This window comes from Rothia sp. HMSC064D08 (assembly GCF_001809525.1).
GTDB lineage: Bacteria > Actinomycetota > Actinomycetes > Actinomycetales > Micrococcaceae > Rothia > Rothia dentocariosa.
This window is the reverse complement of sequence record NZ_KV797899.1, coordinates 255,594-313,264: the sequence shown is the minus strand read 5'-3', so window position 1 is coordinate 313,264 and position 57,671 is coordinate 255,594. Positions and strand designations below refer to the sequence as shown.

Genomic DNA, 57,671 nt, shown 5'->3' with positions numbered 1-57,671 from the left:
GCGAATGCTATATTGTTCAGTCCCGGCAGTATCCGTGCTTCCTGTAGATCGTGAATACCATAGGAGAGCACACCAGCGGCAATAATAATGAGGAAGGCACCGGTCCAGGTGAAGAACTTCGCAAGGTTGATCTTCATAACGCCGCGCATCATAGCCCACGCGATGAGTACTGCCGTCAAGATACCGACAATGGCACCAATGACGGGAAGCACCGTGCCTATCTCAGTGCCTTGAGTAGCGGCGCGAGTGGCAGACCAGATAAAGAGCGTGGTTTCAAGACCTTCACGCCCTACTGAGAGAGTCGCGAGAACTATCACGGCCCATGAGCTAGTTTGAACCGCATCAAGTTTTCCGTGAAGTTCTGCAGAGAGGGCGCGAGCATTCTCCGCCATCCAGAACACCATCCAGGTGACAAATCCAACCGCAATAATCGAGAGGGAACCGCCGATGGCTTCTTGGGCTTCAAAGGTCAGCGTTTCAGGCCCAAAAGTCAGAATTGCTCCGAAGATGAGCGAAACAGCGATGGCGGCTGCAACGCCAATCCAAATAGGTGGGAGAAGGTGATTACGCTTGGTCTTGTGCACATAGGCAATAAGGATACCCACGACAAGCGCGGCTTCTAACCCTTCCCGTAAACCGATGAGGAAGTTACCAATGAATATTCCCCATGATTGTGCATCAAGACCCATAATTCGTCACCACGTTAGATTAGACAAAATTTCTTTTCTTTAATTTAACTCTAAAGGTTCCCCGGGTTACACACCCCATCAGGATCGTGTGAGACTTAGCACACCATAAGTGTAGTGTTGGGATAGGCATAGTTTACCTACAGAATGTCTGCATAATAACAAGGGACCCAACGCTTGTTCAGAAAGAAATATCCGTTAACCTTTCATTTTTTACAGAAATAACGGATACTTATGCCTTTACACTCTGGAAATGCCTCACAAGACGCACCGTTATATTTCAGCTCTGATGGAGTATGCTCAGCAGCTCCCGCACTATAGGCAAGTCGGCAGGAATCCAGGGTAAATCAAGAATATCTTGACCGCTCTGCTTCTTCACTGAAACCCATCGAAGTTCACGATGATCTTGGAGTGGTAAAGGCTCACCCCTGCTAATCTCGGCAAGGAACACCCGCATAGCAGCCTTCTCGTTTAAGACCCAGCCTTGCGGATGATCTCCCTGTACCTCAGAACCAATATGTACGCTCACACCAAGTTCTTCTATCAGTTCACGTTCCAGTGCCTGCTCGCAAGATTCCCCCGGCTCAACCTTGCCACCCGGAAATTCCCATAAACCCGCAAGGGATTCGGGTGCAGACCGCTGCGCAACAAGCATCCAAGAGGGTGCTTCAAGGCTGTCTACAATAGCAGCGCCCACCACTTGAACGGAATATTCCGACATCTGTTCCTTTCGAGAATAAGCATTCCAGCAGACCAAGAAGATCTATAAGTCCGAGATTTCTACCGGCTAATGGGATACGCTCGTGGAGTCCTGTGCTTCGGGACGGTAAACATCCGGTTCCAGATATATAACACGTGCCGCCGGTACCGCCTCACGAATACGTTCTTCAGTTTTGTCGATCTCATTCGCAACGGTAATTCCCGTATCAGCATCATGAATGCGAATCTTAGCCGCAACTAAAATCTCTTCAGGTCCCAGATGCACAGTCTTAATATGAATAACACGACCCTGGTCCCCGTTTTCGATCGCGGCACGAATTTTCGCGAGATCATCCGGGGAAGCAGCCTCCCCCAGAATCAAAGACTTCATCTCAGAAGCAAGGAATATAGCAATAAAAACCAGAAGTATACCGATAGCCAAAGTTCCGGCGGCATCCCACAGACCGTTGCCAGTCAGCAAAGTCATCGACACACCGAAAAGAGCTAAGACCAACCCAAAAAGTGCGCCCGCATCCTCCAGCAGGAGTACCGGAAGCTCCGGATTCTTTGAGGTACGTAAGAAACGAAGCCAGCTCTGCTGTCCTTTCATCTCGCGCGATTCTTTAATAGCAACACGGAATGAGTTACCTTCCAGGAGAATAGAACCTACAAGCACCGCAACCGGTACCCACTGCCATTCCGTAATTCCGTGCGGGTCATGCCATTTTTCGTACCCTTCATATAGCGCGAAGAGACCGCCAAGCGCGAAGATAATAATAGATACGATGAAGGCATAGATATAGCGGTTACGCCCGTAACCAAAAGGGTGCTCTTCGTCTGCTTCTTTTTGCGCTACTTTGCCGCCTACCAGCAGAAGTAACTGGTTACCCGAGTCTGCTACCGAGTGAATAGCCTCGGCCAACATTGAGGATGAACGAGTCAGAAGGTAGGCAATAAACTTAAGAACCGCGATGCCTAGGTTTGCGCCTAAAGCCGCAAAAATTGCGCCTGATCCGGTGTGACCAGAATGAGCGGACATTCTTTCTCCAATACATGTCTGTGTTTCAAAAGTTCTTATTTTATATGAGCCGCCGAGTCAGGAAGCTACTGAGTCTGGTGTTGTGCCATTGCCGAAGCATAGAGGCATATCGCTGCAGCAGTACCCACATTCAGCGATTCAGCCGCGCCGTACACTGGAACTGCAATGCGCATCGTAGCCGCAGATTTCTCCTCGGCGCTAAGTCCTTGGGCTTCATTTCCAAAAAGCCACATAGTAGGACGAGAAAGGTCAAAAGCACCTTTTACCCCCGCCGGAGCTTCACCGTCAAGACCAGCGCGAAGAACTGCCGCGTGGTCAATAAGGTCTTGAAGATTTACAGTACCGTACCCATCGGCGGCAAGCACAACGATTCCCTGAGATTTTACATCCTCGGCAAATTCTTCCAGCTCAACACCTTGAATAATGGGAACGTGAAAGAGAGAACCTGCCGTTGAACGTACTGTCTTGGGGTTATAAAGATCAACCGAACCCTTCGTGGTGATAACGAGATCGGCCCCTGCCGCATCCGCCACACGCAGAATAGTACCCGCATTCCCAGGGTCCTGAATCCTAGATAGTACAGCGATAAGTTTAGGGTTGAGGGCGTTTTCACCCCATAAGACAGAGAACGAAGTATCCACCATGAACGAAATAGCAATAATACCTTGCGGGGTTACGGAATCCGCCATAGCCGCCAAGACTTCATCGGTCACGACACGCATAAAGACACGGCGGCCTTCCTCAGGTGTAGGGGTACCGTGCACTTGTTCCAGAAGTTCAGCAATATCGGGGTGACGCTCATAGGCGCTTTCCGTAACGTATACGGCGTCTAACACCGGCGATTGCAGATGCGCTTTCAGTGCCTCACGCACGGCTTGGGGTCCTTCGACCATGAACTGTTTTTTCTTGGCGCGCCCACGACGAGTGCGCAGTTTGGCGATGTCACGTACACGATCAGCATGCGGATTCGACATCACGGTTGGGGAACTTATGCGTTCTAGAAAATTCACCCTTTAAGGGTACAGGCAAAAAGGTAACCGATGCGCTCCCCCCGCGCACACTGAAGTGGGGCTGCATTTACGGGATTTTCTATATCAGTAAGAAAACGGTCGCCGTCATGAGACACGGCGACCGTTTACGCTTTGATACCCGCACTGTTGCAGGTACTACCTGGCTCTCAGTTATGCTTTAGGAGCCGAGGTATCCTCAGGTAGGTTTTTCTTAGCGATCTCAACCAGAGCGTTGAAAGCTGCTGGCTCGTTCACAGCGAGCTCAGCCAACATACGGCGATCAACCTCAACACCGGCAGCCTTAAGGCCCTGAATGAAACGGTTGTAGGTCAACCCCTGTGCACGGGATGCAGCGTTAATACGCTGAATCCAGAGGCGACGGAAATCGCCCTTCTTCTTACGACGGTGGTCGTAACTGTATACGAGCGAGTGGGTGACCTGTTCCTTAGCCTTACGGTACAGGCGCGAACGCTGACCGCGGTAACCGGATGCACGATCGAGAATAGTACGGCGCTTCTTGTGCGCGTTAACCGCGCGCTTCACACGTGCCACGTGTGTCTCCTTCGTCTTATGTCCTGAACGGCCATCATGTTATACCGTGCAGGAGCGAGTCTTGGTCTGTGATGCGGGTTTTCCCGCTTCTCTAGGCGAATTGTAAGCGTAGCTTACTTACCCAGCATCTTCTTAACAACCTTTGCCTGGCCACCAGTAACAATCTGGTCGGATGCCAGACGACGGGTCAGACGAGATGACTTGTGCTCCAGGTAGTGGCGGCGGTTCGCCTGCTGGCGCTTAACCTTGCCGCTACCGGTGAGCTTGAAGCGCTTCTTAGCACCAGAGTGGGTCTTCTGCTTCGGCATAGCTGCCGTTCTCCTTACATTCATCCCCGCGCGAGCGGAGTAGCTTGAGGGGGAAGAGTGCCCTCCCCCAAGGACGAATTATACGATCGGGGATTAACCCGCCGTGCCGAACTCAAAGTTCAAGGACGCCACCTCCACGAGGGGCGCCCCCAAGCTGTGTTTCGGCTCTATTACTCGGCTGAAGCCTGAGCTTTCAACTCGGCAGGCATAGCATCTGCCAATGAGTTACTAACGGGCTTCGCCGTAGTCGTGTCGAGACGCTCGCGACCCTTGCGGTTGCTTGAGTTCTGTCCACGGCGCACTTCTGCTTTACCGCGAAGCGGTGCCAGAACCATCACCATGTTGCGTCCATCCTGACGAGGACGAGACTCAATGGTGCTCACCTCAGCCAGCTCTTCTGCCAAACGCTCAAGCAGACGCACACCCATCTCGGGGCGCTGCTGTTCACGACCTCGGAACTGAATCATGGCCTTGACTTTATCCCCACCGGTCAAGAAACGACGAGCGTGCCCAACCTTGGTTTCATAGTCATGGGTATCAATCTTCAGACGGAAACGGATTTCCTTCAGAACGGCGTTAACCTGTTTCTTGCGGGATTCACGAGCCTTGACCGCAGCTTCGTACTTGTACTTACCGTAGTCCATGAGCTTACAAACGGGCGGTTTCGCGTTCGGGGCAACCTCGACAAGGTCAAGTTCGGCATCCTCAGCAAGACGCAAGGCATCTTTAAGAGGAACAACGCCTACCTGCTCGCCACCGGGGCCAACAAGTCGGACCTCCGGAACGCGGATACGATCGTTTATGCGTGGTTCGCTAATGAGTAGCTCCTGTGCTCTGTGGGTTTCCCCGTGAATATTATCCGTGGCGAGCACTAAAAAGCCCTCGCCGTTTACAAGCGAAGGCACACATCGAATACCGAAAATTCGGTTATCTAACCCGTCTGCCTCACACCATATGCGGGCGGATGCGGGTGGGAGTAGACTCCACTTGCAAACAGTACATTAGTCTACCGGGTTTACAGCTAATTCACAAGAAAATGCCAAGAACGATAACCTTCTTCGTCATATTCCCGTTTTATCCCTGTGAAGCCGGTCAGTCAGCCTAGTAAACCTGCTGTGAGGGGTAGCTGCGACTATACGCATTACGCTACCCCGTACAGGGCAAAATCTTATCTAAAAACCTGTGTAGCGAACATATGAAGATTTACATTCACGGATCGTTCAAGGTACTTCAGCACGCAGAATTAGTACACAGGACCGGTAAATTTCTCGCCAGGCCCCTGCCCCGGCTCATCTGGGATTGACGATGCTTCCCGAAACGCCAGCTGTAACGTCCGCAGCCCATCACGCAGCGGAGCGGCATGCTGCGAACCAATTTCTGGAGCCGCCGCCGTCACAAACCCCGCCAATGCAGTAATAAGTTTGCGTGCCTCATCCAAGTCCTGTAACTCCGCAGCATTATCTTCGGCAGCCAGACCGCATTTGACGGCTGCAGCGCTCATGAGATGGACAGCCGCAGCACCGATAATCTCAACGGCTGGCACATCGGCAATATCCCGCATCTGTTCACTAACGGCATGCATTTGTTCATCAGTTAGCTCTGTACCGCCGTGTACAGGTACAGATTCATTTGATGATGCGCCAAATTGAAAACTATTCGTCGTGTTACTCATGGTTCTAGAATCTCACACTCTCTAAAGTTCACCAAGACATCATCAACTGAGACTACACAAATCTATGAAGCAGAAAGAAGCTTAATTTGCACAGAATCAACCGCCTGTGACATAAGGTCGCTGCTCGCCAGACTCCGCTGAAAATCCTGAATTACCATATTGAGCTGTTCGCGGGTAAGTCCGGGAAGAACAGCAAGTTTAATCGCAAGTTCAGGACCGGCACCTCCGCCCCTTAGGATCTTCCCCGTGCCTGTGCGTGCCTGTACGCCGTCACCAACATCGCATTGAACATCCACCAAAGCGGGTTGTGTAGAGATAAGGCGCTTTAGTTCATTTAGTACCTCGTCGTTGAGATACGAAGGGATCCACGGTTTCCCCTGCGCCAAAGACCAAACAGCGGGGCGACGTACCACAAAGGTGAGGTTCTGACCAGGATTCACAACGATGAGTTGGTTATCATCTTCCACAGCACTCAATGCCGTTTTACGCATAGAGGCTGCAACCGGGCGAGCTTGCGGATGCCACTGCGTCAAAGCATCAACACTCGTAAAAACAGGAAGAGCTTTTCGACCATCTGGAGCCTGCAGGCTAACTAATGCCATATCAGCTTCTTTATCAGATACCAGACCATCATGGGTTATATGAGCTTGTGAAAGCTGAGCAACAATCGGAGCAAATATTCGCACTTCACTCAACGCTTCAAAAACTGCTGCCTCATCAACTTCACCAGCTTCAAAAGAGGTCAGAACCCGCGCTAAATCTGGGTTCGTCAAGCCATCGTCTCCATAGTATTGATGGGTTTGTGACGTTCCCTCTCCCAGGTTCCTCCCTTTCCAGGGCTGTCCGCCAGTATCAGTTTGCCTCCCAGCGCTGCGCAATTGAGCCGCAATATGCTCTGGCAACGCGCGCTGTGCAACTGCACGCTTTTGGGGTTCAGACAGATTCCGTTGTTCTTGTGGGTTATGAGGCATCATCATTAGCCGCCTTAAGAGCCTCCTCAAAAGTAAAATTGCCGATGTACAGTGCCTTCCCTAGGACAAGACCTTCCAAGCCCTGATTCGTCAGCGCACGAAGAGTGCGGATATCTTCCAGTGAAGCAACACCTCCCGAAGCTACCACGGGATGCTCAGTGAGACTGAGAACTTCATGAAGCAGCTGTAGCCCAGGTCCTGAGAGAGCACCATCTCGGCTTACATCTGTCACAATATATCGGTATGCTCCCGCAGTTTGCAGCCATCGCACTGTGTTATGCACGGAATCGCCACACCATTCGGTCCCACGTGCTACAACGGTTCCATTGCGAGCGTCCAAACCCAGAGCTATCCGCTCACCATAGTGCCCTAGTGTTTTCTCTAACCATGCCGGATGCTGCAGCGCCGCCGACGTCACATTGATGCGATCGGGTTCAAGACTCAAGGCGAATTCCAAAGAACGTTCATCTTTAACACCGCCACTGACCTGTATTTTTATAGGATTCTGAGCTGTCGCACGAACTCGATCAATAACCTCTCGAAGGATGCGGGTGTTGTTACCACGACCAAACGCCATATCCAGATCAACAAGGTGAATCCATCGTGCCCCCGCACGACACCACGATAGAGCCGCTTCCACCGGATCTGTACCCTCACTCTGTTGGGAGAGGCGACCGCCTACGGGACGCACTGCACATCCCTGAGCAATATCGACTGCGGGAAGAAGTTCTAGAGTACCCATACCCTTATCCCTGTGACCCGTATACGAAAGTTACATATGCCCCGTACCCAAAGAGGGCTAAAGCAATAATCCACAGCACAATCTGCGCGCCAAGAGATATGCCCTGTTTACGGAAAGATATACCCCCACCGGCAAAGAATGCCCCAACAGTCATAAGAATAAGTCCTGAATATAGAGGTGACATATGATGCTCCTTCGCAGTTTTTCGTAAAATTTATGATGCTACAAACGGTTCATGACGGGAAGATGCGCAACCCAGCGGCGAAGAAATTCTTCACCTGCAGCACCCGAAGCTACCGGACAAAATTGAATTGCTGTGAGAGGACCATTCTCGACAGCTGCAATATAACGCGGATCTGCATCAGTCCAACTGACAGCAGGCGGCTCCATATAGTCTATACTCTGGTCAAAATCCCAGGTAAACACGCCATCCTCTGCCTTGAAATTCAAGGGTTCAGGAAGATCCTGTAAAAATTTACTGGACACAGCGGCCTCAACCCTATAGTGTCCTCGATGAGCCCCAGCGGTAGCCAGATCTTGTGCAGCACCCGGCCACTCTCCCAGTGCAGAAATATCGAGGTCTCCAAGATCTGGGTTCACGGTTCGGATAACTTCAAACAGCATCCCAAAACCAGCCCCGGCAACGAGGACAGGACGACCGCCTGCAACGCGCCTGCCAAGCACCCGATCACCGTGGAGTTTCCGCACAACCTCGTATGTTTCGAGAGATTTCTTATGGCCAGCAATCACCATACCATCAGCGTCTCGCAGAGAATTGAGATCTGCGGTAACGAATGCTTGGGCACCGACACGCTCGCACGCTTGCTGGAGCTCGCTATATGTGCCAAATTCGCCAAGTATAGCTACGGTGGGACGTGTGGGCATAGAGACTCCTTAGTTCCGCTCCCACCGGATTCCAGACGAGCAACCGGGCGAGCATACAAATGTCATGTATCTCTAGGGTACAAACTCCAAGGTTTCTGCCCCTAATCTCACGCTATCATTGCATACCTCATGTTACATCGCCTGTATTGAGCACCATATGTCAAAAAGACTTTACGCGATACAGGTCCTCTCTCTGTCTAAAAGCTACCTGCTAATAATCACACATTAGTCAATGAGAGCAGAGAACCGCAGCCCCTACAACGCATGCATACAGTCACAGTTTCTAGGAGCTCAAGAGACAGGTACACCTGCTATTGCACGTTTGGAACCTCTAGACGCTGCCCGACTTTGACAGTTGAACCCTGCAGATCATTAAGTTTACTGATCTGCACCATGGTGTCGCGTGGATCAGTCTTCGGGTCTACCTCTTGTGCAATATCCCAGAGCGTATCTCCAGATTGAACGGTCACGTACCGGGTTCCTGCGCCTTGAGAATTATTTCCAGCGTTTGCTGTATGCGGCGATATAAGAATGAGCGCCCCAAGAACGACAAGGGCCGCCAGCGTTATCAGCGGAATGCCAAAAACCCAATTTTTCAGAGCCCTAGAGCGATGCATAGCACGTGTGAACAATGAGGGATTGCGCTTATTAACCACCGACACACCTTTAAGTTTTTCTGGAACCCGCCGCTGTCCGCTTGATGTTTTACCGTTTACGCTCTGCTGAGTCTGAGAGGAAGATGTGACGTTCACTTTCTGTGGTGTAGCTGAGAATGAAGTCTCGTATACAGCTTGTACTTGAGGAAAAGTCAGTCGAGGATGAGGATGAGGCACACGGGAACGGCTCGGTGAAGCATAGTGTGTACGTGCTCGATAAGAGCCCTGACGAACACGAGCCGGGTGAATGACGGTTAACCCCGCCGGAATCCGGGAGGAAGAAGCAGCCGTTGCCATAGTATTTTCCTTTCCTCTGGTGTGTGACAAGTTCATATCCTCGCCGTTACACACCATTCTCAATGCTCATAATGCGGTTGGTATGAGTTCATATTCCTGCAGAAAGCACATATTTTGCTTTCGGATTCTCTCAAGATGCTCTAGAAATACCGAAGTACTTCGAAGACCGATAATCCCTGCATAGCAAGAGCTTGAACTAGAACATCTCACCGAAAGACCTCGACTTTTATCGAATATGTCTTCCGTAGACACCAACTATATCGAATCTAGTTTCGATAGTCTAGTAGAAAGTTACTAAATATTTCTTCGATTATATTCAAGGTTCATAGAATATTTGTTTGAAGTTTTCTTTCTGATGCTTTAGACTGAGAATCGAGACGGTTCATCGTTATGCCTACCTGGATCCAGTCAATGTTTTAGGAACCATAGCGTGCGCAAATAGTTAGAAAGAAGGCTCCGCATGACACCCGAAGCTCAGCGCCCTCCGCTGACTCCACGTCAGCAGAAAATTTTGGATGCGATTCGTACAGAAATCGAGCAGAAAGGATATCCCCCTTCGATGCGCCAGATCGGCGATATCGTTGGATTGGCTTCACTTTCTTCGGTGACTCATCAGCTCGGCCGTCTTGAGAAGATGGGGTATATTCGCCGCGATCCAAAACTACCGCGTGCCATCGAGATTCTTGACGATATAGAGTCTGAGGGCGCTTCAGCCCATTTTCCGGAGCTGCCTACATTTGAGGTGAGCGATGAGGATATGGTTCCCGTGCCCCTCGTAGGTCGCATTGCCGCTGGTGGGCCTATTACGGCTGAGCAATCCGTTGAGGATGTTCTCTCTCTCCCCCGCCAGCTCGTGGGCAGCGGGAAGCTCTTCATGCTTCGCGTCAAAGGGGATTCTATGATTGACGCCGCCATATGCGACGGTGACTGGGTTGTTGTGCGTGAACAACACACCGCTGATAATGGAGACATTGTTGCGGCTCTTCTTGACGACGAAGCGACCGTCAAAGTATTCCGCCAAGTAGATGGTCATACCTGGCTGCTCCCCCGAAATTCCCAATATGAGCCCATACTCGGCGACCGCGCCACGGTGATGGGTAAAGTAGTTTCTGTTCTGCGAAGCATCTAACAGGGACCTTCTGAACTGCGCGCGTTTTTCTCAAAAGACACGCGCTAGAGGTTCCGTTCCTGCGTATTCAACCGTCTCATGTCCAGAAGGAACAACAGCACAATGATTGACCGTGAGATCGTTTTTATTGTCTATGTATCGGATATCGAGGCCTCAGTGTCCTTCTATACGAGCATTTTAAATCTTGAGGTCAGTTTTACCTCGCCACGCTATGTCACCATGGATTTAGCGCCGGGAGTCTCGCTAGCGTTGTGGACCGGAGCAAGCAATACTCTTCATGAAACTTCAACACGTACGTCTGAGGTATGTATAAATCTCAAGGGCTCCGATGCAGAAATCCTCACGCAGTACCAAGCCTGGGTGGAACAAGGGGTTGTCATATTGGAAGAACCCCATCGTGATGTATTTGGGATGACTTTCGTAGCAAGTGATCTAGATGGGAACCGTATCCGAGTTGCCCCGATAGACTAACTAATTACTATAGGCAGCCATAAGCGCACAATACATCAGGGAGGGTACCGTCGAACGGTACCCTCCCTTTCCCACATTACATCTATGGACGCTTCGCTACGTTTATGTCTCGGTACCAGTACCGGAATACAATGTGTATTAAACCCACGTATCTTATTGTTTTTAGTCAATACTCTGGTAAAGCCGTTCCAAAGCGCCTAAAACAACATTCTTATCCTGGGTGGTCCAAAGGTTAGGCATCGCCCGCATCAGGTACCCACCGTATCGCTGAGTCGCCAGCCTAGAGTCAAGGATCGCCACTACCCCGCGATCGTGGACGGAACGTATCAATCGCCCTGATCCCTGAGACATGCGGATTGCCGCATGATATGCCGAAACAGCCATAAACCCATTCCCGCCTTTTTCTGCCACGGCACGGGTACGCGCTTGAGCGAGAGGATCGTCTGGGCGCGGGAACGGTATACGGTCCATCAGTACCAGACGACAGGAGTCGCCGGGAACATCCACTCCCTGCCAAAGGCTCATGGTGCCGAAAAGACAAGCATTTATATCTTCAGTAAACTCCTCGACAAGAGCCCGCAATGAGGACTCTCCCTGCAAGAGAATATTCAAATCCGTGTGCTGACGTACATATTCAGCCGCCTGCTCGGCACCTCGCTTCGACGAGAATAGCCCCAGGGCACCGCCACCAGAGGCTTCGCATAATTCACGTAATCGTTCGAGCTGTTGAGGATTCACACCAAAACTCGGTTTGGGCAAATCGGAGGCCACATACATAATGCCCTGCCGTGGATAATCAAAGGGAGAACCTACATCAAGACCTTCCCAGCGCGGAGCCTGCGGTCCCGCCAGCCCCAGGGCACCTGCTACCGCATCAAACGACTCACCTACGGTGAGGGTTGCACTCGTAAGAATAACGGTACGGTCCTCAAAAAGCCCCTCACGCAAACGGCTTCCGATGTTCAAAGGAGCAACGTGGAGTGTGGCGGGATCCTGATCGGAAGCTGCGGTATATCGTCCGTTTTCCCAACCACCCTGGCGTGATAGCCACAGCACTTCGCGATGTTCGGCAGACTCCAGCATACGCGTTGCGGCATCGTGTACCTCAGAAACACGTGAACGAGCCATCTGAAGCCCGGCATCCGCCTCTTTATTGTCGCTCTTAGAGTCGGAAAGCGCCGCACGTGCAGCATCGGCTACAGCCGCGAGTGCGTTTAGAAGTCGCCCTTCGAGCCTTTCTATCAAGCCCTCAGAAACACCTTCACATGCGGTTTCTAAAGAACCGGCGGCTTGTTCGAGCGCGCTGGAGTCTGCTTTGGAGTTCTTGCGGATATCGCGAGCGGCACGCCTAATTAAGGAAGCAGAAAGGGAATCCGTCACCGCGCCGGTCACGCGGTCTGCGAGCTCATGCGCCTCGTCAATAATAGCGATATCGTGTTCGGGAAGTACACCTAAACCTTCAAAAGCGTTGATGGCAAGCAGCGCATGATTAGTAATCACGAGATCGGCTTCATATGCTTCTTGGCGCGCCCGCTCACTAAAGCACTCCTCAACGAGGGGGCAGCGTCTTCCCAAACACTCTGAGGCGCTCACGGATACCTGCGCCCAGGCACGATCCGATACACCGGGTTTAAGTTCATCGCGGTCGCCGGTCTCGGTTTTTTCCGCCCAGGACCTTAACCGCAGCACCTCTTCACCGATGCGAGACATACTACGCTGAGGCATGTCGAAGAGAGTATCAGGTTCCTCTTCGGGGTATCCCCCGTCGAGTTTGTGCAGGCACAGGTAATTGTTCCTGCCCTTGAGGATTGCGACCTGAGCTTCAGATTCGGGCTCAGAAGAGAGCGCCTCCATAAGTTTTGGAAGGTCTCGTTTTACGATCTGCGCCTGGAGGGCTAGGGTTGCGGTCGCCACAACAATGGGTTTTGTGCTTACACCCGCATGATGCAGGGCTGGCACCAAATACCCGAGGGATTTACCGGTTCCGGTGCCTGCCTGCACGAGGAGATGCCGCTCAAGGTCGAAAGCCTGCGCAACATGGGCTGCCATTCTACGTTGTCCGAAGCGTTTTTGTCCGCCCGTTTTTTCAATCACATGATCGAGCAAATCTAACACGGGTTTTGCACCGGGCAGAGTTTCAAGCTCCGCTCCGGTGGGCGCAGTAATATTATCGGTCATGGGGTGCTCACGCTCTCATCACGCGAGTTCACAGACGTTTTCGGGTTCAGAGGCAGAGTCTTGAAGCTCCAATTCAAGCACTTCAAGGAGCTCGCCGTCGATCACATAGTCAGAGAGTTCTGCGGCAACATCCTCACGCACCAAAGCGGTGACAAAGGTTCCATCTGAGACAAACGCAGTACTTTTAATCTCAGCGTCCCAAGCATGAAGACGGGAAATAACTTCACCGTGGTTGTAAGGGATCAGTAATTTAACTTCAAGCGATGGCCGCGGAATTGTATCCGCAATCTTCTGCTTGAGTTCGTCAATGCCCTCCCCTGTGCGCGCCGAAACGATGACGTGGTTCGGTTCGCGCTGCCGCATGCGTTCGAGGATAAAGGGATCTGCCGCATCCGCTTTATTGAGCACAATAATCTCGGGTATACGGCGAGCATCTAAATCTGCGATAACCTCACGCACGGCGCGAATCTGCCCCTCAGGGTCTGGGTGAGATGCGTCTACCACATGCAGAATCACGTCTGCATCGGCTACCTCTTCGAGCGTGGAACGGAATGCTTCCACGAGCTGGGTGGGTAGCGAGCGCACGAATCCTACAGTGTCCGAAAGCGTATAGCCGATGCCGTCCGGAGTCTGTGCTTTGCGCACGGTCGGATCCAGGGTTGCGAAGAGAGCGTTCTCCACTAAGACACCAGCGTCGGTCAGACGATTCAGCAACGACGACTTACCTGCGTTCGTATACCCCGCGATAGCAACCGAGGGTACCCTGTTGCGTTTACGGCTTAGGCGTTTTGTCTCACGTGCGGGCGCCATAGCGGCTATTTCGCGCTTGAGCTTTGCCATGCGGGCACGTAGACGGCGGCGATCCATCTCAATTTTGGTTTCACCAGGTCCGCGTGAACCAATGCCTTCACCGGATGCTGCACGCCCGCCTGCCTGGCGTGACAGAGACGCGCCCCAGCCGCGCAGACGCGGAAGCATGTATTCGAGTTGGGCAAGTTCGACCTGTGCTTTGCCTTCACGAGATTTCGCGTGTTGAGCGAAGATGTCTAGAATCAGGGCGGTACGATCGATCACTTTGACTTTGACGATATCTTCGAGGGCTCGTCGTTGTGAGGGTGCTAATTCAGAATCGACGATCACGGTATCAGCACCGGTTGCCTCAACAATGTCTTTGAGTTCGAGGGCTTTTCCTGAGCCAAGAAAAGTTCCGGGGTCTGGTTTGAGGCGGCGCTGAACTAGCCCGTCCAGCACTTCAGATCCTGCGGTTTCGGCGAGTGCAGCGAGTTCTCGCAGGGAGTTCTCAGCATCTTCGACGGTCCCTTCGGTCCATAGCCCGGCGAGAACCACGCGTTCTAGGCGCAGCTGACGGTATTCGACTTCGGTCACATCATCGAGCTCGGTAGAAAGCCCGGCGACTCGGCGTAATGCGCGGCGTTCGGCGAGGTCTTCCTGCTCGCCGTCAAATTCTGAATGTTCCCGCTGATTATTGGAAATTTCTCGGGCACGGGTATCGAGCACGCGGCGTTGTGCGGTGCTACCGGTGCTTTCGGGGTAGATAGTGGTCTGTGCCGCTGCATCTGCACGGCCTAAGACTCGTTCTACGGTTCGGCGTAGCTGCTCATCACTGGGTAGCTTTTCGCTGGAAAAAGAGGTATCTGTTAATTTCATATGTTCCTCTATTTTAGCGGTCGCATGCCGCAGTTGTCGCGGCTTTCGGGTATCTCTCGCTGTGGGCGCATCAGCGTAGCAGCGATGATGCGGGGTGCAGCCGGGTACACTGGATTCATGAGCGAACAGCATTATTTTTCCTCGTCTCCCGAAGTCGAGTTCAAACCTCGAACGGTTCAGGTTGAGTTGGCGGGGCGTCAGGTTTCCGTGACGACCGCGAACGGTATTTTTAGTCCTTCGGGAATAGACAAGGGAACTGCGGTTCTTTTAGCGCAAGTACCTGAGCCGCACGGAAAATATATGCTCGATATTGGATGCGGCTGGGGGCCCATCGCGTTATCTTTAGCTATGCTTGCTCCGCAATCTGAGGTTTATGGGATTGACGTCAATTCCCGGTCGCTTTCGCTTACAGAACAGAATGCCCGCGCTTTGGGGCTGCATAACGTCTCGGTGAGCACCCCTGATGAGATAGATCCCACATTACGTTTCGATACTATCTGGTCCAATCCTCCGATTCGCGTGGGTAAAGAGGTTCTGCACAATATTCTGCTCACGTGGCTTCCGCGGCTAGCGCCCGGCGGTGCGGCCTATCTGGTGGTTCAAAAGAATTTAGGTTCTGATTCCCTGCAAAAATGGCTGGATGCGCAGCTCACCGAACATTTTGGATCCGAGTTTTCGGTATCTCGATATGCCATGTCGAAGGGGTTCCGTATCTTGGAGGTTGTGCGTTCTTCCAAAGGTTCTTAAAGGCTTCAGGTGAATGCTCACGCGATAATGCCCGCCAGCTTCTCCGCCTCAGAAGAAGGCTGACGGGCATAAGTTCTCAAAACTCCTTCGTAGGTTAGTGGAGCTCAATCTTGGCAACCGTCTGAGCTGGCCCTGCTAAAACGACGTGTTCTAGGTCGTCGGGGCCTAGGACGAAGGTTACTGCGAGCGTGCCACCGGGAACATGAACCAGCCATTCATCGGGTGCCTCTTCGCCGCCCCAAAAACGGGTTGCCGCAGCGGCCGCGCATGCGCCAGTCCCGCAGGATAGAGTCTCACCCACGCCGCGTTCGTATACGCGCATCCTGATGGCTCCAACGTTTTTATTCTCGTCGGATGTTTCTAGATCAACCGGAACCACAAACTCAACGTTAGTTCCTTTTTCGGGGGCTGGATTTACCTGTGGTTGACTGTTCAGATCGAGTCCGTCCAACTTGCCTTCCTGACCCAGCATCACCACAGTGTGGGGGTTACCCATCGAAATCGACAGACCGGCTCGGGGAGTCATCAACCCACGCGCCGAAACATGCGAATCTTCACCACTTTCGCGTGCTGTGTCTCCATGGATAAAACTCCACGGACCCATATCAATGGCATATCCTTCTTCGGTGCGCGCCACGATTTTGACACCGCCTCGCGTAGCAATCTTGACAGTCTCACCCACCTCAAGATCAATCATTCCCTCAGTACGCAAGTAATCGACGAAGGCACGCACACCATTCCCGCACATTTCGGCGATCGAGCCGTCACCATTGCGATAATCCATAAACCAGATAGCGTCTGGATGTTCTTCCAGCATATTCTGCCCGGTCCTGAAATTTTCGGTATACGCTGCACGGATAAAGCCGTCAGCACCAATTCCAAAATGACGATCGCAGACACGCGCGATGAGGTCAGCATCGAGCGGGATCTCAGAGGCTGGGTCGGTCAGAAATATAAAGTCATTACCCGTTCCATGCCCCTTTGTCAGAGTACGCCCGGCTAGTTCTCCCCACGTGGATACGCCATCGGTCATGCTCGTTCTCTACCCTTCGTTCTTCGTGACTAAATCTCTGTAAATTCTACCGGTTTACCGCAGAGGATGCGCTGCTTAAGCGGGTTTCGGCCCTTTACAGCTTTGACTCGCCTGGTGCACGACCTCAAGCGCTTGGCTGAGCAGGTTCTTCGATTCGGCGTCAAACCAGTGTACGCGGTCGTCCCCGCGAAACCAGGTTATCTGACGGCGCGCAAATTGTCGGGTTGCCGTCGCGGTGTCTTCGATCGCATCGTGCAGAGTATACGTCGCGCTCAACGCGGGGTCGGAGGCGGTAGTCTGCGCATCCAAAACCTTCAAAAACTGGGCGTACCCGATGGCACGTGAGGCGGTCTTTCCCTCGCGCAGACCATGCTGTTCCAGCGTTCGTACTTCATCTAAAAGCCCTGATTCCGCCATGTTCACCACCCGCCGGTACAGGCGTTCGTGGAGGCGTTCACGATCCATATCAAGCCCAATCTGTATGGCGGGTGAGACATATTCGCGTACTGGCATAAAGGCAGAAAAGGGACGCCCCGTCACCTCAAAAACTTCGAGGGCACGGATAACGCGCCGTTCGTCGTGAACACGCGCCGCAGAGTCAGGATCGACCTGAGCCAGGCGTGTGCGCAAAACACCGATCCCCTGCTGGGCGGCTTCCTGCTCCAGCCGAGTCCGTACTGCCGAATCCGTGCCGGGAAAATCGAGTTTATCGAGAGCCGCCCGAACATAGAGACCGGATCCGCCCACCAGAATAGGGTACTTACCGCGCGCTCTAATATCCGCAAAGAGCTGCCGGGCTTGATGCTGAAATTCTGCTACCGAAGCTTCCTGCGTGATATCCAAAATATCGAGCAGATGGTGAGGAACCCCCTGCATTTCCTCAGCGGTAATCTTAGCAGTTCCGATATTCATACCGCGATAGAACTGCATGGAATCCGCGTTTACGCATTCACCGCCAAGATGCCGAGCAAGAGCAATTGCGAGCGCACTCTTACCAGTACCGGTGGCACCGACAATAGCGACAATAGGAGGCTCTAAGGGGTACGTCATGGGTCTATTGTACGGGTCTACTATAATATGAGACCGCGCGCACGCCCTACGGTATCTAGGATTTAGGACCAATAGTGGGCATGCCAAGCCCCACCGGACCACCCGAAGCCTGGGTAGTTCCGGCGCCGCAGGATTCAGCCTGTGAACGGTCCCAGGCGTCCCCGGCGCGGGTGCGGCGAAGCTGATACTGCTCAGCGGTGGGATCTGAAATCAGATGGAATGACCCTGCCTCAGTGATAGGAACGGTCACCATATCTCCAGGGCGAGGCTCTTCGCACCCGGCAGGTACTGAGAAATGCACGAGGCGCTGATCCGGTCCGCGACCCGCCAGACGATGCGTCTGCTGCGCTTTACGCCCAGACTCGGCGACAACCATCAGCTCAACGGTTTTACCCAACTGTTTACGGTTCTCTTCGCCCGCAATACGGTCCTGCAGAGCCACTAGGCGTTCGTAGCGCTCCTGCACAACATCTTTTGGAATCTGGTTTTCCATAGTCGCCGCCGGGGTGCCGGGACGAATTGAGTACTGGAAGGTAAACGCTGACGAGAACCGCGCCTGCTCCACCACGCGTAGCGTATCCTGGAAGTCTTCTTCGCTCTCACCGGGGAACCCCACGATAATATCGGTGGTAATGACAGCGTGCGGAATACGCTCGCGCACCTTCTCTAAAATGCCCAAGAATTTCTTGGATCGGTATGAGCGGCGCATGTCTTTGAGTACCTTATCCGATCCCGATTGAAGCGGCATATGCAGAACAGGCATGACGTTCGGGGTTTCTGCCATCGCTTCTATCACATCGTCGGTGAACATAGCTGGATGCGGTGACGTGAACCGTACTCGTTCCAGCCCCTCAATATCACCGCAGGCGCGCAATAGCTTGGAGAATGCCTGACGGTCCCCAAATTCCACGCCGTAGGAGTTCACGTTCTGCCCAAGCAGAGTTACTTCGATCGCGCCGTCATCGACGAGCGCTTGAACTTCAGCGAGGATATCGCCGGGTCGACGATCTTTCTCTTTACCGCGCAGTGACGGCACGATACAGAAGGTACAAGTGTTGTTGCATCCCACGGAGATTGAAACCCAGCCCGAGTACACATGGTCACGTTTAGTGGGTAGGGTCGAGGGGAACACCTCAAGCGATTCGAGCAGTTCCGCCTGCGCTTCGTGATTGTGGCGGGCGCGTTCAAGGAGTGTGGGGAGCGAGCCAATATTGTGGGTGCCGAACACGACATCTACCCAAGGGGCTTTTTCGATAATAGTGTTCTGGTCTTTTTGAGCCAGGCATCCGCCTACAGCAATTTGCATGCCTTCGTGGCGCCGCTTCACGGAGGCCAACTGTCCCAAATGTCCGTAGAGACGATTTGATGCGTTCTCGCGCACCGCGCATGTGTTAAACACCACGAGGTCGGGTTCTTCCCCCTCGGCGGCGCGTACATACCCGTTCGCTTCTAGCAAACCAGACATACGTTCAGAATCGTGAACGTTCATTTGACAGCCAAAGGTGCGAACTTCATAGGTTCGGGGAGTTTCGGCGGACGTTGCGGATTCAGCAGAAAAATCATTTAGGGTCATGCTCACGCCATTAGGGTAGCGGATGGTGGATAATGGCTCTATGCAGGTATCCCTTAGTAATTCTTCCGGCCAATATCCTGATGATCCCCTCGCGACTATTCTTGAGCGTGCCATCGCGGAATACCATCCCGCGCCCACGCACTCCCCCGCCGATTCTGAGGCGTTCCGGGTCAGTGTTCTCAAGATGCTTTCGTGGGCGGCAACCCTACCGGCTATCGGAGATCGGATTCCGCTCTCGCTGACGATTCTCTCAACCGGAATGCGCTCGGTAGTGCTGCGAGTACGCTATGGATCTAACCCGCATACACCCTGGCAGCCCGAATCTGTCATCTTAAAACGTTATCGCCGCGGAGATTCGGCGACTAACGCAGGCGGTTTTGGATACCTTCGGGAAAAATACGGTGCGGTTGCCCTCGATGAAATGGTTCCAGATATCTACCCTGCCCTCTACGGTGTTGATGATGATCTACGCTGCTTAGCACTCGAAGACGTGGTTTTTGAAGGGTCGGTACCCGTTGCAAACTCCCTTATAGCTGATACTTCCACGCAGCTTTTCAACCAGAATAATACGGCACGCGCTTTTGCGGCTTACGCGGCAGTGTGGGGTGAATTTGCTCGGCAGGGAATTTTTGACGACACCGTCGATGAATATCGCGCATCGCTTGCGAGGGCGGACCGCAGGGCACAGTTCCCGGGGGCAATGCCCTCCCCGAAACTCGCAGAGAAGGGACTTCAACGCCTATATCCCGATCTCCCGGCAGAACGGAGCGAAGATGCCGAAGAACCTACAAACGATCTCCAAGAACTAATCTTCCGGTTCCATCGCATTACTCAGCCATTTTTCCTCAAACGCCCGCCGGTACCCGAGCAATTTAAACGTAGCCGCGGGCAGGTCTATATGCTCTCGTCGGGAGATTTTTCGCCGCATAACGTGCTGTACTCCCCTGCCGATATGGCACCTTCTCGTGGTATAGGCACCCGCGCCTTTGATACGGAAGGAACCTGTATCCACCACCGCGGATTCCCTTTTGTGGAGGCGATGCTCGGGTTTCCCTCGTCGCCCCAGTACCCGCATTACCGGGTGGATAGGGAACAGGAGCTCCCTAAATTTTATACGGTCCTCTTCGGTGAAATACCTTTAGATGCCAGGCTTGCAGAAGACATTGCGGTGTGCGCAGCTATTACAGTGTGTACGCTTTTGGAGCTTTACGCCGACGGATCCCGGGTACAGGTTCTTCCCCGCATTTGCTATCAGGGTGCCGAGCTGATGCGCATCCTGCTTACTCTTGGGAACACTCAAGACCCCGCGCTTTACGATCTCATCCAGCGCCTTGGCGATTACGGTAAGAACCTCGAAAAGTAGACTTAGACGGCACGTCCAGTTGCCTCACCGGCGGCAAGCGTAAAATCCCAGCTAATTCCGTTCCAGGTGAGAACCTGCGGACGCAGTTCCTCACGCAATGCAAAACTCTTATCGGCGTACCCCAGCAGATACTCGTCGAAGGCCGGGAGGCTAAGCTCTCGGTTGAGCGCATCCTTAAGCTCCGAACGGGTAATGCCTTCTTGCCAGGAACCTACCGCATATTCTTGCCCGCCCAGCACAATAGTCTGGGTGCAGCGAGCATGTTCAAACGCATACCGGGCATCGGTTATTGTAATCCCAGCCCACCAGCGCAGATCCTCCGCGGTCACCGGCCCGTGACCGCATATATAACGTGTACCCAGTTCAGCCAGTGCCTGTTTTCGCTCGTATTTTGTGCGGGGCACAGGTATGGAGTCGCGGTGCACGAAGCTTTCTTCTTTTTCCCGGAGCGGCCCTTGAAGAACCGTGCCCTCACCGCCGTAGAGTCGAATGAGGTGGCTGCGCCGCGAACTTGGCCCGCTATAGCCGTATTCATCCAGAATGGTGTAGAGGTCAGTGCGAGTGAGCGGCTCAAGATGTCCCCTGGTTTGTAAAGCGTCATGAAGGTGCTCACGCCACCGCTCAAAGTCTTCGAGCGTAAAGTTACATTGACGCATATAGGTGGGTTGAGGCTTCGCGCCTCGGCCAGCGACAGCAGCATACAGCGAATCTGCACTATTAAGAGTCAAAAAGTGGAGTGTCCCGCGCATGGGCCACGAACGTACAATGCTGTAGTCGTGAATGCCTTCAAGAACTGTGTCAGTACTGCACCCAGCTCGTAGCGCAATGGCACGCACACCGGCGTTATAGTTTTGCCCCTGAACAGCGTAGAGATGGTCTAAGGCATATGCCGCAGCATTCGTCTCTTGCTGTAGAGTGTCGGCATCTACCCCTATATCGCGATGGGCTGCGCTTGGGGCGAGGAGCTGGGCGATCATACGCCTGGCACGAAGTTCTTGTAACGGCTGCATAGATTACCTCTTATCTGTTGCTGGATCCGCTGGATACTCTTCTGATGAAGAATACTCAACAGTCTTCTTCTTGCTCGCTGCGGTACCTCTCGATTTCTTCTTTTACCACCGAAAACGCTACAGATGAAGAATATCCTCGACGTGCCAGCATACCTACTAGCCGACGCATGATTTTCTCCTTCTCGGTACGATCTGAGAAATTCATAGAAGGACGCAGTTTTTTGCGCACGAGCTCCGCCGCGTCCTGACGCTCATCTTCGTCCGTGCGTGCAGCGAGCGCATCTTCAGCAAGTTCTCCGGTAATTCCTCGCTCTTTGAGTTCACGGCGCAGAGCGGTTCGAGAAAGTTTCTTATGTTTTCCCCGCTGTTCCACAAAGGAACGCGCATACTCGGCATCGTCAATCAGGTGAGCAGCCTCAAATTTATCGAGCAGTGAATCTATCAGGCTTTCCTCAAACCCTTTATCGGCAAGTTTTTTCTGCAGCTGCGCGCGGGATTTAGCAGAATACGCCAGCTGATTGTAAACCAGAGTCTTTGCTCGCGTGTACGGATCTGGCTCTTCGCGCTGTTTCCAACGTCCTGAGCGATTGGTGCCCGGAACATTCGTTTTTTCTTCGGCAGCGATACCTCGAATAAGAGCTTCTTCTTCGGTGCTCAAAGGTTCGTTGAGGGCACTCCCCTCACGAAATAATGGGCCTGATGACCTTTTCTTCTTTCGTACTTTTTCTGGATGTTCTTCCTCTGCACGATGAGCCCCAATAGCCGGGGCGAAGGGCGATTTTTCGGTGTTCTTGGGGCGCCGGAATCCTTTTTTCCAGTCCGGGTTTCGACGCTTCTTACGGGCGCCCGATGTACGCTCTGCTGAGGTTTTTGATGAAGCGTTTTGTGTACGGGGTTCTGCATCATGTTGAGTTGCCGCCCCTCCCCCTCGTGTGCGTGGGAACGAGCGCGATGAGGAAGAACGATAGGGTACAGAATCGGGGTCGGGTTTGTCTTCCACATATCCGTGTGCGGCGGGATGCCAATCAGAGAATCCTGTGGCTTTGCCCTCTGCAGCATCAGAAGTTGTTTCAGCGTCAGAAATCGCAGGGTCACTCAACGGGTTATCACCCCAGGCATCCGCCAACCAATCGTTACCCATGCCGCCTTCCTGTGCTGGTTCGATGCTGTAATCCTGTAGGTACAACGCCTCAAAGGTGTAGAGTCCTCAGATATGCTGAGCGTGTGCCGCGCATCCTCAAAGCTAATGCGCGGCACACGCCATCTTGTTTAGAATTCTTCTGCGAGCTCGTTGAGAGGATCGGCCTCAACCGATGTGGCTTCAGCCTCTTCCGAAGATTCCTCCCCTTCAGGATCGATAATTCCGAGTTTTACGAGGACCTTATACTGTAGTTCCTCAGTCAATTCCGGGTTATCCTTGAGCAGTTTACGCACGTTCTCACGCCCCTGCCCCAGCTGTTCGCCATCATAGGTAAACCAGGCGCCAGACTTCTTGACGATGTCATGCTCTACCGCGAGGTCAAGAATACCGCCTTCAACGGAGATACCCTCACCATACAGAATGTCGAACTCGGCCTGTTTGAAGGGAGGAGCCATCTTATTCTTCACGATCTTGGCACGAGTTTTATTGCCAATGGGATTCGCCCCGTCCTTTAAGGTCTCAATACGTCGAATATCGATACGCACCGAGGCGTAGAACTTCAGGGCCTTACCGCCGGTCGTGGTTTCGGGAGAACCAAAGAACACGCCGATCTTCTCACGAAGCTGGTTAATGAAGATTGCTGTAGTGCCGGTGGACGCCAGGCGACCCGTAATCTTACGGAGAGCCTGGCTCATCAAACGCGCCTGCAGGCCCACATGAGAATCACCCATATCGCCGTCAATCTCGGCGCGGGGAACGAGAGCCGCTACAGAATCGACCACAACGATATCAACAGCGCCGGAACCAACCAGCATATCCATAATTTCGAGTGCCTGTTCCCCAGTATCGGGCTGCGATACCAAGAGGGCATCGGTGTCAACGCCGAGTTTGGCAGCATAGACCGGATCGAGTGCATGTTCAGCATCAATAAACGCCGCGATACCGCCCGCTTTCTGCACATTCGCTACAGCATGCAGAGCGACAGTGGTCTTACCAGAAGATTCAGGACCATAAATTTCAATCACACGGCCGCGGGGCAGTCCGCCGATACCGAGAGCAGCATCCAAAGCGATAGCGCCGGTTGAAATAACCTCCGTTTTCACGGTCTCTTTATCGCCTAGACGCATAATCGCGCCTTTACCATAATCCTTGTCAATTTTAGCCATCACGGCTTCGAGTGCCTTGGCACGGCCTTCTTCAGGAACACGAGCGACGCCCTGTGCCTTGCTGTTCTTTGCCACGGTTAGTTACCTCGTTCTATCAATAGAAGGTCTCAATGATTCTTCGGGAGGTGCTTCTCGCCACCCTCTGCACACTACTCTACGAAGTCCGCCTGACACTTTAAGACCGGCGGCGGAAGAATGTGGAAAAATCCCCCAGAAAGTACAGATATTTTACTCTGTGGATAGATTAGCATGACTCGAACAAAAATCCTATAAATCGCACAAATTTTCGGCAAATTTTTTCGAATTTATGCTCGCCGTGTCTATCTCAGAGTCTCCACATACAGCATCGCAACAACCCCTAAACCGGACTTATTCCGCAGCAATTCATGGATTCGGCTACCTGCGCGGTTCACGGTCGGGTCCCAAACGGCGAACCTCCGGAATATCCTGTGTCTCGCAGACCGCAAGCCAAACATCCTTCGGTGCAACCCCAGCTTCAAGTGCCTCTAAAGCCGTCATATTCCCAAGCGACCCAAGCACCAAATCTCCCGCCAAAACTCGGGCATACCCAGCACCGAATTCGTAGTCCATATTTGTCCAAAACTCGCTGAGTTTCATCATCCCTCCTTACGCTCTCCTGTCTCAGAGCACATCCGAAAAAATCACGAGAATGCTTTATCAGAGTCCCCTGCGAAGGTAGACCTCTACCGTTGTCAATGCATAAAAAAGCGAACCGCGCATCATAACGGATGCGCGGTTCGCTCACATAGGTTTCTTAGAGCGAAGCCATCATGTAATCGTTACGGTACTGCTCAGCAAGCTCGGCGGGAACGGTATCCGGAACGTGTACGCCCTCTAGAATTGCCATACGGTCGGCGACTTCACGGAGCATCTGGTACATCGGGATATCAAGCGCCTGGCAAATCCATGCCAAAAGCTCCGAAGAAGCTTCCTTCTGCCCACGCTCAACTTCGCTGAGATAACCCAGGGAAACACGTGCGCTCTGTGAAACCTCGCGTAGGGTACGACCCTGGCGCTGACGAACGTCACGAAGAACCTCGCCAATAGCCTGGCGCAGAGGTACAGTCTTTGCCTCTTCCACAACAGGAGCTACCTGCTGCGGAGCTGGGTTAATTTCTTTCCACCGGGTAATACCATTAATAGATACACGCTTCTTGGTCATATGCGTTGTTTCTCCTCGTACGTAGGTCAACCAGTGTTCGGTTCTTACAGTTATTAAGCCTAACTCATTTTTTAGTTCTCGGCTAGCCTCGGGTACTGTACCGTTTATATGAGCCTGGCTAGTATATATTCAAACTTACCAAGCTATAGTTTTATTCCCATGTACCTGGGAAATCCCTGGAAACTTGATTAAAGTATCCCGTGAAAAGATACTTCAGCTGACCTCTAGATAAGGCTACGATGCGTCCTTAGTACCGTGCACAGCCTGGGTCAGCAGGAGAATTGCATCCGCCGTTGCCGAGGCGCGAATCTGTACCCGATCCCCCTCATAGTGCCGCTGTACGGCATAGGTTGCTTCTGGAGTATGCACACCCAAAAATACGGTACCAACGGGCTTACCGTCGTGCGGCTCTGGCCCTGCAACTCCAGTGGTCGAAACCCCGTAGTCAGCTCCACAGATTCGTGCGGTTCCCTGCGCCATCTGCCGGGCAACTTCCGGATCAACTGAACCATTCTTAGCTAAAAGCTCTTCGTTTACGCCTAAAACGGATGCCTTGACCGCGCTCGCATATGAGATAACCCCGCCGCGGTAGTATTCCGAGGCTCCTGCAACGGTGCAGATAGTACCCCCGACGTCTCCTCCCGTGAGGGATTCCGCCGTAGAGATTGTCAGACCTGTACCGACCAACGTATCGTGAAGCATCTGAGAGGCTTCCTTCGCACTATGCGGTACCGTTTTGAGTACGTCCATAAGTGCTCCTCTCCTCCCAACGAGATATATCCGGCGTATAAAATACCGGGACAGTCCATCTAGAACCGTCCCCAGCCTCATGCCTATGCGGGATGCTGCGCCAGCCATGTCTGGCGAAGCTGATGGGCATCACGCACATAAACCGCCCCTGTCCAGACGGTAATAGCGGTTACCGCCGCCATAAGAACCCATCCGGGAACCAACCAAGGTTTGCCGAGGAGTCCTAAGGGTAAAAGCATCACCACGAGAGCAACGGTTTGTAAAACGGTTTTGATCTTTCCACCCTTGTTTGCCGCCATAACCCCGTATTTGATAACGAAAAAACGCATGATGGTGATTCCCCACTCCCGAAGGAGAATTACAGCGGTCACCCACCACCACAGCTCGCCCAACCAAGAAAGGGTAATAAACGCCGCACCGGTGAGGAGCTTATCAGCAATAGGATCAGCGATCTTCCCAAAGCTCGTGATGAGGTTACGGCTTCGAGCCAGGTAACCGTCCGCCCAGTCTGTAATCATCGCGGCGATAAAGAGGGCAAAAGCAAGCCACCGCTGCGCTATATCTTCAGCTCCGAATGTTCCGCCTGCAAGGAGCACTACAACGAAAAAAGGAACTGCAATAATACGCACAACCGTCAGAATATTCGGCAGATTCCAGTTAGATACATGACGCTCGGTCTGCGATACCGCCGATGCTGATTCCTGACTCACTGTTACCCTTCGTCTCTACAGTCTGGTACCAACGACTCGTTGTTGGCTGCAAGGAACTCCCAGAGCGTAGCCCTCGCCTCATATCTTTCCAGTATACGAGGTATCGTCCCTATAAGAACGGCATTACGATAAATCCTTGTTTGGGCTCGCAGTAATAGAAAAATTCCCGCTTCCGTAGCACGATATGCCAGCAGAAGCGGGAATCTCTCTAGGATGTGAGAACACTTTGAATACGACTGTTTGGTTTATCGCCCCGTGAGCTGCCAGGCGTCCTCCGAGCCCTCATCACTCTCTTCCACCGCATATTCGGCAGGTTCTGCGGGGTTCACCGCTTGCGCATACGGGTCTTCAAAAGTTTCCTCAACGGGTTCGGGCACCTCTTCACCCCGGATGCGTGCCAAGGTATTCTGTAGATCGTCCGGGCGCACCAGCACATCGCGCGCCTTCGAACCCTCGGAAGGACCAACTATGCCTTGAGACTCCAGCAGATCCATAATGCGCCCCGCCTTCGCAAAGCCCATGCGGAGTTTACGCTGAAGCATTGAGGTAGAACCAAACTGCGTGGTAATCACGATTTCAGCCGCCCGGAGCAGGTCATCAAGGTCGTCGCCGATTTCCTCATCAATCTGCTTCTTCCCGGCAGAAACCATGACGTCTTCACGGTAAATTGTCGGAGCCTGCTGCTTCACGTGCTCAACAACCGCGTGAATCTCGGATTCAGAGACCCACGCACCCTGCACACGCATCGGCTTCGAGGCACCCATTGGCAGGAAGAGCGCATCGCCCTGACCGATCAGTTTTTCAGCGCCTGGTTGATCCAGCACCACACGCGAATCCGTGACCGATGACGTCGCAAACGCCATACGCGAAGGAACGTTCGCCTTAATCAGACCGGTCACCACGTCAACCGAAGGACGCTGAGTTGCAAGCACCAGGTGAATACCAGCTGCACGCGCCAACTGCGTAATACGAACAATCGCCTCTTCAACGTCACGCGGGGCAACCATCATCAAATCGGCAAGCTCGTCCACGATAACCAACAGGTACGGGTACTCGTGAATTTTTCGTTTACTCCCCGGCTCAGGCTGAATCTTGCCCTCGCGTACGGCCTTGTTGAAATCGTCCACATGCTTAAACCCGTAATGCGCCAGGTCGTCATAGCGTGCATCCATTTCACGCACTACCCATTGAAGCGCCTCTGCTGCCTTCTTCGGGTTAGTAATAATAGGCGTAATCAGGTGCGGAATTCCCTCATAGGCGGTAAGCTCCACACGTTTGGGGTCCACCATCACCAAACGCACCTGATCGGGCGTAGAACGCATAAGAATCGAGGTGATCATCGAGTTCACGAACGAAGACTTACCGGCACCGGTTGCACCGGCAACCAGCATATGCGGCATTTTCGCCAAGTTCGCAAGCACAAAACCGCCCTCGACATCTTTACCCACGCCCATAACCATCGGATGCGGGTTCGAGTGAGCCTGCGGGGACCGTAAGACATCGCCCAGCGATACCGTCTCGCGGTCGGTATTTGGAATCTCAATACCGATCGCCGATTTACCGGGAATAGGCGATAGGATACGCACATCCGGGCTGGCGACTGCATAGGCGATATTCTTACTCAGCGCGGTCACACGTTCAACCTTCGTACCGGCACCCAGCTCGATCTCGTAGCGGGTCACGGTCGGACCGCGCGAGAACCCGGTGACAACCGCATCAACCTTAAACTGCTCTAAAACGTTGGTCAGTGCTTCGACCACGTGTTCGTTCACTTCGGATGATTCCTTAGCAGGGGGACCTGCCACCAGCATCTGTTCTGCGGGCAGGTTATAAGTGCCCTGCGAAGACTCGACGGATTGTTCGGGGCGGGCCTGCTCGGTATGCGCGGTGCGCGTGTTGTTTTGCAGGGGTCGTGATGCCCCCGTACCGGCAGCCGCTGCTCCGCTGACCGTAGCTTGCGGCTTCGTCTGCGGCATACGAGATGCACCACTACTTTGCTGCGGTTTAGCTGATGTACCTTGCTGCACTGCTTCCGGTTGTGACTGTTGAGCAGACTGCGTCTGAGGGCTTGCTATCTGCTTTGTCGCAACATTCTGCTCGGATGAGGCGGGCACGAGAGGCTGCACCGATGTGTCATCAAAAGCCTCTACATCAAAGAGCGCATCCGGCGCCACACGACCGTGTTCAACTGCGGCACGCTGCGCCTGAGCCAGGCGTGCCGAGGGCGCATCCGAAGCCTCATGATCGAACACGGTGTTCTCGGTGCGGCGTTTGGGCAGGCGGCTCAACCTACCCTGAGACGATGCTGAAGAATGCGGCGCGGGGGCATCCGCAGAGGTTGCGGAAAACTCTTCATGAGTATTAACCACGGGGCTGGCGAATGCCTCATCGCCCACGTATTCATCCAGTCCCTGATCGGCCTGTTGGGAACGACCGAATCCGAACCACCGCTTAATTGACCCGAAGATACCGCCGCGAGATGTACGGCGTTCTTCCTCATCACCATAAAGATAGCTGCGATCATGTTCCGAGGCACTCAAATCGACGGTCTGAGTCGCTGCCGTGGAGTCCGCATCATAGCCGTCCTGCGGGTATGCGATGGTCGGGTCATCATCGGTGGAGGCAACCGGCTTTTCGCCCAAGGCCATGCGAACGAGATGTGTAAGCCGCGGAATAACCTGACGCACCGGAGTAGCCGTCAGTACCATGAGCCCCATGACGAAGAGAGCCAGAATAACGAGCCACTGCACAAATGCTATGCGTTGCATGAGAGGTCCAAGAAGCGCACCAATGGCGCCACCCCCGGCCCAGACAGCCTCAAAACCGCCCGAAAAACTGGGGTATCCGGCGTTCATCGCGAAGAAAAGCGACGCTGCAATAAGGATGAGCAGCAGGCCGAGCGAGACTCGATTGGTGCGGCGAACATCATCCGGCGTACGGAAAACGCACCATGCCAAGATAAAGCTCAGAATCGGTACCAAGATAGCACCCTGACCGAAAACGCCGCCCAGCATGGTGTGCCATGCCGAAATTGGGGCATGAATAATGGCCGGTGCAGACATGACGCGCCAGCTATACCATTCGACCCCCGCCGTAATAACGCCGAAAAGCAGAATGAAGAGCGCTCCGCCGTCTCGGCGTGCCTGTGGATCTAAATCTGTGCGATGCACCCCAAGAGCACGCACCGCGCCGCCCACCGTGTGGGCAATGCCTAACCACACTTTCGCAATAGCGTTTGCTACGGGGTTAGTTTCGGGGGTATTCGCGCGCTTAGATGTGCCCCGGGAGCCGCGTGCCGAGGTTTTCTTGGCTGATCCGGTTTTGCTTTTACGCCCTTGATTACTCCGTGAAGCCATATTTACTAGGTTAGCAACCTTCCATGTGCTTGGGGCTAGATGCCGTCATTCTCTCGCGACCGATGCAATCGGGGCAAGAACGTGATACGCATCCATAGTATTCATATGCTACCGTACACGGGAACGGAGCCGACCGCTCAAGTAGCTATCGGCCCCGTTTGTCGTGTATTGTGTGGGGTGCGTTCGCACAGAGCGTGCCCGCACCGCCTTTCGCCGTGGGCTATGCGCTCGCTACACCGTCGGCTTAGGCTCCTCATCCGTTTTAGTCTCAACGACCACCGGGACGATCATGGGTTTACGGCGCAGGCGGCGGGAGATCCATGCACCAATGGTACGGCGCACAATCTGCTGAAGCTGCTGTACCGTATGCACCTTCTCGGGCGCGCGGTGAAGCGCATCCTCAAGGGCGGCGGTAATTTTGGGGGTGATCTCGTCGAAGACCGAATCGTCTTCGGCAATACCGCGGGCATGAATATCTGGCCCGGTTACCACACGTTTGGTAGCACGATCAATTACCGTCACGATAGAGACGAATCCTTCTTCACCCAGAACGCGGCGTGCCTTAAGATCGTCCTCAGTCACCGAACCGACAGAACGCCCATCCACGTACAGGTATTCGCAGGGAACTTCGCCAACGATCTTCGCTACGCCGTCTTTGAGATCCACCACGGTACCGGATTCGCACAGGAGCACGCCTTCTTCGGGAACGCCTGTCTCTTTTGCCAGTTCCCCGTTAGCAATCAGGTGACGAACCTCGCCGTGAACAGGCATCACGTTCTTCGGTTCCAGAATGTTGTAGCAGTACAGCAGCTCTCCCGCCGCCGCGTGACCGGAAACGTGAACCTTCGCGTTGCCCTTATGCACCACAGTCACGCCGAGTTTCATCAGGGCGTTAATGATGCGGTACACGCTGGTTTCGTTGCCTGGAATCAGCGATGAAGCCAGCACGACGGTGTCGCCCGGTTCAAGCTGAACCTTGTGATCGCCATTAGCCATACGCGACAGAGCCGCCATCGGCTCGCCCTGCGAACCGGTACACATGAGTACAAGCTCATCGGGGCGGTATTCATCGACCTTCTTCAAATCTACAAGAACACCCTCGGGTACCTTGAGGTAACCCAGTTTCTCAGCGATGGTCATGTTGCGCACCATGGAGCGTCCAACCAACACAACTTTGCGCCCGCGCTCGACTGCGGCATCGAGCACCTGCTGCACACGGTGAACGTGCGAGGAGAATGAGGCCACGATAATGCGGCTGGGTGCATCGCGGAATACGCTCGATATAACAGGGCCGATATTTTTTTCGGTGGGGGTGAACCCGGGAACCTCTGCGTTTGTGGAGTCAGGCAGGAACAGATCCACACCTTCGTCGCCCAGACGCGAAAAGTGACGCAGGTCGGTGATGCGCCCATCCAGCGGAAGCTGATCCATCTTAAAGTCGCCGGTGTGCAGCACGGTGCCTGCAGCAGTCCGGATAAATACGGCGAGTGCATCCGGAATAGAGTGGTTAACCGCGATGAACTCGCATTCAAAAGGACCAAACTTTTCGATCTGGTGTTCCTTTACGGTGAGCGTATAAGGCTTGATGCGATGCTCGGCAAGCTTCGCTTCTACCAGAGCGAGAGTGAGTTCGGAACCGATGAGGGGAATATCGGGACGTTTCTTAAGCAGATAAGGTACCGCCCCAATGTGGTCTTCGTGCCCGTGAGTGAGAACCATGGCGACTACATCATCCAGGCGATCGACCACATAGCTGAAGTCGGGCAGGATTAGGTCTACACCGGGCTGGGACTCTTCAGGGAAGAGCACACCGCAGTCTACAATCAGCAGTTTGCCGTTGATTTCGTAGACGGTCATATTTCGACCGACTTCACCCAGACCACCGAGAGGCACCACGCGCAGGGTGTCTTTCTGCAGTTTGGGAGGCGCCGGCAGATCATTTTCAAAAACGCTCATGCGTATCTCCTTGTTTTCTATGATTCTATTTTTCGTGTCGTCTAAGGGCGCACCCGCCGTGAGTATCAGACTCCGAAGCGTATCGGGTTGCTTCGCGGGTGCTGCTCATGCGGCTTGAGGGGCTGAGAGTCCGTTCGCCAAAGGTCGTGGACGCATCTCGCCTCTAGAGGAGGGGGTCCACGCCTTCACGTTCCGCTTCTGCACGGAAAGCGGACCCACGTGATCTTCTCGCTACATACGAGTCACGCTGGGTCCGCCCGAAACTAGCCGCAGAAAGTCTTATGCGTTTTTAAGAGTCTGCGCGATGGTGGAGGAAAGCAGATCCGCTCGGATAGCCTCCGCCACCTCGGGTTCGGAAAGTACATGGGGCAGGCGTACAACAGGTGTGCCAAGAACGCCTTGCCAAGCCAGGATTTCTTTGGCAGCAACGGCGCCGGGGGCTCGTCCCATGGTGGCGTTCACAATGGGCACGAGCTGCAGGTTAATGCGCTGCGCACTCACAAGATCCTGCGCTACAACGGCATCGATAAGCTCACGGAAGAGCATGGGTGCCACATGCGCGGTAACTGAAACTAAGCCTACGGCTCCTACTGCCATCCAAGGCAGAGTCAAACCATCATCACCACTGTAGTAATGCAAATCTGTGGTTGCCATAACGTCGGTTGCGGCGCCAAAGTCAGCCTTCGCATCCTTAACAGCAACAATATTATCAAGTTCTGCCAGCCGACGGTAGGTGTCGGGGGCAATCGGGATGCTGGCACGCCCCGGAATATCGTAGAGCATGATGGGTGTACTGGTGGCTTTTGCTACAGTGCTAAAGTGCGCGTAAACGCCATGCTGAGTGGGCTTGTTATAGTAGGGAGTCACCACAAGCAAACCGTCAACACCAACCTTTTCGGCGCGACGGGCAAGCTCAATGGTATGCGCGGTGTCGTTCGAGCCCACGCCAGCAACGATAGAGGCACGGTCTCCTACAGCTTCTTTGACGATGGCGAAAACTCGCTCGTTCTCATCATCGGTCATGGTCGAGTATTCTCCTGTGGTGCCACAGACAATCAACCCGTCATGACCATTGTCAATGAGGTATTCCGCCAGGTGTGCAACCTGTTTTTCATCCACAGATCCGTCTTGAGCGAAGGGCGTTACCATCGCCGTGAGCAGACGCCCAAAGGGCGGGTTTACAAAAGTACCGGGGTTCATCACGTTCTCAGCCATACACCCCAGAGTACTATCTTAAGCTATTCTTACGCTACATTAATTTTGCTTTTGTCCCGAAAATTTTCACTTTTTTGTGGAGTTCTGCGTTCTTGAGCTCAAAACGCAACTTCAAGCACTCCTCATGAACACGCATGGACTACCCTAACAGCCACGCTATTTCAGGTCGGTCACACCACGACCGCGGCGTAGAGAAATCGCATTTCGCATAGCGGCGCGGGCACGTTTACGTTCACCGCAGACATCGTACATGCACGAGAGATTAAACCAGGCTTCCCAGCTGTCCGGATGTGCTTCGAGAACATCGGCAAATTTTTCAAGTTCTACTGAAGCGGCCTCACGATCAACCCTTCCGGAAGGACTTCGCGGCAGCGTATCTTCGGGAAGTTTCCCCTGGGCATCAAGCTCCTGGGCCATCCGCTGTATACGCGCACCAAATATCACCTCGCGCACAAGCGCCCACGCACCCACTGCGGGCAAAAGCAATAGTCCCGCCCCGAGCAGAATACCTGCGATATTCCCCGACGCGATGAGCACGACCCCACGCTGTGCCGTAAACAGCAGATACAGCCCCAAGAGCGCCACTGTGAGCGCCGCAAAGATTTTACCTTTACCGCCCGCATCCACCAGCATAAATACTCCGCTAAAAATCAGCACGCCCAGTATTGACGCACGAATACCCAGCGGCAGAGGCAGCAGAAGCACGGTACAGACTAATAAGAGACAGGCAATCGCAACCCATAATCTCAACGATGTCAGCCATGAGGCGCCCCGCACGGGTTTTACCGTTTCTTGTTCAGAGGTCATTGGAGTCGGTATCCGCACGATCTACAGATCCATATACTTATCGAGTCCAACACTCAACCCCGGATGCGCCGCAACCCGCCGAACGCCTAAGAGCACACCGGGCATGAAGGATGCGCGGTCGAAAGAATCGTGGCGAATTGTCAAAAGCTGTCCGGGGTCGCCCAGCAGAATTTCCTGATGCGCAACCATGCCGCGAAGCCGCACCGCATGCACATTAATACCCTCAACTTTACCGCCACGAGACCCCAGAGGATCACTCTCGGTAGCGTCCGGGCTGTTTCCAAGCCCAGCTTCCTCTCGCGCAGCCGCAACTTGACGTGCTGTGTGAGCGGCTGTTCCCGAGGGAGCATCAACCTTATTGGGGTGATGAATCTCGATAATCTCAACCGATTCAAAATACGGTGCCGCCTTAGCCGCAAATTCCGTCGCCAAAATGGATCCCAACGCAAAATTCGGTGCAATCAGCACACCCACCTGCGGGTGCTCATCAAGAAGCTCACGCAAGGATTCCACACGTTCTTCAGTCCAGCCGGTAGTACCCACAACAGCATGCACTCCATGCTCTACGGCAAAACGGACGTTCGTCTCGGTAGCGGTCGGCACGGTCAGATCAACCATAATCTCAGCATTGGTTTCAACGAGCTTTTCAAGAGAGTCTTCACGTCCTAAAGCGGCAACTAATTCAAGATCGGGGGCATCGGTAATAGCTTTGACCGCTTCCGACCCCATACGCCCCGATGCTCCAAGAACCGCCACCCGCCGTATTTTAGCCTGCGTTGCTTCTACCATTCTGTTGCCTCCAAAACTTACGAATAGCCCAGTTATCTCTACCCTATTATCGCATGTGGTGTACAGCACGAATCGAGACACTATGTTGCTTATGTACTACGCCCCATCAACGCTCAAGCACCAGCACAACACCCTTATAGATACCAAAATATCTGGTAACCGCGTTTCTTAAATTTCACAAAACTTCCCGATGGCTCCAAACGTCTCTATCTAACAAATAAACTTTTATACTAGTAAACAGTATTTTTCTTCACTCTTTCATCACCCCGGAGTAACAACACATCATGAAGCAACTTTTTCCGTCCGCGGTCAGCCCCCATGAGGCTAACCGCTCTTTTATGTTGCCCGGGCTCGACGGCCTGAGAGCCATCGCCGTACTCTTGGTAATTGTGTATCATCTCTGGCCTACTTCGGTGCCGGGCGGTATGATCGGGGTCGATATTTTCTTCGTCATCTCGGGATATTTGATTACCGCCCTCTTACTCCGCGAAGGTGCAGTAACCGGGCGTATTAACCTGTTCCTTTTCTGGAAGCGCCGCGCTCGCAGGCTCCTCCCTGCGATCGCGCTACTCATTTTAGTAACCGGACCCATCGCACTAGCAATAGGCGGCGATATACAGGTCAATCTGGGCAGACAACTTACTGGCGCAGGCACATTCTCATCTAACTGGCTCTCTATTTTCAGCGGTAACGACTATTTTGCTCAGACTTCTCCCGAACTTTTCACGAACTTTTGGTCGCTTGCCGTTGAAGAACAGTTCTACCTGTTCTGGCCTATTCTCCTGGTGGCAGCGGGTGTTATCCTCGGCAGACGGTGGAGACGATTCAGCCTCATTATCTTTATAGCTATCATTGCATCCTTAACAAGCGGCACGGTTATGTTGGCGTTTGGAGCGCCCATCAGCCGTATTTACTACGGTACCGATACCCATGTTTACGGTCTGCTTCTAGGCGTTCTACTAGCTTTTTCGATTCCGTGGTCGCTCTATCCACCTCGTGATAAACACGTTATATATCGAGTGGCGCAACCCTTTGGAGCGGTGACTTTCCTGCGTGTAATTCTCAGCTGGCTCTGCTTGGTTGCTCTCATTCCGCTTGCTCTTCTTATGCCTGAGAAGGCGCCGGGCACTATCCCCTGGGGGCTCCTCGGCGCTTCGCTGCTGACTCTTGGAGTTATTCAAGGAATCCTGCCGGATATGCTCGCCGGGGCATCGTCTCTATTACGTTCGGTGTTATCTTTCGGCCCCCTCACCTGGATTGGGCAGCGATCCTACGGACTTTACCTCTGGCACTGGCCGCTTGCCGTTATGGCGCATTATCTTCTGGGCGTGGATCGTTCACCGCTGTGGAACGTCGTTGTTCTGCTGGTTACCGTCATTATTACTGAGCTTTCTTATCGTTACCTTGAAACTCCAGTACGGCGATATGGTTTCCGTAGTTCGTTCGCACAATTTTTTGGAAGAATTCGTTACGGCAGGTATCGTGCTCTACCCATTATTGCTTTAGTGCTTGTGATGGGCGCAGGCTCAGCGACCGCCATCGCAGTACGAACCGCTCCCGAACAAACTAGTGCACAACGCGCCGTTGAAGAAGGCAAAAAGCGCGCCCAAGAACGTTTAAAAGCGCGTGAGGAACAACGAGCACATGCGAGCGCCTCGCCAACAGCAAGTTCGACAGCAGCAAATCCTAGCGCTGCGGCCTCTGCGGTGCCAGATGAATATCCGCAGGTGAATTCTGCTGATGTGACCGTGATCGGCGATTCTGTAGTGCTTTCTGCAGAACCCGATATTTATGATGCGATGCCAGACGCCACGATCGATGCGGCAGAGGGACGCACCATTGTTCAGGCGTTGCCCATGGTTAAATCCTGGTCATCGCAGGGAAAAATTGGGAAAGTTTTAGTACTCTCGGTAACCGCTAACTCGACGCTGATGCCCGGTCAGCTTGAAGAGGTTTTGCGGGCGCTTCCGGCAGACACGAAGTTGGTGCTCGCAACGGGGTACGGTCCGCGAACCCTCACCTGGATTGATTCTTCAAATAATCTGATTCGTGAGTTTACGCAGAAAAATTCTTCCCGCGTCTATATTGCAGACTGGAACGGTGCAATAACGCAGGCGGTGCGGAGCGATCCAAGCCTGATGACTTCGGACGGCGTGCATCCGGAGGTTAAGGGGCAGATGCTCTACGCCCGTATTCTGACGGAGGCGGTTGCTCGGGCACAAAGTTAGGAGGAAGTCGTACGTGTAGTGTATTGGTGGCGTTTTTTAAACCTTTTGAATCCACACGCCTCAAACTACGGGTCAAGAAAATCAAACCGTTGTGATACTGGCAGGTTAGAGGAAGGAGTTTTGAAAGTAATTAAACCTTTCAAGAACTTCACGTACCTGGAGTAGCATCATGTGTACGTCTGCATGACCTGCTAAATCCATTCCACATCGTCAAGACGTCTTCGGGATCCCGCTTTGGCTTGCTTAGTACATTAGTACAACAAAGTAATACTCCCCTGCATATCAGCAAAAGCCTTCCTATCGGCAGGTTTCCACGAATTGCAGCGAAACAAAATGCTGTTTTCACAGCGCTCAACTAGCATTCCGCTATCACCGGTGAAAGACTCTAGTTGCTTTACATCCGTGAGTCCCCGAGGACCAGCTAAATACTCGTTGTACACAAGGATTGATGATTCTTGAGTGGCACCATGAATAGGTATTCGGGCGTAATTCTCGTCGCCCGGTGTCGGGTTCACCTCATCATGAACCAGCCTGATTCTCTCCGATAGCTTTCCGTCTGGATGGGTAAACTTACAGTCATAGGCATTTAATCGTAAAGCTACCTCCCCAGCCGGGTGCGGTGACGTGAACCTTATTTCCAGCTCTTTCGGGACATCCGTGATATCAATCGCTCCAAAAATCTGCAACCCCTCCCACTCAAAATAGAACTCCTTGATGGTTGGGCTGCGGCGCATCATTTCACTGAAGTCTGACATGTGTCTTCCTTCCTATTGACTGAAGGCGTTAGCTGAGATTTATGTCAAAATTCCTTTTTATTGAACGTTTCAACTGCCTCATCACATCGTCCACCGTTTTCCCCCGTCGAACAGATGACCTCAACGAGTCAGAGAAAAATTGCAGACCATCAATATACCCTTCTGAAGCCTCGTAATCAGGACGAGCTATCAACGGCCGATTATATGTAAGTGTCTTCTTCGAGGTTTTCGATGCCACCCAATCCACATCATCCCGATACTTTTGCAAGAATGCACACAGGCAGAAAGCAAAATCACTGGCCAAGCTGAAAAAGGTGCCAGAAATATCATCCATCTCCGGCCCTGTCCTATCTAAGGACTCCCTCCCCAACCGCAACAGCTGTTCTAAATCACGGAGAGTGGGAAATTCTTTGCCGCTCGTGGAGCCTAGATACTCTGCAACATACGCGATCCTTGGCCCTTGATCCTCTTTGAACAGTTTAATGACCTGCCGCAGCTGGGTTCTAGTCATTACGTTGAAGGGCATCGGCTCATGACGCGGCGTAAACCAATCGTAAGCTTGATCAAAATCTTCAAAGTTCATCATGAGTTATAGGTTTTCTCTCTGACATGCTGAAAATACACCAGCGGTGATGTTAGTTGTCTCTTAGAAGGTGATGTCGCTAAAAATCTCTCAGAAAGCTTTCTACCGCTAAGAGCCTTGACGAGCTACCCGCAAGGCATCAAGCATCAGGTGATCCGTGTCGGTCTCCTGTGAGAAGGAGTACTCGTAGAGCAGATAATCCAGGCTTTTATCCTCCGTAAGAGCGTCTTGAGCATACGATAAAGAGGCAGCAAACCGGGCACGGTAGAAAAGCGGTTGCACAATATCATACGGTTTATCGGCGTCGAGCTCCTCAAGGTACATCTCGTCCATGCTCTCTGCCCACTGCTGGAGACGTTCGGCGTGGGAGAATATTTCTTGCTCACGTACTATACGCACAATATCCTCAGCCACCTCAAGCGCTGAAAGGTGCTGCTGTTTCCAGTCAAGCCACGCCAATGCTAAAAGGCTGATAAGTTTCTCACGTTGTGATGCATCTAGACCGCAGATTTGCTGTAGTTCTTCGGCGTAGTCGGGAGGGACAACGATAGTGAACATAGCGGGGTTCCTTTCGCGAATTCTCTCAACCTTAGCACAAGGGTAAAGTGAAACAGGGAGGAATCTCCTCATGAGAAACTCGTGAAAGCTGTACACGATAATCTCTATCATAAAAGCACCGCCCCTATACCCAATATCAAAGGGATTCTATGGAGTCACAGCAGGAAACATCACACGATATATTAGAGTCTCTTCTTCAAGAGCTTGTAGAGCGTGGAGAAGACTTTAGTTTCTACATAAGTCTCTGTCTTCGTCTGCTTGCGCGGTCTCCAAAGCATGGTTGGGATGTTAGGGCTTTTATGCGGGGTTTAGAGCCCGAAGATATGGCAGCTCCACGCGATCCTGCCGAGCTCCGAACAAACCCAAAGTTTCTGGAGAGCGAATGGCTCATGGGCAAATATTCTATCCTTCTAGAAGCTTTCGATGAGGCGGGAACTTCCCATCACATATCCACTGCCGCGCCAAGAGATACGACCCTGGCAGGATACGATCTTCGCATCCTGTGGAAAATCGTCAATGCCCACTACAGCTCGTATTTTGAGCCAGACCCGCGCAGGCGTGTTACCTGTGCGATTGAGGGGCTTGTGGGAAAAGATTATTCGGTTGAAGACCTCACACGTGATCTTCAAGATTACCTTGATCGGCATGCGTGTCTGCTTAAACTACCGGACCTCTGCCGCGAGCTGGCGGATCAGGGTAAAGATCTGGCATTCTTCGCGGACCTTGGTATACGTCTTCTTGAATCCGTCACCTGGCCCGTGGATGATCTGCGTTCCTTCCTTCAGGAAATAGGCTCGGAGGATGTGGTGAATCCAGTCGGTATTCCCAAGCTTGACTGGCATGAGCTGTTTCGCACGTCTGACGATGAGATTTTTGCCGACAGTGAGCGGCTCATGCAGAAGTACAACATTCTCGCGGATACGCTTGGTGAATTGAGCAGCCCCGCATACTCTCAAGTTGATCTTGCTTCCCGCGTCGCCCGCGCCCAGTACGAGCTGTTCTTCGCATGTGAAGGGCAATCCCGCCTCCTGAAGGCTCTGTGGATTCTTTTATCGGAGGACTACACTGCCGATATGCTTTGCACTGATGCGGAAGCATATCTTGCTGCATCGCAAGATAATCGGTAAAAGATCACGACCAGCCCGATTAGGTTGCCAGAAATTCCAGGAGGTCTTGAGCGAAAAGCTCCGGCTCCTCCAGAGCCGCAAAGTGCCCGCCGCGCTCAGGATGTGTAAACCTGACAACATTGAAAAACCGTTCCGCATATTCGCGTGGAGGATTACTGATATCGTGCGGGAAAATCGCGAATGCGGTTGGCACCTCTACCCTACCCTGCTGTATATTCCCGGCGCCCAAAGCCTCCCGATATATCCTTGCGGCAGAGTGCCCGGTATTCGTTACCCAGTACAGCATCGTATTTGCGATGATAGTATCCCATGAAATCCCGTTTTCGCTCCACGCCTGCATTTTCTCCGCCATAAAAGCAGCCAAAAATACTGGTGAATCGGCAAAGCCGTAAGAAACAGTCAAAGGTTTTGTGGAAAGCAGCATATAGTAACCGCCTTCAACCTGCGACCAACGCGCAACCCGGTTCAGATAATCTTGTTCTGCATCCGAAAACGTGCTCCTATCGAGAGAATACTGGTTTGAAAACGGGACATCGGTCAAGTGCAGTTTCAGGATACTCTGCGGATAACTCAACGCCATCTGCTGACCAATTGAGGCTCCCCAATCACCACCGTGTACCACATAGTGCTCATAACCCAACTGTTCCATCAACGTATGGAGCCGTTCGGCAATATCTGCGACAGTATGTTTTTCCAGCTGTTCCGAGAAAGCGAATCCGGGAAGCGAGGGAACAACAACGTTATACCCCGCCTCAACGAGAGGATGAATCACCGGAATATACCGTAAGAAAGAATCGGGCCAGCCGTGAATCAGCAGAACTGTACCAAGATTTTGTGGACTTTGTTCATGAAGAGCGTGCAGCTCTTTGCCCTGTATTGTATAGATGCCATGCCGATACGAGTTCAATATTTTCTGTTGCGCCGCCCAATCGTACTCGGTAAGCCAATAGTCCACGAGATTTTTCATAAACTCGACCGAGATTCCTGCGCTATTCTCCTGTTCATCTAGAACAACAGGAAAACGTGCACCCCGCAAACGGACCTTCAGGTCTTCAAGTACTTCGTGCGATACGTCAATATATAGGTCTCGCATAAGCTTCTTTCCTCCCCCAGTCTTCTCTCTATGAATACCCCATACTCATACAGCATTACATGCCACCGTATAACAAATCCCGCAGGGACATAGACGTTTTCGTCATCAGACACGAGAACGTCTACGCGCTGCGGGGTTTGCGGGAATAATAAAGGGCGTTAGCGCACAATCGTAGTGATCATCTGCTGTTGCCCCAGATACCTGGCAAGGTCGTGCACATCGTCAAGGGTAACCGCACGAATTTTTTCCAATAGCTCATCGGTGCTCGTGAATTTCCCTGAGTCCAGCTCGGCACGTCCCAGTCGAGACATCCGAGAGCCCGAGTCCTCACTGCCCAAAACAGTTGAGCCGGCCAGCTGCCCGCGTACTTTACTAAGTTCTTCCTCAGTAATTCCTGCGGACACCAACTTATCAAACTCATACTGCAAGAGTTCACACACCTGCTCGGTTTTAGCGGGCAGGCACCCTGCGTACATGCCGAAATATCCCGCATCGGAGTAGGCGCCCGAGAACGCAAACGTACTGTACGCCAGCCCGCGTTTTTCGCGAATCTCTTGGAAAAGCCGCGAAGACATGCCCGACCCAAAAGCACTCGACAGCACACTCATCGCGTAGCGGCGCTCATCCCCAGCGATAATACTCGGGCACCCCATCACAATATTGGTCTGTTCAAAGCCCTTCTGCACCTCGTGCAGTTTGGAAAACGGGACAATACCGCTCTCCGTGCGCACACGGCGCGGTACCGGAGCCACACCCTCAGGAAGGTTCCATCCGTAGCGGGTGAGCGCATCCAGCACAAGGTTTACGATGTGCGAGTGCTCCAGCGATCCAGCCGCCGAGATGACGAGGCGATCCGGCGTGTAATACTGCTTGTAATGTTCCCACACAGCATCCCGCGGGACCTGCATAATCTCCTGCGGAGTACCACCGATCGGGCGACCCAGGGGGTTCTGGCCCATAAGCTGTTCCACAAAATTCTCGAAGGCAACGTCCGTAGGATCATCCTGGTCCATGGCAATCTCTTCCAGAATCACCCCGCGCTCCTGCTCCAGATGCTCTGGATCGAGCAAAGCGTTACTCACCATATCAGCCAGAACATCAACCGCCATCGGGGTATCATCGTCAAGTACACGCGCATAATAGCAGGTATGTTCCTTCGCAGTGAGGGCGTTTGATTCGCCTCCCACCGCATCGAATGCCTGGGCAATATCAAAAGCAGTTCGAGACGGAGTTCCTTTAAAGAGCAGATGCTCCAAAAAGTGGGTAGACCCCAACATACCGGGTGCTTCATCCCGGGAGCCGACCCCCACCCAGAATCCGAGGGAAACGCCGCGGGTGCCAGGCATCCGCTCCGTAATCACACGAACGCCGCCGGGCAAAATCGATCGGCGAACTTCATTACCATTTACGCCCTCGTAAACCAGGCGACCGCGTTCATAGTCGAGCTCAGCGGTAATCTCATCGCGCGCAACGGGAAGAGCAATAGGCATCAGTGAATAATCCTTAGCAAACCAAATGTATATAGCGAGCCGTATAAGTCAGAGTAAACGCCAGCCCATCATGAGAACAACCCTCAGGAGTCTCAGGACGAGCTGGCGCTGCTTATCCGACAGAAAAACCAGCAAGTTCCTTAGTCAAGGTGCGGTTTATATCGGGGAGAGTTTCTACTCGGCATCCTCAGCATCAATCACCGGGGAGAGCGAAAGCTTGCCGCGATCGTCAATCTTAGTGATCTCAACCTGCACCTTCTGCCCCACCGAAACAACGTCTTCGGCATCCACCACACGCTTACCACCGTTGAGCTTGCGCATCTCAGAAATATGAAGCAGACCGTCCTTACCGGGGGTAAGCGAAATGAACGCGCCAAAATCGGTCACCTTCACAACGGTACCCAGGTAGCGCTCGCCGACCTCGGGAACCTGCGGGTTCGCGATCGCGTTGATAGCGGTGCGTGCAGCCTCAGCCGAAGGACCGTCGGTTGCACCGATAAAGACAGTACCATCGTCTTCAATCGAAATATCGGCACCGGTATCTTCCTGAATCTGGTTAATCATCTTGCCCTTCGGACCGATGACCTCGCCGATCTTAGCGACCGGAACCTTCACCGAGATAATGCGCGGCGCAAATTCGCTCATCTCATCGGGGGCGTCAATAGCTGCGGTGATCACATCCAAAATGTGCAGACGAGCCTCACGTGCCTGGGTCAGTGCGCCTGCCAGCACAGATGCAGGAATGCCGTCTAGCTTAGTGTCCAGCTGAATAGCAGTCACAAATTCGCTGGTACCGGCGACCTTGAAGTCCATATCGCCTAGGGCATCTTCGGCACCCAGAATATCGGTCAGTGCGGCGTAACGAGTTTCGCCATCAACCTCATCAGAGACAAGACCCATTGCGATACCCGCAACGGGCGCGCGCAGAGGCACACCGGCATTGAGCAGCGACAGGGTCGAAGCGCAGACCGAGCCCATCGACGTGGAGCCGTTCGAGCCCAGAGCCTCAGAGACCTGGCGGATCGCGTAGGGGAATTCCTCGCGTGAGGGCAGCACCGGGGTAAGTGCACGTTCCGCAAGTGCACCGTGACCGATTTCGCGGCGCTTGGGCGAACCAACACGGCCGGTCTCGCCGGTAGAGTACGGCGGGAAGTTGTAGTGGTGAATGTAACGCTTGGACGTGACCGGGTACAGCGAATCGAGCTGCTGTTCCAGCTTGAGCATATTCAAGGTGGTCACGCCCATAATCTGGGTTTCGCCGCGCTCAAAAATCGCCGAACCGTGCACGCGCGGCAGTACTTCAACCTCGGCGGTCAACTGACGAATATCGGTGAGTCCGCGACCATCAATGCGCACCTGTTCAGTGAGGATGCGCTGGCGCACGGTGTGCTTGGTAAGAGCCGCAAACGCCACTGAAACTTCATTAGCGCGCTCCTCAAACTCTTTACCTTCCCCGGTGAGGGCTTCCATCAGCTCGGCTTCAAGCTCAGCGGCAGCGGCTTCACGGTCCTGTTTACCCGCGATGGAGTAAACTTCCACGAGGCGCTCGCCCGCGAAGTCCTTCACGGCGGCGTCAACGTCTTCACCATGCCCGCCGAAGTAGGGAAGCTCCAGATCGGGTTTACCGGCACGCTCAACAAGATCAGCCTGCGCCTTGCACAGAGCAGCAATAAAGGGCTTCGCAGCCTCCAAACCTTCAGCCACGATCTCTTCGGTGGGAGCAGCGTGTCCGTCTTCCTTGATGAGCTTCCAAGAATTATCGGTTGCCTCTGCCTCTACCATCATGATCGCAACGTCTTCACTGCCATCGGCCTTGGTCACGATGCGACCGGCCACAGCCATATCGAATACGGCGTTTTCCAGCTGAGAGTATTTGGGGAAGCACACCCACTGCCCATCAATAAGGGCCATACGCACACCACCGATAGGCCCGCTAAAGGGCGCACCCGATAACGCGGTTGATGCGGATGCTGCATTAATCGCAAAGGTATTGTAAATTTCGTCTGGCTCGATGGTCAGAACGGTGACGACAACCTGCACTTCGTTACGAATACCCTTGGTAAAAGCAGGGCGCAGCGGACGGTCGATTAGACGTGCCGCAAGAATCGCCTCGGTCGGGGGTCGCCCCTCGCGGCGGAAGAACGAACCGGGAATTTTACCGGCGGCGTACATGCGCTCTTCAACGTCTACGGTCAGCGGGAAGAAGTCAAAGCCCTCGCGGGGAGATTTACCAATTGCGGTTGCTGAAAGCAGCGTTGTTTCGTCATCAATCGTGACGAGCACGGATCCTGCCGCTTGTTTGGCGAGACGGCCAGTTTCAAAACGTACATGGCGTTTGCCATGAATACCATTGTCAATTTCTACTTCAGAGAATTGGATTTCGGGACCTTCCACGATTCCTTCTTTCTGTGTTCGTGTGCCCGTCGCCGTTTCCACCCAATCTATCGGCCTTCGATAGGAAACCACGGACGTCGTACCCTGAACCTCTGTTGTACACAGGAGTATTCCGTAATTCGCTACCGAGGACCGCACCGGGGCGTGCCTGGAACGAGCACTCTTTATAAACTGTTTATCTGAAAAATGGACGGGTTTCCGTACATGATAACGCGGGCGCATCCCCCGCCGTGCGACGGAGGATGCGCCCGCTTAGCGTTACCTGCAAGGTACGAAAACCTTAGCGACGCAGACCAAGACGCTCAATGAGCGAACGGTAGCGTTCAATATCAATATCCTTGAGGTAGCCTAGCATATTGCGACGACGACCCACGAGGATCATCAGACCACGACGGGAGTGGTGATCGTGCTTGTGGAACTTCAAATGCTCAGTCAGATCGGAGATTCGACGAGACAGAACTGCAATCTGCACCTCGGGAGAACCAGTGTCACCCTCGTGAGTTGCGTATTCCTTGATGATTTCCTGCTTGATAGCGGGATCCAATGCCACTGTATAACTCCTAGAGTTAGTGCCGCGTAGCTGCCCGTACGACCGTATGTCGCCGGGGTTTTGGGCGTATGCCCCTCACGTCTTCTGCCGCGGACCGCAGACACGCGTTTAACATATTCTACGCTACTTTTACGGATTTTGAAAGATTACCGCCGCAGCACATTCCGTATTTAGGCCTAGCATTTCCGCCCGCAATACCGCATTTATCCATCCTGAGCATCAGACGTGATCGCCAGTTTTGCGTTCTTTGCCAACCGTGGCGCTACCGCTAGGCGATAGTACGCGAGAAGGAAAACACACCATATAGCGCCAACAACAAGAGCCAAACGAGTGTCATCGAAGAATCCGAATAGCACGACGATGAACGCCATAAACGCAAGCGTTATATAGCTGACGACCAGAGGAAGCCGCACGGGCTGCACTTCGTCTTCGCAACCCCCACGTTTATAGGCGATGTGCGCCAGCAGAATCATAACCCACACGAAAACGGTCGCGAATGTTGCCAGCGAAGCGACTACTTCAAAAGCATTCTCGAACGCGATATTCACGATCACGCCCACCGCCATAACCACGATCATCAGAAGAGTCGTCATCCAGGGCGCACCGTTTTTTGCAACCTTGCCGAATGATTTCGGGGCCAGCCCCTGCTTTGCCAGCCCGTACATCATACGCCCGGCACCGTAAACATCGGCATTCATCGCAGACACGGCGGCGGTAATAATAACCACGTTGAGGATTGATCCTGCCGCCGGAATTCCCAGGTTCTCGAAGATCTGCACAAAAGGCGAGTTCTCTTTAGTGACAGAGTACCAAGGGTAGAGCGACATAATGACGGAGAGAGTCAGCACATAGAAGATCAGAATGCGGAACGGCACAGTACGAATAGCCTTAGGAATCGACGTGCGTGGGTTTTCCGCCTCCCCCGCCGCAATACCGATATTCTCAATACCGCCAAAGGCAAACATTACCACGGTAAAACATGCCAGGAAACCAGTAAACCCTTCGGGCATAAAACCACCATCAAGCGCCCACAGATTCGTAACGGACGGCTTCACCGAGGTGTGTGCCTGCACACCAACGAAAAGCAGAATAATTCCGCCCACAATCATGGCGATAATAGCGCTTACCTTGACAATAGTGAACCAAAATTCTGTCTCGCCAAAGGCTTTCACCTTGGCAAGGTTAATGGCGAGCAAAATGAGCAGCACCGATACGATCCAGATCCACGAGGGCGACTGGGGGAACCAGAATTTCATATATACTGCAAATGCTGTCACATCCGCGATGGCAACGAGCGCCATTTCCAGAGCATAGCTCCAGCCGGTGACGAACCCAGCCCAAGGTCCCAGATACCGGGTTGCGTATTCCGAGAATGCGCCAGATACGGGGTGTGCCAGTGCGAGCTCCCCCATAGCGCGCATCACCATGAAAACGGCAGCTCCGCCAATCACATAGGCGAGTAGTACAGCGGGGCCCGCCAGTTGAATAGCGGAGGCGGAGCCGTAAAAGAGTCCGGTGCCGATTGCCGAGCCAAGCGCAATGAACATGATGTGACGCAGGGAGAGTCCGCGCGATAGCTGGGGCGCATCCTCGGTGGAGATAGCGCCATTTGCGGTAGTTGCCGCAGAGTTAGCGTTATTCTTCATTTTTCCTCACCTCGCGGGTTAGCGGTGTAACCTCTCGAAAATCTTGTGTTCTGGTTGGTTCTGCGGTGTGGCTTTTGTTGCCGTATGCCGTGCACCTCCCCCATCGAGGTTGTGGGATGCGCCCAGCGTACTCCCCGTGCATCCTTGCGATTTCTTAGTTGCAGTGAATCGTAACGCAAAAAGACGGCGGGTTTGGCAACGAAGCCAACCCGCCGTCTTGTTGAAGACTATTTCTGTTTACGCTTACGTCCTACGATGAGCGACAACAGAGCGGTTACGCCAGTCACGGTATAGACTGCCGGCCACGCGCCAATTTTCTTGGCGAGTGGATGGGAGTAACCGAAGGCAGAAAGGTAAACGCCGGTGAGGAACGTAGCACGCCCAACTCCAGCTTTACGCTTCCAGTTCTTGAAAGCAATAAAACCCGCAAGACCCAGCACGGCACCACCAAGAGGCCGGTTGCCGGTTGTAGATGCGACCTTGTAACCGCCAAGAAGACCAGCCGCAGAGGCTAAGGTCGGGCAGATTTTCATGGTGCTCTCCTGAGTCACGAGTACGTTATTGCTGTGTTAACCATACGCTATGACGGCTTAAATGTGAATTCTCTCGGAATTTTTCTTGTAATGAGTGTTTCTGTGCAACCGTCTGAGCACTTGGGGCCTGAAGCATTATGGTCTTCTTAAGCAGATCCGTCCACTTAGTCTTCAAGGTTCAACTCAAGAGCGGGTAATTCCTGCTGCGTCCAGAGCTCAGCGGCAATCTGCAGCGCATATCGTGCCGAGCGGGGAGCCACCACATCGACCGAAAGATGAAATTCCTGATCTGCTGCTGGGCCGCATAAATCAGAGATGCAGCGTACCGCCATAAAAGACACATCATAGTTACTGCAGATCTGCGCGATCGCTGTGGTCTCCATATCGGTGCTGAGTGCCGCATCGAAGGCCTCTCGGGTGTCCTTCACGTTGTACTCAGTCACGAATGAGTTACCCGCAAGCATCCGCCCTTGGTGCACCGCCCAGGAACCTTCCTCCTGTGCCGATTTAAGAGCTGAAAGCGCCGCTTCAATCGCCTCTTCCCAGTCCGAGTCACGATCGCCATAGGATACGGGCATCCCAGGAATCTGCCCGCGTTCGTATCCAAAAATAGTTGCGTCGGCATCAGTGTACAGGTAATTTGACCCCAGTACTATATCTCCAACGTTGATGTGCTGCGCAAGACCACCGGCGGTTCCTGCACTGATAACCCCCAAACAGTTAGTCGCGTAATTGATAGCTTCCGTGACGGCGGATGCGGCATTGACTAACCCAATTTTGGAGCGAACCAGCAGAAGGGGAACCTGATCTTCTTCAAGCATAAGATAACGTGGGTAGAATTTTGCTACGCCTTCAGTGAAGGAGGGCTGTGCTTGCTCGGTCGCTGCGAGGAACGGGGCTAGCTCTTCATCCATCGCAACCTGAATGACGATCGCGTTTGAGAAGCTCATCATGAGGTCGTTCAGGTTCTCCAGGTCGGCATACATTTCGTTAAAAATATCCGCCGGCGTAAAGTCTGTGGGGAACATCTGCGCAGCTTCTTCGGAGTGCCCCTGTTCGCCAGAGTGATGCTGTTCGCTCACGCCGCCATCACCTGCTCCCAGTCAGCACGTGCGGCGAGGAATTCACGTGCAGCATTCTGCGCCCCTTCAAGGGTGTGGTTAGCGCCCCAACCGCACTGTATTTCATTCGCGGCGGGCACCTCGGTAGCCGTGAGAATATCTCGTAGAGTCGCTTCCAGGATGGGCAAGAACTCCTGCAGCTCTAGCCCCAGGGTGAGGGCGTAAAACCCAGTTTGGCATCCCATTGGTGAAAAATCGATGAGCTTATCGGTGTGGTTGCGCATGTGCTCGGCGCTCATATGCTCGATCGAATGTACGACGGGCATTTCAAGATGACCCTTGTTAGGCTGAGTGAAGCGGACATCGTATTTGATGAGGGTATCTCCACCGGGCAATTCCTTGCGGTCTGCAATCCGCACATAGGGGGCCACAACGGCACGATGATCAAGGTTGAAAGACTCGACGTTCATTTTTTTCATGCTTATATTCTCTCTTAAGCACCCGCTTCGTCGGAACCCTTCATAAGATACTCTCCCTAAGAGAGTTCCTGCATTCTCATTGCATAAATGCCGCGGAGCTCGGTCTCATGACGCAAGAATACGGCGGCATCGCGTTATTGCAATACCGCCGTATTCCATGTACAGCATGCACTGCTGCACTAGCCCTCTTTATATAAGTGCCAAACAGCTTGATGGTGCATAGCTTTGCTGGAGGATATTACTCTTGGATCCAGTTACCGCCGAAAGCCCAGTATCCGCTGACCGGCACCGCATGCTTATTGGCAGAACTGCTGCACTCTGCAACACGGGGATCTTTGAGTGCGTAAGAGTACTCGCCCACCACACCAACCTGGTCGTTATCTCCAGCCCAACGTTTGGGACCACCATTATAGGTTGGATTGCAGTTGTTCTTGTAGTAGCGCTGATTAATGTACGAGGCGGACATTTCTTGAAGCGAGTAAACACGAATAGTTACTTTAATAATCGTTCCTGCACTTACCGGTCCGAAGTCAAGATAGAGCTGTCCGCGCCAGCGGCTGCCCTCAACTACAGAACGTGCCTGAGAACGGGAGAACGGATAGAACTTGCGGTCCTCATAACAACCGTAAGACCCCGTAGTTTTTGAGGGCATACCATCAATATTTTTGTGGTTGAAACTTCCCCACCCAAAGGTTGCCTGCTTGATAGGTTGAGCGCCTGTAACTTTATACCCAACACCGTTAAATTGAGTATCGAGCACAGCGTTATTCTTTGCATTTTGTTCGCCCACTGGAGTTGCCTGGTTAACCCAGGGGGTCGCCTTAAAACTCCGCAAATCTTCTGTAATGCGGTACGTAAAGGTGAAATCGTGGTAAGGGTTTCTCTCAATGGGTGTATTAACGGCGTAAGGATTACGACCGTTGTCATATGTATCGGCAAACTTATAAGATACACCAGCACCCCCTTGGTTCCCCCAGTCCGCGACGGTAATATTCGGATTACCGTTATCCGAGAATTCATTAGAAACGCTCGTCTCCACAACATTCTGAGTCGCAAGCCATGAACAATCCGGCACGCTGGACGCATATGCGGGTACAGCGGAGGAGGCTATCACAACAGGGGCGGCCCAGGCGGTACCTTTTGCCAATGTGCGCCGAGACAGTGTTTTCGAAGTATTCACAATATTCCTTTGTGCTGAGTAGGTGATTGTTATCCCTGATTTATTATGCAATAAGTCAGAGAGATGCTATCTAGATAGATTATTTTCTACTAAATATTACGCCACTAAAGGCCTAATATTTCTTGCGTGCATCAATAAGCTATCCAGAATTCTTGATTTTTAGTATATCTCATATGTGCGCATATAAAAGAAAAATTACATAATTCTTTCAAAGTAAACAAAAATATTACAATTAAATCCTCAGGGTGCGGTTTATCTATACACTTATACAATTAATATAAAAAATATTTTAAACCTTCACGATAAACATGAAAGTTGCAGAATCAGTTATGTTTTATTTTGGTCTTCATAAGATTACAGACGACAGAAAACGCCAGAGTCTTATTACCTAAGCGTAAGGCCCTTCGGCAAGCACATCGCGCGCCTGCGCAACGTCCTGATTAATCTGTTCGATCAAAGCATCAATGCCACGGTACGCAACCATAGGGCGCAGATGCTTCACAAATTCCACAACCACATGCTGCCCATAAAGGTCAAAGTCCTCAACACGTTCTTGAGGACGGTTAATAACATGCGCCTCAACCTGACGATTTTCAATGCCGTCGAAGGTTGGGTTTGTACCCACGGATATAGCCGCCGGATGCTTTTCACCAGACTCATCGGTCAACCATCCGGCATACACACCATCAACCGGGATAAAACCGCGCGCCTCCAGCTCCAAATTTGCTGTAGGGAACCCCAGTTCACGCCCACGCGCCAAGCCGTGCACGACTTCCCCGTACATCAGGTGCGGACGACCAAGCAGCCGAGCCGCACCTTCCATGTCCCCCGCGTTCAAATATTCGCGAATGCGGGTTGAAGAGCATCGAGTTTTTTCATCGGCCATCAAATCATCAACCACGATGACCTCAAACCCGTATTTCTTCCCCAGTTCGCGCATTGTGTTTAAATCGCCCGAATTCTTGTGCCCAAAACGCACATCATCGCCGATCACAACATAACGTGCACGCAGGGTATCAACAAAGACGGACTTCACAAATTCTTCGGGGCTCTGCTTCGCAAACTCTAGGTCGTAATGCAGCAGTAGGTAGTTCTGCAGGCCGAGCTGGCACATGAAATAACGTCTTGACCCCTGACCCATAATTTCCTGATGCTTCAGCTCAGGATGATGCACCTGCATAGGGTGCGGATCAAACGAAACAGCAACCGAAACGAGCCCGTGCTCATTCGCTACCTCGACAACACGTGAAATAACACGAGCATGACCAATATGCACGCCATCAAAATTGCCGATAGTCACTACGGACGGACAGAAATCCGCTGGAATATCGCTCAACTCGGTATAGAGGATCACGGGCTCTCCTGGTAAGAAATAATGTACCTATACATCCTAAACCAGTCTGAAGACGTATGTAGAATTACCACCCCGATAAACCTGAAGGATTTTCGAGACCCAACGCTAACGAGAGGATTTCCCCTGTTGCGAAGCCTGAAGCATATCCTGCCGAATCTTATTGGACTTATTAATCCAGGCGTACCAAATCAACAGGCATGGAGGAATGACCAGCTCAGTCACCATCAGCACGATCAGCGACCAATGCGGGGTACCGTGGGTAGCCCACGACATAATACGTCCCACGCCGCCTAAGAAAACCACCAAACAGGATATCACCAGCATATTGACCCACTTGAACTTCACTGCGATAACGAGGAATGAGAGCCCCAAACCGAAGTATATTGCGGCGAAAAACGCATAATTTGATTCCAGAGAAGCATTTGCCGCCAGAGCATCATTCTCTGGCACAGCACGGGCGCCAGAGAAGATCTGCCACCCCGCATAGAGCATAACCAAAGCACCGTAAAGTGCGGTCACAGCACGAAAAACCCCTTGGTTCTGAGGCTTGGCGACGTCCTCCACCGTACGCACGGCCGTCGTTTTCTGCGATCCTGCAGGGGCAGTATTTTTTGATCCGCGAGCAGATTTCTGAGCACTGGATTCAGATCCGATTTTCTGTGCAGGCTGTTGAGCCGACGCAGTGCGCGCTTTCTGCGGATACTCCGACTGCGCTGAAATCACCGGCTGCGGCTGAGTTACCGGTTCAGAGGTTGAAAGTGGTTTTTTCTCGGCCTTCTGCGAGTTCTTATCACGAGTCATAGTTCTCTCCTTTTAGTTTTCGCTATCCTCACCGAGAATTCTGCGACCTGTTCGTAGTGCGATGCGCTGCCCGGTACAGCCACCACAACCCCACCACCGGCAGTACCAAGGGGATATACCCATATCCCTGCCCGAAATGCGACCACACGGATGCTAAGGGGAAAAACTGCGGAGCGGCATACGAGAAAATTCCTATGCCAAGGACCCCAAGAAGCTCCACTACGATGGTGATAACCGCAAGCTGCCTAGCACGTTCTCCACGCTTTGCTAAAGAAACAGCAGCAATAGCATAAATAATTGCGGAAAGAAGCGAAAGCAGAATCGCCAAGGGCGCCTCATCAAATTTACGAATCAGCTGATAACACGCGCGAGCGCCCGCCGACAATGTAAAAATCCCGTACACCACAGCGATAACTTTACCCGGACCAGAGGCATGGCCAGCTGAGGAAACAGCATCGGATTTAGAATTGCCTTTTGTGGTGCGGGAACCCCAAGGGTTCAAAGTATTATTCACATCGTGTCCTTCCCAAGGTGTGTGCGCAGAAGGTGTCTCTAGATGCTTGCGTACTTGCTCTATAATTCAGGCTCTGTGCCCCAGCTATGTGGAGTAAAACCTGTGTCTAATAGTAATACCACAGCATATTCATTCGGTGAACCATCACGATGAGCACGGGCCCTGGAACCGCCAGTAACAGAGTCGCCCATCGCGTACGCTCGCTGAGAGAATAGAAGAACGCGCCGGCGGGAATAAGCATGGCAGTAACGAGGTACCCGTAATACTCCAGCCAGTCACCACGAGGTCCCGGTCCCACAGCCTGCATGATGATCGACCCTACCAGGTACACCACTAAAAACGCTTCAAGAACAAGCATCGGACCTTGTGAATAGTCATCGGGTTCATAACCACGGAAATACTGTACCAAAGAGGCCAGGCACGATAACGTACCGAGTACCACAGTAATCCAGAACCACCAGTCCAAACCAGCGATCATAGCCGCTCCCCCGCTTCCCGCGAGAAGTCAATTCCTGCTTCAAATACGAGCACGGGTGCCGCGCATGGGGATCCCCGAAATTTTATATTCTCGATGAGGGCCACCAACGTTCCATCCGGCGCAAATGCGGCAGTTATCCCCTCGGTACTGGCATGCTGAGATTCCGGGCTTTGTGTGCCTAAGACAAGAACATCTGAGCCTTCCTCACTGACTGTAATGCGCCGACCAAATGAAATATCGGTCGCCTCTTGCGTCGAAAGCTGCCGAACGTTGAACAGACGACGTGCCGCCTCCTCAAGAGAAAGTACAGGTAAGTCTAGCGGCCCATCAGCGTTCTCACGCTCCTTCATGAGTTCAGCTAAATCAAACGCCTCACGCTGATACACATTCCCTACACGTATACGGTTCAAAGCACTCAGATGGCCCCCAACGCCCAGGGCTTTACCCACATCACGAGCAAAAGCACGAATATAGGTTCCAGAAGAGCAGGAAACCGTAATATCTACCTCAACAACTGGTACACACACAGGAATATCAAGCCCCTCGGCAACAGTATATAGTCGAGTATCAAGTTTGCTATCGCGCACCTCATGAATAGCGGCCTCATGAATCGTGATCTTTCGGGCGGCAAGTTCAATATCCTCGCCGTCACGAACCCGAGCATAAGAACGCACGCCCTTAACCTTAATCGCCGAAACGGCAGAGGGAACCTGCATAATATCGCCCGTCAAAGATCGTACAGCGTTTTCAATCTTCTTCCGAGTCAGAGCCCTCACAGCCTCCGCGCGAGCAATCCCGGTGAGCTCTCCCTCAGCGTCCTCTGTCAGAGTTGCGGCCCCTAACACCAGGCGAGCCTCATAAGTTTTATCCTGACCAACTAAATACGTCAAAAGCTTTGTCGCTTTATTCAAGCCCAAGACCAATACACCTGTCGCCGCCGGATCAAGAGTACCTGCATGACCAACACGCCGCGTACCGGCAATCCAGCGGATCTTCGAGACTACATCATGGCTCGTCATGCCAGCGGGTTTATCCACCACCAGTAGACCTGACGGTCCACGTTCCCGAGCTTTCGCCACTGTATTAGTCTTCCTCTACTTCAGCCTGCTCAGGTTTCTTGTATGGGTCTGCCTCGCCCGCGTACTGGGCCCCTACGGATGCGGCAGCAAGTTCAGCATCGCGCTCACGGGTTTTCTTTAAGAGGTCTTCGAGGTGGTAAGCGTTAACCGGTACTTCGTCTGGTACGAAGGTGAGGGTTGGCGTCAGACGCGCGGTAATATTTTTTCCCACCTCAGAGCGCAAAATGCCCTTAGCGGATTCCAACGCCTTTTTTGTGTTTTCTTGTTCTTCTTCAGAACCGTATACGGTGTAGTACAGGGTTGCGTGCTGCAGGTCATTCGTGACCCGGGCATCGGTAACCGTCACAAAACCGAGGCGGGGGTCTTTGACCCGGCGTTCAAGCGCCTGCGCCACAATCACCTTAATACGGTCGGCGAGACGGGCTGCACGTGCTGCATCAGCCATAGTTTTCTCCTTGTGGTCAAGTACAGATAGGGAAGCGCCCGCCCCGCATCCCGCACCTTCCGGTACAAAACCGGAACGAAGCGAGATACGAGGAGCGGGCGCGTTTCTGCGGGTCTTAGACGCGCGGCTTCTCGCGCATCTCCCAGGTTTCGATGACGTCGCCTTCCTTGATGTCGTTGAAGGAACCGAGTCCAATACCGCACTCGAAGCCTTCACGTACTTCGGTAGCATCGTCCTTGAAACGACGCAACGACTCGATGGTGAGGTCTTCTGACACCACAACACCGTCACGTACCAGGCGTGCCTTGGAATTACGCTTGATAATGCCGTTCTTGACCATCGAACCTGCGATGTTACCCCACTTGGAGGAACGGAACACTTCGCGGATCTCCGCCGAGCCGAGTTCGACCTCTTCGTATTCGGGTTTGAGCATGCCCTTGACAGCCTGCTCAATTTCCTCAATCGCGCGGTAGATGACCGAGTAGAACTTCATCTCGACGCCCTCGCGGTCTGCAAGCTCAGAGACACGCTCTGCAGGACGAACGTTGAAGCCAATGATCACCGCGTTGTCCACGGTTGCCAAGTTCACATCGTTCTGAGTAATAGCACCTACACCGCGGTGGATGACGCGCAGCTGAACTTCGTCGCCGCCCACATCAATCTTCATGAGCGACTCTTCCAGAGCTTCAACAGCACCGGAGACGTCACCCTTAATAATCAGGTTGAGGGTATCCATCTTGCCCTCAGCCACAGCGGCATCGAAGGATTCGAGGGTTACGCGCTTACGACGCTTCGCGAGCTGTGCGTTACGGTCTGCGGCCTCACGCTTCTCAGCAATCTGGCGTGCGGTGCGTTCTTCTTCGGTCGAGAGGAAGGTATCTCCCGCACGGGGCACGGTCGAAAGACCCAGAACCTGAACGGGACGGGACGGACCGGCTTCTTTCACTGCATGACCGTTCTCGTCGAACATTGCGCGCACGCGACCGTGTGCCACACCGGCGACAATCGCATCGCCCACATGCAGAGTACCGGACTGCACCAAGACGGTGGAGACCGCACCGCGGCCCTTATCCAGATTCGCTTCAATGGCAACGCCACGAGCTTCCTTATTCGGATTAGCGCGCAGTTCCAGAACGTCGGCAGTCAAGGTTACGGCTTCAAGCAGTTCGGTAATGTTTGTGCCATTCCGAGCCGAAACGTTCACAAACATGGTGTCTCCACCGTAATCTTCAGGTACCAGACCGTACTCGGTCAGCTGGCCCTTGACCTTATCGGGCGATGCGCCTTCCTTATCGATCTTGTTGATAGCCACGACGATCGGCACATCAGCCGCCTGAGCGTGGTTCAGCGCCTCAACGGTCTGCGGCATCACGCCGTCATCCGCAGCGACCACAAGAATGGCAACGTCGGTAACCTTCGCGCCGCGGGCACGCATAGCGGTAAACGCCTCGTGACCGGGGGTATCGATAAAGGTAATCGCACGGTCTTCACCTTCGACGGTGGTGTGTACCTGATATGCACCGATGTGCTGGGTAATACCGCCAGCTTCGCCCTCAATGACGTTGGTATTCCGAATAGCGTCCAGCAGTCGAGTTTTACCATGGTCAACGTGACCCATCACAGTCACAACCGGAGGACGCACTTCAAGAACGTCATCGCCTTCCGCCTCTGCTTCGGCTTCAAGGTCGATGTCAAAGGATTCCAAGAGCTCGCGTTCTTCGTCCTCGGGAGACACGATCTTTACGACGTACCCCAACTCGGCGCCCAATAGCTCGAAGGTTTCTTCATCGAGCGACTGGGTTTGAGTAGCCATTTCGCCCAAGTGGAAGAGCACGGTAATCAGCGAAGCCGGGTTAGCGCCAATCTTCTCGGCAAAATCCATAATGGACGCACCGCGACGCAGGCGAACCTCAGTCGAACCATCACCGCGAGGTACTACCACACCACCGGGTGCGGGTGCATTCATCTGCTCGACTTCATTGCGGCGGGCTGCCTTCGACTTACGGTTCTTACGCTTAGAACCGCCACGGCCGAAAGCCCCCTGTGCATTTCCACGGCCACCGGGACCCGGACGCGAAGGACCGCGGTTATAGCCGCCTCCGCCACGACGGTTACCGCCTCCGCCACCACCGGGTGCTCCGGGACCGGAACCGACGTTCGAGACCTTGGACGGCATAATGGACGGGCTAGGACGGTTGCCGCCGCCGGAACGAGGCGCGTGCGAGCGCGACCCCGATGCGGAACGGGGACCGTTGCCCCCACCGCCGGGACGAGGGGCATTATTGCCTGAACGCTGACCGCGGGGTGGACGAGGACCGCCAGAACGCTGTTCGCCACGTTCGGGTCGTTTCATTCCCTGCTGTGAGGAGAAGGGGTTGTTACCCGGACGAGGGCCAGGCTTCGGGCCCGGTTTTGGAGCCGATGCACCAGGTTTCGGTGCGGGCTTTGGAGCAGCAGGTTTCGGAGCCTCTGGACGAGCCATTCCCTGCTGTGAGGAGAAGGGGTTGTTAC

The 57,671-nt window shown here is 53.2% G+C and carries 55 protein-coding genes (1 of these 55 only partly in view); 6 read left to right on the top strand and 49 right to left on the bottom strand.

The features are described 5' to 3' along the window. The 13 genes from efeU to HMPREF2625_RS06720 all read right to left on the bottom strand — a co-directional run. Nucleotides 1-689: the 5' portion of an iron uptake transporter permease EfeU gene (efeU, locus tag HMPREF2625_RS06780; protein WP_070523240.1), read on the bottom strand. It extends 292 nt beyond the left edge of the window; the window shows 689 of its 981 coding nt (coding positions 1-689); its start codon is at nt 687-689; its stop codon lies beyond the left edge, outside the window. 277 nt (nt 690-966) lie between these two features. Then, nucleotides 967-1,407, bottom strand: coding sequence for a (deoxy)nucleoside triphosphate pyrophosphohydrolase (locus HMPREF2625_RS06775; RefSeq protein ID WP_070523237.1), 441 nt, complete (start codon nt 1,405-1,407; stop codon nt 967-969). 66 nt (nt 1,408-1,473) lie between these two features. Then, nucleotides 1,474-2,424: a cation diffusion facilitator family transporter gene (locus HMPREF2625_RS06770; RefSeq protein WP_070523234.1), complete on the bottom strand. Its 951-nt coding sequence runs from the start codon at nt 2,422-2,424 to the stop codon at nt 1,474-1,476. Nucleotides 2,425-2,489: 65 nt separating this feature from the next. Further along, nucleotides 2,490-3,398 (bottom strand): TrmH family RNA methyltransferase, encoded by a 909-nt coding sequence (locus HMPREF2625_RS06765; protein WP_246826738.1) that lies wholly within the window; start codon nt 3,396-3,398, stop codon nt 2,490-2,492. A gap of 207 nt (nt 3,399-3,605) precedes the next feature. Beyond that, nucleotides 3,606-3,986: a 50S ribosomal protein L20 gene (rplT, locus tag HMPREF2625_RS06760; protein ID WP_004006288.1), complete on the bottom strand. Its 381-nt coding sequence runs from the start codon at nt 3,984-3,986 to the stop codon at nt 3,606-3,608. A 113-nt stretch (nt 3,987-4,099) separates the two neighbouring features. Continuing rightward, nucleotides 4,100-4,294, bottom strand: coding sequence for a 50S ribosomal protein L35 (gene rpmI, locus HMPREF2625_RS06755; protein WP_004006287.1), 195 nt, complete (start codon nt 4,292-4,294; stop codon nt 4,100-4,102). Between the two features lie 170 nt (nt 4,295-4,464). Next, a complete protein-coding gene (gene infC, locus HMPREF2625_RS06750; RefSeq protein WP_080972547.1) occupies nt 4,465-5,166 on the bottom strand; it encodes a translation initiation factor IF-3 in 702 nt (233 codons plus the stop codon). Between the two features lie 371 nt (nt 5,167-5,537). Continuing rightward, nucleotides 5,538-5,966, bottom strand: coding sequence for a DUF1844 domain-containing protein (locus HMPREF2625_RS06745; protein ID WP_048755068.1), 429 nt, complete (start codon nt 5,964-5,966; stop codon nt 5,538-5,540). 62 nt (nt 5,967-6,028) lie between these two features. After that, a complete protein-coding gene (locus HMPREF2625_RS06740) occupies nt 6,029-6,739 on the bottom strand; it encodes an SseB family protein (protein WP_246826734.1) in 711 nt (236 codons plus the stop codon). Between the two features lie 187 nt (nt 6,740-6,926). Further along, a complete protein-coding gene (locus tag HMPREF2625_RS06735) occupies nt 6,927-7,679 on the bottom strand; it encodes a HisA/HisF-related TIM barrel protein (RefSeq protein ID WP_070523224.1) in 753 nt (250 codons plus the stop codon). 4 nt (nt 7,680-7,683) lie between these two features. Beyond that, nucleotides 7,684-7,863, bottom strand: a complete 180-nt coding sequence (locus HMPREF2625_RS06730; protein ID WP_004006282.1) for a hypothetical protein — start codon at nt 7,861-7,863, stop codon at nt 7,684-7,686. A gap of 38 nt (nt 7,864-7,901) precedes the next feature. Further along, nucleotides 7,902-8,564 carry an imidazole glycerol phosphate synthase subunit HisH gene (locus tag HMPREF2625_RS06725; protein WP_070523221.1) on the bottom strand — a complete coding sequence of 221 codons (663 nt, stop codon included), beginning with the start codon at nt 8,562-8,564 and terminating at the stop codon, nt 7,902-7,904. 311 nt (nt 8,565-8,875) lie between these two features. Next, nucleotides 8,876-9,517, bottom strand: a complete 642-nt coding sequence (locus HMPREF2625_RS06720) for a LysM peptidoglycan-binding domain-containing protein (RefSeq protein WP_070523218.1) — start codon at nt 9,515-9,517, stop codon at nt 8,876-8,878. Nucleotides 9,518-9,977: 460 nt separating this feature from the next. Here HMPREF2625_RS06720 and lexA point away from each other — a divergent pair, with 460 nt between their 5' ends. Both lexA and HMPREF2625_RS06710 read left to right on the top strand, forming a co-directional pair. Further along, nucleotides 9,978-10,646, top strand: coding sequence for a transcriptional repressor LexA (gene lexA / locus HMPREF2625_RS06715; protein ID WP_048753103.1), 669 nt, complete (start codon nt 9,978-9,980; stop codon nt 10,644-10,646). 102 nt (nt 10,647-10,748) lie between these two features. Further along, nucleotides 10,749-11,117, top strand: coding sequence for a VOC family protein (locus HMPREF2625_RS06710; RefSeq protein ID WP_048753101.1), 369 nt, complete (start codon nt 10,749-10,751; stop codon nt 11,115-11,117). Nucleotides 11,118-11,279: 162 nt separating this feature from the next. Here HMPREF2625_RS06710 and HMPREF2625_RS06705 read toward each other — a convergent pair whose 3' ends face one another. Next, nucleotides 11,280-13,295, bottom strand: coding sequence for an ATP-dependent DNA helicase (locus HMPREF2625_RS06705; RefSeq protein ID WP_070523215.1), 2,016 nt, complete (start codon nt 13,293-13,295; stop codon nt 11,280-11,282). 18 nt (nt 13,296-13,313) lie between these two features. Next, nucleotides 13,314-14,963, bottom strand: a complete 1,650-nt coding sequence (gene hflX / locus HMPREF2625_RS06700) for a GTPase HflX (protein WP_070523212.1) — start codon at nt 14,961-14,963, stop codon at nt 13,314-13,316. Between the two features lie 117 nt (nt 14,964-15,080). On the opposite strand from hflX, the gene HMPREF2625_RS06695 reads away from it, so the two are divergent. Beyond that, nucleotides 15,081-15,710 (top strand): class I SAM-dependent methyltransferase, encoded by a 630-nt coding sequence (locus HMPREF2625_RS06695; RefSeq protein ID WP_070523322.1) that lies wholly within the window; start codon nt 15,081-15,083, stop codon nt 15,708-15,710. 94 nt (nt 15,711-15,804) lie between these two features. Here HMPREF2625_RS06695 and dapF read toward each other — a convergent pair whose 3' ends face one another. From dapF to miaB, 3 genes are all read right to left on the bottom strand, one after another. Beyond that, on the bottom strand, nt 15,805-16,743 hold the full coding sequence (dapF, locus tag HMPREF2625_RS06690) for a diaminopimelate epimerase (protein WP_013398765.1): 939 nt from the start codon (nt 16,741-16,743) through the stop codon (nt 15,805-15,807). A 75-nt stretch (nt 16,744-16,818) separates the two neighbouring features. Beyond that, the gene (miaA, locus tag HMPREF2625_RS06685; RefSeq protein WP_070523209.1) at nt 16,819-17,793 is read right to left on the bottom strand and encodes a tRNA (adenosine(37)-N6)-dimethylallyltransferase MiaA; all 975 of its coding nucleotides are present in this window, start codon (nt 17,791-17,793) and stop codon (nt 16,819-16,821) included. 55 nt (nt 17,794-17,848) lie between these two features. Then, nucleotides 17,849-19,366 carry a tRNA (N6-isopentenyl adenosine(37)-C2)-methylthiotransferase MiaB gene (gene miaB / locus HMPREF2625_RS06680; RefSeq protein WP_048755076.1) on the bottom strand — a complete coding sequence of 506 codons (1,518 nt, stop codon included), beginning with the start codon at nt 19,364-19,366 and terminating at the stop codon, nt 17,849-17,851. A gap of 40 nt (nt 19,367-19,406) precedes the next feature. On the opposite strand from miaB, the gene HMPREF2625_RS06675 reads away from it, so the two are divergent. Further along, the gene (locus HMPREF2625_RS06675) at nt 19,407-20,729 is read left to right on the top strand and encodes a hypothetical protein (protein WP_246826733.1); all 1,323 of its coding nucleotides are present in this window, start codon (nt 19,407-19,409) and stop codon (nt 20,727-20,729) included. A 2-nt stretch (nt 20,730-20,731) separates the two neighbouring features. On the opposite strand, the gene HMPREF2625_RS06670 is transcribed toward HMPREF2625_RS06675, so the two are convergent. From HMPREF2625_RS06670 to dapB, 12 genes are all read right to left on the bottom strand, one after another. Further along, the gene (locus HMPREF2625_RS06670) at nt 20,732-21,739 is read right to left on the bottom strand and encodes a DNA glycosylase AlkZ-like family protein (RefSeq protein WP_070523203.1); all 1,008 of its coding nucleotides are present in this window, start codon (nt 21,737-21,739) and stop codon (nt 20,732-20,734) included. A gap of 55 nt (nt 21,740-21,794) precedes the next feature. Then, nucleotides 21,795-22,880 carry a regulatory protein RecX gene (locus HMPREF2625_RS11055; RefSeq protein ID WP_246826732.1) on the bottom strand — a complete coding sequence of 362 codons (1,086 nt, stop codon included), beginning with the start codon at nt 22,878-22,880 and terminating at the stop codon, nt 21,795-21,797. 128 nt (nt 22,881-23,008) lie between these two features. Beyond that, nucleotides 23,009-24,121: a recombinase RecA gene (gene recA / locus HMPREF2625_RS06660; protein WP_070523199.1), complete on the bottom strand. Its 1,113-nt coding sequence runs from the start codon at nt 24,119-24,121 to the stop codon at nt 23,009-23,011. 321 nt (nt 24,122-24,442) lie between these two features. Further along, nucleotides 24,443-24,664, bottom strand: coding sequence for a DUF3046 domain-containing protein (locus HMPREF2625_RS06655; RefSeq protein WP_004006267.1), 222 nt, complete (start codon nt 24,662-24,664; stop codon nt 24,443-24,445). A gap of 157 nt (nt 24,665-24,821) precedes the next feature. Next, nucleotides 24,822-25,229, bottom strand: a complete 408-nt coding sequence (locus tag HMPREF2625_RS06650) for a helix-turn-helix domain-containing protein (RefSeq protein WP_004006266.1) — start codon at nt 25,227-25,229, stop codon at nt 24,822-24,824. Nucleotides 25,230-25,463: 234 nt separating this feature from the next. Then, nucleotides 25,464-25,979 carry a CinA family protein gene (locus HMPREF2625_RS06645; RefSeq protein WP_070523196.1) on the bottom strand — a complete coding sequence of 172 codons (516 nt, stop codon included), beginning with the start codon at nt 25,977-25,979 and terminating at the stop codon, nt 25,464-25,466. 83 nt (nt 25,980-26,062) lie between these two features. Beyond that, nucleotides 26,063-26,689 (bottom strand): CDP-diacylglycerol--glycerol-3-phosphate 3-phosphatidyltransferase, encoded by a 627-nt coding sequence (gene pgsA, locus HMPREF2625_RS06640; RefSeq protein ID WP_070523193.1) that lies wholly within the window; start codon nt 26,687-26,689, stop codon nt 26,063-26,065. Nucleotides 26,690-26,934: 245 nt separating this feature from the next. After that, nucleotides 26,935-30,045: a DNA translocase FtsK gene (locus tag HMPREF2625_RS06635; RefSeq protein WP_070523190.1), complete on the bottom strand. Its 3,111-nt coding sequence runs from the start codon at nt 30,043-30,045 to the stop codon at nt 26,935-26,937. A gap of 231 nt (nt 30,046-30,276) precedes the next feature. Then, on the bottom strand, nt 30,277-32,001 hold the full coding sequence (locus tag HMPREF2625_RS06630) for a ribonuclease J (RefSeq protein WP_037231921.1): 1,725 nt from the start codon (nt 31,999-32,001) through the stop codon (nt 30,277-30,279). 279 nt (nt 32,002-32,280) lie between these two features. Further along, nucleotides 32,281-33,216 (bottom strand): 4-hydroxy-tetrahydrodipicolinate synthase, encoded by a 936-nt coding sequence (gene dapA, locus HMPREF2625_RS06625; RefSeq protein WP_013398754.1) that lies wholly within the window; start codon nt 33,214-33,216, stop codon nt 32,281-32,283. Between the two features lie 156 nt (nt 33,217-33,372). After that, a complete protein-coding gene (locus HMPREF2625_RS06620) occupies nt 33,373-34,023 on the bottom strand; it encodes a hypothetical protein (protein WP_070523187.1) in 651 nt (216 codons plus the stop codon). Between the two features lie 21 nt (nt 34,024-34,044). Then, nucleotides 34,045-34,812: a 4-hydroxy-tetrahydrodipicolinate reductase gene (dapB, locus tag HMPREF2625_RS06615; protein ID WP_070523183.1), complete on the bottom strand. Its 768-nt coding sequence runs from the start codon at nt 34,810-34,812 to the stop codon at nt 34,045-34,047. A gap of 284 nt (nt 34,813-35,096) precedes the next feature. Here dapB and HMPREF2625_RS06610 point away from each other — a divergent pair, with 284 nt between their 5' ends. Continuing rightward, nucleotides 35,097-37,040, top strand: a complete 1,944-nt coding sequence (locus tag HMPREF2625_RS06610; protein ID WP_070523180.1) for an acyltransferase family protein — start codon at nt 35,097-35,099, stop codon at nt 37,038-37,040. Nucleotides 37,041-37,291: 251 nt separating this feature from the next. Here the strand turns inward: HMPREF2625_RS06610 and HMPREF2625_RS06605 are convergent, their stop codons facing one another. The 3 genes from HMPREF2625_RS06605 to HMPREF2625_RS06595 form a co-directional block, all read right to left on the bottom strand. After that, the gene (locus HMPREF2625_RS06605; RefSeq protein WP_070523177.1) at nt 37,292-37,795 is read right to left on the bottom strand and encodes a hypothetical protein; all 504 of its coding nucleotides are present in this window, start codon (nt 37,793-37,795) and stop codon (nt 37,292-37,294) included. A gap of 28 nt (nt 37,796-37,823) precedes the next feature. Beyond that, nucleotides 37,824-38,381 carry a hypothetical protein gene (locus HMPREF2625_RS06600; RefSeq protein ID WP_070523174.1) on the bottom strand — a complete coding sequence of 186 codons (558 nt, stop codon included), beginning with the start codon at nt 38,379-38,381 and terminating at the stop codon, nt 37,824-37,826. Between the two features lie 105 nt (nt 38,382-38,486). Next, nucleotides 38,487-38,936 carry a hypothetical protein gene (locus tag HMPREF2625_RS06595; RefSeq protein ID WP_246826731.1) on the bottom strand — a complete coding sequence of 150 codons (450 nt, stop codon included), beginning with the start codon at nt 38,934-38,936 and terminating at the stop codon, nt 38,487-38,489. A gap of 149 nt (nt 38,937-39,085) precedes the next feature. On the opposite strand from HMPREF2625_RS06595, the gene HMPREF2625_RS06590 reads away from it, so the two are divergent. Next, nucleotides 39,086-40,063 carry a hypothetical protein gene (locus HMPREF2625_RS06590; RefSeq protein WP_070523168.1) on the top strand — a complete coding sequence of 326 codons (978 nt, stop codon included), beginning with the start codon at nt 39,086-39,088 and terminating at the stop codon, nt 40,061-40,063. Between the two features lie 19 nt (nt 40,064-40,082). On the opposite strand, the gene HMPREF2625_RS06585 is transcribed toward HMPREF2625_RS06590, so the two are convergent. The 16 genes from HMPREF2625_RS06585 to infB all read right to left on the bottom strand — a co-directional run. Further along, nucleotides 40,083-41,156: an epoxide hydrolase family protein gene (locus HMPREF2625_RS06585; protein WP_070523165.1), complete on the bottom strand. Its 1,074-nt coding sequence runs from the start codon at nt 41,154-41,156 to the stop codon at nt 40,083-40,085. A gap of 158 nt (nt 41,157-41,314) precedes the next feature. Further along, complete coding sequence (locus HMPREF2625_RS06580) at nt 41,315-42,646, bottom strand: M16 family metallopeptidase (protein WP_070523162.1); 1,332 nt, start codon at nt 42,644-42,646, stop codon at nt 41,315-41,317. Between the two features lie 174 nt (nt 42,647-42,820). Beyond that, nucleotides 42,821-45,040: a polyribonucleotide nucleotidyltransferase gene (locus HMPREF2625_RS06575; RefSeq protein WP_070523159.1), complete on the bottom strand. Its 2,220-nt coding sequence runs from the start codon at nt 45,038-45,040 to the stop codon at nt 42,821-42,823. Nucleotides 45,041-45,320: 280 nt separating this feature from the next. Next, the gene (rpsO, locus tag HMPREF2625_RS06570; RefSeq protein ID WP_004006251.1) at nt 45,321-45,590 is read right to left on the bottom strand and encodes a 30S ribosomal protein S15; all 270 of its coding nucleotides are present in this window, start codon (nt 45,588-45,590) and stop codon (nt 45,321-45,323) included. A gap of 203 nt (nt 45,591-45,793) precedes the next feature. Next, the gene (locus HMPREF2625_RS06565) at nt 45,794-47,236 is read right to left on the bottom strand and encodes an amino acid permease (RefSeq protein WP_070523156.1); all 1,443 of its coding nucleotides are present in this window, start codon (nt 47,234-47,236) and stop codon (nt 45,794-45,796) included. 227 nt (nt 47,237-47,463) lie between these two features. Next, complete coding sequence (locus HMPREF2625_RS06560) at nt 47,464-47,769, bottom strand: hypothetical protein (protein WP_013398741.1); 306 nt, start codon at nt 47,767-47,769, stop codon at nt 47,464-47,466. 164 nt (nt 47,770-47,933) lie between these two features. Continuing rightward, nucleotides 47,934-48,851, bottom strand: coding sequence for a 5'-methylthioadenosine/S-adenosylhomocysteine nucleosidase (gene mtnN, locus HMPREF2625_RS06555; protein ID WP_013398740.1), 918 nt, complete (start codon nt 48,849-48,851; stop codon nt 47,934-47,936). Continuing rightward, nucleotides 48,848-49,309 carry an S-ribosylhomocysteine lyase gene (locus HMPREF2625_RS06550; RefSeq protein ID WP_004006247.1) on the bottom strand — a complete coding sequence of 154 codons (462 nt, stop codon included), beginning with the start codon at nt 49,307-49,309 and terminating at the stop codon, nt 48,848-48,850. Before HMPREF2625_RS06550 ends, mtnN begins: the two co-directional genes overlap by 4 nt. 238 nt (nt 49,310-49,547) lie before the next feature. Continuing rightward, a complete protein-coding gene (locus HMPREF2625_RS06545; RefSeq protein ID WP_246826730.1) occupies nt 49,548-50,489 on the bottom strand; it encodes a hypothetical protein in 942 nt (313 codons plus the stop codon). A gap of 388 nt (nt 50,490-50,877) precedes the next feature. Further along, nucleotides 50,878-51,843, bottom strand: coding sequence for a bifunctional riboflavin kinase/FAD synthetase (locus HMPREF2625_RS06540; RefSeq protein ID WP_070523152.1), 966 nt, complete (start codon nt 51,841-51,843; stop codon nt 50,878-50,880). Between the two features lie 105 nt (nt 51,844-51,948). Next, the gene (locus tag HMPREF2625_RS06535) at nt 51,949-52,644 is read right to left on the bottom strand and encodes a DUF4345 domain-containing protein (RefSeq protein ID WP_070523149.1); all 696 of its coding nucleotides are present in this window, start codon (nt 52,642-52,644) and stop codon (nt 51,949-51,951) included. 28 nt (nt 52,645-52,672) lie between these two features. Then, a complete protein-coding gene (locus HMPREF2625_RS06530) occupies nt 52,673-53,158 on the bottom strand; it encodes a hypothetical protein (protein WP_139044898.1) in 486 nt (161 codons plus the stop codon). Nucleotides 53,159-53,264: 106 nt separating this feature from the next. Beyond that, on the bottom strand, nt 53,265-53,636 hold the full coding sequence (locus tag HMPREF2625_RS06525; RefSeq protein WP_004006242.1) for a hypothetical protein: 372 nt from the start codon (nt 53,634-53,636) through the stop codon (nt 53,265-53,267). Then, nucleotides 53,633-54,715 (bottom strand): tRNA pseudouridine(55) synthase TruB, encoded by a 1,083-nt coding sequence (gene truB, locus HMPREF2625_RS06520; protein ID WP_070523146.1) that lies wholly within the window; start codon nt 54,713-54,715, stop codon nt 53,633-53,635. The genes HMPREF2625_RS06525 and truB overlap by 4 nt, the downstream gene beginning before the upstream one ends. Nucleotides 54,716-54,719: 4 nt before the next feature. Next, nucleotides 54,720-55,160 (bottom strand): 30S ribosome-binding factor RbfA, encoded by a 441-nt coding sequence (gene rbfA, locus HMPREF2625_RS06515; RefSeq protein ID WP_070523144.1) that lies wholly within the window; start codon nt 55,158-55,160, stop codon nt 54,720-54,722. Between the two features lie 115 nt (nt 55,161-55,275). Further along, a partial coding sequence (infB, locus tag HMPREF2625_RS06510) for a translation initiation factor IF-2 (protein WP_070523141.1) occupies nt 55,276-57,671 on the bottom strand: 2,396 nt, incomplete at its 5' end.

Bases quoted from the DNA above. Each gene is read 5' to 3' on its own strand.
- HMPREF2625_RS06775 (WP_070523237.1), bottom strand. From the start codon at position 1,407: ATGTCGGAATATTCCGTTCAAGTGGTGGGCGCTGCTATTGTAGACAGC.
- HMPREF2625_RS06770 (WP_070523234.1), bottom strand. From the start codon at position 2,424: ATGTCCGCTCATTCTGGTCACACCGGATCAGGCGCAATTTTTGCGGCT.
- HMPREF2625_RS06765 (WP_246826738.1), bottom strand. From the start codon at position 3,398: ATGTCGAATCCGCATGCTGATCGTGTACGTGACATCGCCAAACTGCGC.
- rpmI (WP_004006287.1), bottom strand. From the start codon at position 4,294: ATGCCGAAGCAGAAGACCCACTCTGGTGCTAAGAAGCGCTTCAAGCTC.
- HMPREF2625_RS06745 (WP_048755068.1), bottom strand. From the start codon at position 5,966: ATGAGTAACACGACGAATAGTTTTCAATTTGGCGCATCATCAAATGAA.
- HMPREF2625_RS06735 (WP_070523224.1), bottom strand. From the start codon at position 7,679: ATGGGTACTCTAGAACTTCTTCCCGCAGTCGATATTGCTCAGGGATGT.
- HMPREF2625_RS06730 (WP_004006282.1), bottom strand. From the start codon at position 7,863: ATGTCACCTCTATATTCAGGACTTATTCTTATGACTGTTGGGGCATTC.
- HMPREF2625_RS06725 (WP_070523221.1), bottom strand. From the start codon at position 8,564: ATGCCCACACGTCCCACCGTAGCTATACTTGGCGAATTTGGCACATAT.
- HMPREF2625_RS06720 (WP_070523218.1), bottom strand. From the start codon at position 9,517: ATGGCAACGGCTGCTTCTTCCTCCCGGATTCCGGCGGGGTTAACCGTC.
- lexA (WP_048753103.1), top strand. From the start codon at position 9,978: ATGACACCCGAAGCTCAGCGCCCTCCGCTGACTCCACGTCAGCAGAAA.
- HMPREF2625_RS06710 (WP_048753101.1), top strand. From the start codon at position 10,749: ATGATTGACCGTGAGATCGTTTTTATTGTCTATGTATCGGATATCGAG.
- HMPREF2625_RS06705 (WP_070523215.1), bottom strand. From the start codon at position 13,295: ATGACCGATAATATTACTGCGCCCACCGGAGCGGAGCTTGAAACTCTG.
- hflX (WP_070523212.1), bottom strand. From the start codon at position 14,963: ATGAAATTAACAGATACCTCTTTTTCCAGCGAAAAGCTACCCAGTGAT.
- HMPREF2625_RS06695 (WP_070523322.1), top strand. From the start codon at position 15,081: ATGAGCGAACAGCATTATTTTTCCTCGTCTCCCGAAGTCGAGTTCAAA.
- dapF (WP_013398765.1), bottom strand. From the start codon at position 16,743: ATGACCGATGGCGTATCCACGTGGGGAGAACTAGCCGGGCGTACTCTG.
- miaA (WP_070523209.1), bottom strand. From the start codon at position 17,793: ATGACGTACCCCTTAGAGCCTCCTATTGTCGCTATTGTCGGTGCCACC.
- miaB (WP_048755076.1), bottom strand. From the start codon at position 19,366: ATGACCCTAAATGATTTTTCTGCTGAATCCGCAACGTCCGCCGAAACT.
- HMPREF2625_RS06675 (WP_246826733.1), top strand. From the start codon at position 19,407: ATGCAGGTATCCCTTAGTAATTCTTCCGGCCAATATCCTGATGATCCC.
- HMPREF2625_RS06670 (WP_070523203.1), bottom strand. From the start codon at position 21,739: ATGCAGCCGTTACAAGAACTTCGTGCCAGGCGTATGATCGCCCAGCTC.
- HMPREF2625_RS11055 (WP_246826732.1), bottom strand. From the start codon at position 22,880: ATGGGTAACGATTGGTTGGCGGATGCCTGGGGTGATAACCCGTTGAGT.
- HMPREF2625_RS06655 (WP_004006267.1), bottom strand. From the start codon at position 24,664: ATGAAACTCAGCGAGTTTTGGACAAATATGGACTACGAATTCGGTGCT.
- HMPREF2625_RS06650 (WP_004006266.1), bottom strand. From the start codon at position 25,229: ATGACCAAGAAGCGTGTATCTATTAATGGTATTACCCGGTGGAAAGAA.
- HMPREF2625_RS06645 (WP_070523196.1), bottom strand. From the start codon at position 25,979: ATGGACGTACTCAAAACGGTACCGCATAGTGCGAAGGAAGCCTCTCAG.
- HMPREF2625_RS06635 (WP_070523190.1), bottom strand. From the start codon at position 30,045: ATGGCTTCACGGAGTAATCAAGGGCGTAAAAGCAAAACCGGATCAGCC.
- HMPREF2625_RS06630 (WP_037231921.1), bottom strand. From the start codon at position 32,001: ATGAGCGTTTTTGAAAATGATCTGCCGGCGCCTCCCAAACTGCAGAAA.
- dapA (WP_013398754.1), bottom strand. From the start codon at position 33,216: ATGGCTGAGAACGTGATGAACCCCGGTACTTTTGTAAACCCGCCCTTT.
- HMPREF2625_RS06620 (WP_070523187.1), bottom strand. From the start codon at position 34,023: ATGACCTCTGAACAAGAAACGGTAAAACCCGTGCGGGGCGCCTCATGG.
- dapB (WP_070523183.1), bottom strand. From the start codon at position 34,812: ATGGTAGAAGCAACGCAGGCTAAAATACGGCGGGTGGCGGTTCTTGGA.
- HMPREF2625_RS06610 (WP_070523180.1), top strand. From the start codon at position 35,097: ATGAAGCAACTTTTTCCGTCCGCGGTCAGCCCCCATGAGGCTAACCGC.
- HMPREF2625_RS06605 (WP_070523177.1), bottom strand. From the start codon at position 37,795: ATGTCAGACTTCAGTGAAATGATGCGCCGCAGCCCAACCATCAAGGAG.
- HMPREF2625_RS06600 (WP_070523174.1), bottom strand. From the start codon at position 38,381: ATGATGAACTTTGAAGATTTTGATCAAGCTTACGATTGGTTTACGCCG.
- HMPREF2625_RS06595 (WP_246826731.1), bottom strand. From the start codon at position 38,936: ATGTTCACTATCGTTGTCCCTCCCGACTACGCCGAAGAACTACAGCAA.
- HMPREF2625_RS06590 (WP_070523168.1), top strand. From the start codon at position 39,086: ATGGAGTCACAGCAGGAAACATCACACGATATATTAGAGTCTCTTCTT.
- HMPREF2625_RS06585 (WP_070523165.1), bottom strand. From the start codon at position 41,156: ATGCGAGACCTATATATTGACGTATCGCACGAAGTACTTGAAGACCTG.
- HMPREF2625_RS06580 (WP_070523162.1), bottom strand. From the start codon at position 42,646: ATGCCTATTGCTCTTCCCGTTGCGCGCGATGAGATTACCGCTGAGCTC.
- HMPREF2625_RS06565 (WP_070523156.1), bottom strand. From the start codon at position 47,236: ATGAAGAATAACGCTAACTCTGCGGCAACTACCGCAAATGGCGCTATC.
- HMPREF2625_RS06560 (WP_013398741.1), bottom strand. From the start codon at position 47,769: ATGAAAATCTGCCCGACCTTAGCCTCTGCGGCTGGTCTTCTTGGCGGT.
- HMPREF2625_RS06550 (WP_004006247.1), bottom strand. From the start codon at position 49,309: ATGAAAAAAATGAACGTCGAGTCTTTCAACCTTGATCATCGTGCCGTT.
- HMPREF2625_RS06535 (WP_070523149.1), bottom strand. From the start codon at position 52,644: ATGACTCGTGATAAGAACTCGCAGAAGGCCGAGAAAAAACCACTTTCA.
- HMPREF2625_RS06525 (WP_004006242.1), bottom strand. From the start codon at position 53,636: ATGATCGCTGGTTTGGACTGGTGGTTCTGGATTACTGTGGTACTCGGT.
- rbfA (WP_070523144.1), bottom strand. From the start codon at position 55,160: ATGGCTGATGCAGCACGTGCAGCCCGTCTCGCCGACCGTATTAAGGTG.